The sequence below is a fragment of the Acinetobacter sp. SK-43 genome (assembly GCF_015351505.1).
GTDB classification, from domain to species: domain Bacteria; phylum Pseudomonadota; class Gammaproteobacteria; order Pseudomonadales; family Moraxellaceae; genus Acinetobacter; species Acinetobacter junii.
In genome coordinates this window covers 1-57671 of record NZ_JADKPY010000080.1, presented here as the reverse complement: position 1 = coordinate 57671, position 57671 = coordinate 1, and the positions used below count along the sequence as shown (strand labels likewise).

Genomic DNA, 57671 nt, shown 5'->3' with positions numbered 1-57671 from the left:
TTACTGGAATATTGCCGTTTTCATCCGCGATACCTTGTACAAGTAGAGCTTTGATCGATTGTTTCGCTTCAGCATTTAAAAAACCACAGACATCTTCAATCGTTTTTTGATTTGGTGTTTCAACGATTTTAAATTCTTGTGTAGCTGCTAAACGCTCACCAACTAACACAGCCTCAGCCATTTCAACGTTAGCTGCGTAATCTGATTCTGTAGAGAAGGCGATGTCGTCTTCACCACTAGATGCCAATACATGAAACTCATGCGATGCAGAACCACCAATCGAGCCTGTATCAGCCTGAACTGGGCGGAAGTCCAATCCTAATCGTGTGAAAATACGGCTGTATGTGTCATACATTACATCGTAAGTTTCTTGAAGAGATTCTTGGTTTGCATGGAAAGAATAAGCATCTTTCATGATGAATTCACGTGAACGCATCACGCCAAAACGAGGGCGAATTTCATCACGGAATTTGGTTTGAATCTGGTAGAAATTTAGTGGTAATTGTTTATAACTTTTAAGTTCATTACGCGCTAAATCGGTGATGACTTCTTCATGCGTAGGTCCCAGTACAAAGTCATTTGTATGGCGATCTTTGAAACGTAATAATTCAGGTCCGTATTGTTCAAAACGACCAGACTCTTCCCATAGTGCAGCAGGTTGTGTGACTGGCATAAAGACTTCTAATGCACCAGAACGATTCATTTCTTCACGAACAATCGCATCAACTTTCTTTAGAACACGTGTTCCCATGGGCAACCAAGAGTATAAGCCAGAAGCTAATTTACGAATCATCCCCGCACGTAACATAAGCTGATGAGAAATAACTTCAGCATCATTTGGGGTTTCTCTTAACGTTGCAAATAAAAAGCGGCTTGCGCGCATGGAAACTATCCTAGAGTTAAATGTTGTCTAAAAATTAGTTTACAAAAAGGACTTTTAAGATGTCTATTTTGAATTGAGCGCATTATGACATGAATCATTCAATTTCGGAAAAGTTAGCACATCCAATTCAAGCGAAAGTTGTATAAAGAGGAAGGTAATTATTGATTACGAGATGCTTCATCTTGTTCTAATTTATTTAAGCGACGAATGATCTCAGTATAATCTGACTCAGTTTTATGATAGCTATTACGTAAACTTTCAACAGTGTTTTTTACATTATCAATATTTTGAGCATTATTGGCTAAATTGTTCTTGAGTGATGCTGGAATTGATTCTCCTTTGCGATGATATTCCATTTCTTGACGCTTGAAGCTGATCTTATCGCGTTGTAACTGTTGTAATTGGTTCTGCTGATAATTCAACTGCTTTTTAATGTTTGCTAACGTTTGATCACGTTTTATTGCTGCAATTTTTGCACTTCCATAGGCGCGTTTGAGCTTTAAATCTTTTTCTCTTTGTCTAGCTAAAGCTTCACGATGAGATGCTTGTTGAGCATCTTGATTTGCATTATAAGGTTGATTTCGTTTGATTACTTGCATGTTACGATCGAGTGCTTCATACCCATAACGAATATGCTCTGGTGTCACAGAAGTACTAACATTAGCAACACCATTTCTGTCGTAGTAACGATACCATGCTGCTTTGGGTTGATCAGTTGCTGCGAAAGTTGATGTATAAAAAAAACATAAAAAAAATGCGCAAATGTAATTACGAGCAATCGTTGTAAAGTGACGAATGCGGAAACCGCACTTTAACGAACCAGTCATTACATTCCCCGATAAAAAGTTAATTAAATCACTTATTTTTAAATAATAATCAGTAGTATATTAGTAGCTATTTATACAATTAAAAATACTTCTTATGCAAAAAAAATAGGAATTTGATGAAAAGTGTGAACTGCTTGGTATTGTTTTGAAAAACTGATAGTTTGGTTCAAAAAACTTCATTGATAATGTAAGTAAAGATATGTTAAAAATATCAACTAGTCTGTATAAAACAAATTAAACAACCATAATTTGTATTGAGTGAATGGGGCAGGACAATAAATGGAAGATAAATTTCAAAATTTAAAAGTAATGGTGATTGACGATTCTAAAACGATTCGACGTACAGCTGAGACACTGTTACAACGCGAAGGTTGTGAGGTGATTACAGCTGTCGATGGTTTTGAAGCATTATCGAAAATTGCGGAAGCAAATCCTGATATCGTATTTGTCGATATTATGATGCCTCGTCTAGATGGTTACCAAACCTGTGCATTAATTAAAAACTCTCTAAATTATCAAAATATTCCAGTAATCATGTTATCAAGCAAAGATGGTTTGTTTGATCAAGCCAAAGGGCGTGTTGTGGGGTCAGATGAATATTTAACTAAGCCATTTAGTAAAGATGAGCTGTTAAGTGCGATTCGTAACCACGTAAGCGCATAAAATTTAAAATCGAGGAAAAAATGGCTCGTATACTTATTGTAGATGATTCTCCTACTGAAACGTTTCGTTTTAGAGAAATTTTGACAAAGCACGGTTATGAAGTTTTAGAAGCAACTAATGGTGCTGACGGTGTAACAATGGCACAGGCTGAGTTACCAGACCTTGTGTTAATGGATGTGGTAATGCCAGGGATGAATGGCTTTCAAGCAACACGTCAAATCAGTAAAGGTAAGGATACACAACATATTCCAGTCGTGATTGTAAGTACCAAAGATCAAGCGACAGACAGAGTATGGGGTAAACGTCAAGGTGCTTGTGATTACTTAACTAAGCCTATTGATGAACAGCAACTGATAGATGTGATCAAGCAACTATTAAGTTAATTGTACGAGCCTTTTCAATACTCAATATGGGATAGGTTATGGCTGCAAATGGATTTATCGAATTGCTTCGCTTATCCAAGCGAGGCAATAAACAATACGCTTCAACACAAAATGAAGTCAGTCGTTGGTCTGGTATTGCATTTGAGATGTTAGGGCAATATTTTGTTGCGCCACTTGGGGAAATTTCGGAGGTGATTTATCCACCGAAATATACTCCTGTACCAAATACTCAATCATGGGTGCGTGGTTTGGCAAATATTCGTGGGCGGTTGCTCTCAGTTTCTGATTTAACACATTTTATTTCAGGACAAAGGAGCCAATTTTCACCAACGCAAAAAGTAATTTGTATAAGCCATCAAGATCATTATGTTGGTTTGGTTGTAGACCAAGTTTTGGGGATTCAGCACTTTAATAAAAAGAGTTTTTTTTCTCAAAGTTCTGAACTAGACAATAAGCTCAAAGAGTATTGTCAGGGATACTTCCACCAACATAACCAACAATGGCATGTATTTTTACTGAGTCGGTTGTTGCAAAACCCTCAATACATGAATGCATCAATAAAATTTATAAACTAATTTTTACGCTACGGAACATAAATGCGTATTCAGGGGAGAAGCTGGTATGGGCTTTAAACTTAAAAAGAAAAATGGCAGTGGTAATGATAGTTCTGGTGCTAAGAAGAGCAGCGCATTTTTAGAAAAAATACGCACTCAATTAGATCAGTTTTCACGATTATTCGGTGAAACTGAGAAATCTAGACCGATTCTTTATCGAGCTTTAATCGCTTTAGCTCTAGCAGTTATCCTCTTAATTTACCTTTTTGTCAGTGTTCCACGTTCAAACCAATTAACTCGTAGTTTGGGTGAGTTGCGTTTGTTATCGCAGATGATTTCGCGCCAAGCAACAGAGGCAACGGCTTCAGGTACACCTGAAGCGATGAAGAGTTTGGTTGAGTCAGAAAAACGATTTGCTGAGAACTTGGAACTTGTTGAGAATATTTATGGTAAAGGCTCAGCAGAGTACAAAAAAGTAAATGAACTTTGGACTAATGTTTCTAAAAACATTGATTTAATTGCTTCGCAACAAAAAGTCATTAATCAGCTTTATGATACGAACATTTCCATCAGTGAAACGATTCCTGAAATTCAGGCTGAGTATAACTTGATGGTTGATCAAATGGTTCGTGAGAACATGCCAAGTAGTCAGGTAATTATCACTAAAAACCAAGTGTTTATTGCAGAACGTATTTTACGTTCAATTAACTCAGTACTAGTAGGTACGGATAACTCTAGTATCTCTGCAAATGACTTCGGTGCTGACATTGATACTTTTGGTGTTTACTTAAATGCTCAATTAAATGGTAGTGCTGAACTTGGTGTAGATCGTATCGAATCACCTGATTTACGTGAATCTGTGGATAGCATTAAATCTGATTATGATGCTGTTCTAAAATCAGCTGCAGAAACAGTATTACAGAATGCCAATCAAATCGTTCGTGTTCGTCAAGCTTCATCTCAAATTTTCTCTCAATCAGATGCCTTACTTGAGTCATTAAATGCATTATCTGATAAAGCAGAGGGTGGTTGGGGTAATGTTGTTGCAGGTATCGTATTAATTGGTGCTTTGGGACTATTGGTTTTCTCTGCGTTACAATTACTCGCATTACGTAGTAATACTGATAAAGAGCGTGTAACTCGTTTACAAGATGAATATGACCGTAACCAAAATGCGATTTTACGTTTACTTGATGAGATTGCCGACTTAGCTGACGGTGACTTACGTTCTTATGCAACAGTATCAGAAGACTTTACGGGTGCGATTGCCGACTCGATTAACTTCGCAATTGATCAGTTACGAGATCTAGTTTCTCGAATCACTGAGACATCTCAAGAAGTTGCACGATACACGCAAGATACACAGAATATTACTAACCAGTTAGCTGAAGCTTCTGAGCACCAAGCACAAGAAATTGCAGGTGCATCTGCTGCAATGAATGAAATGGCATTGTCAATTGACCAAGTATCAGCCAACGCTTCTGAATCTGCTGATGTAGCATTGCGTTCTGTACAAATTGCATCAAACGGGGCAGATGTTGTAAACCGTTCAATCGAAGGTATGGATCATATTCGTGAGCAGATTCAGGAAACCTCTAAACGTATTAAACGTTTGGGTGAATCTTCTCAAGAAATTGGTAACATCGTATCGTTGATTAATGATATTGCCGATCAAACAAACATCTTGGCATTAAACGCAGCAATTCAAGCATCGATGGCTGGTGAAGCTGGTCGTGGTTTCGCGGTAGTTGCGGATGAGGTACAACGTCTAGCTGAACGTTCAGCATCAGCAACTAAACAGATTGAAGGATTGGTAAAAACAATTCAAACAGATACCAATGAAGCCGTAATTTCAATGGAACAAACAACGGCAGAGGTTGTTCGCGGTGCAAACTTGGCAAAAGATGCGGGTATTGCACTTGACGAAATTCAAACGGTATCTGGCGACTTAGCGAAATTGATTGCAAGCATTTCTGATGCCGCAAAACTACAATCTGCTTCAGCAAGTCATATTGCAACTACGATGAACGTCGTTCAAGAAATTACATCTCAAACGACTACTGCAACCTTCGATACAGCTCGTTCTGTTTCTGAATTGGCAAGCATGGCTGAATCATTACGTGAGTCTGTAACTGACTTTAAGTTACCTGAATAAACATTGAGTCAGAGGGTTGCTGAGAATCAACCCTCTGACTGAAATGAAATTTAGAATATCTCGGCAAGATGATGAGTATATGGAACGACATCTTGTACGGTTGGTACACGTATTTTTAAGCCACAATTAGTGGATAAAAACGAAAGAAGCCGCTATGAAAGAAATATTAAAAACATTAGTTGAAACGATGACGCTTCCTGAAGACAGTTATCTTGAGCAGGACTCAGAGATTCTTGATATTTTTATTGAAGAGTTAGATGAGATTTTTGTTGAATTAGAACCATTATTAGTTCAATGGATCGAACACCCTGATCAAAAAGATGTAATTACAGATATTCGCCGCCACTTTCATACATTGAAAGGTTCTGGTCGAATGGTCGGTGCGAAATCATCAGGCGAATTGGCATGGACTGTTGAAGATACTCTGAATCGCATAATTGCAGGTACCATTTCACTGGATCAGAATATTCAGCAATATGTACAAACGGTATTCAATATCTATAGATTTAAACTCGTCCAAGATTTTAAATCAGTTCAAGCTCATCATATTAATTTAAAGCCATTAGTGTTATTGGGGCAGCAACTACAAAAAGAACAAAGCCTTGAGCCTGCTTTAGCCGAATTGCTACAACTGTCAGTTACTTTAGATAAAGAAGATGTCATGACAGGCTTGGAAGTAAGTGCTGACGATAGTTTGGAAGAAGCAAAAGCTGTTTCTAATGAAGAAAATCTTGTTGAAGACCAAACTGAAGAAGATGGTTTAATAAAAGAAACTTTAGCAATCTTCTTAGAAGAGTCGGAAGATCATTTAGCAACGATTGATCAATTTTTGTTAAAAGATTGTCCAACAAATGATAATTACAATACCTTGATTCGAGCTTTACATACCTTGCGTGGTAGTTCAGCTATGGCACATGTAGATCAGGTATTTGATGCAAGTTCAAAAGTTGAGAACTTATTCAAAACGCTCTTACAAGAAGAATTAGATTCAAGTTCGGATGAAACTGCATTACTCATCCATTATGCTCAGTTTGTGCGTGATTATTTACACACACTTAAACAAGAAGGTCCAAAGCAAAAGTTTGATGAAATTTTTGATACCTTCAATTTTGCTTGGGATAGCTATGATTTTCAATTGGAAGAAAAACAAGGGGATACCGTACGTCCTCAAGGTCTTGTTTCTCAATTATTAGAGCTTGATATCAATGATCTGCTTGATGTGGAGTTTGATTTTGAAAAGCGTGCCCGCAGTGAATTTCCTCAGTATATTCAAACATTAAGTAAGCAAACAGAGCTCTTATTACAGCATACTCATCATCATGCAACAATTGGGATGTATCAGTACACAAGTCTGTTACGTTCAAGTTATCAAGATCTTCTATTCAAACCGAGTTTATTAAATCTTGATTATGCTTTTGAGTTATATCAGCAAGTTCATCAACACTTTATTCAATTATTTGATACTTTGGCAGCAGGACAACGGGTAACTTTGACTAAAGTTCATGAGCGTATTCTCAATGAACTGAGTTCATTTACTCAGCAGAATGTTGAAAGTGTTGCATCAAGTGATGAATTACTTGCTGAGATTGTTGAAGTCGCTCAAGATCAGCCTGACACTTCAGATATCAGTGAACATACAACTGTAAATGATCTCTCAACGCAGTTTGCGCTTGATAAGCAAATGCTTGACTCTAATGAGTCCAATCGAGATTTTGACCCTGATCTTTTAGATATCTTCCTTGAAGAGGCTGATGAGTTACTCGCAGGTATCGATGCAGATTTAACGACATGGTCATCTGATCAACAAAATCTAAATGCTCTAAAGAATTTGATGCGTTATTTACACACCTTAAAAGGTGGGTCAAATATGATTCAAGCAAGGCATATTGGATTAATCGCACATGAGCTAGAAACTATTTACGAGAAGTTAATCAATCAACAGATACAGGCTTCCTCTGCTTTAGTTAATTTAATTCGTGCTGTACAGGATGATATTGCTGATCGTATTCAAACTATTAAAGATCATCAAGTTGATTATCCTTCAACTCATGTTTTGGGTTTGTTAAAAGGCGTAGGTGCATCGGATTCGTCACAAGTATCTGAAGTTTCACACGAGCAAAAAGCTGAGCAAGAATTAATACTTGATGTGCAAGACCAAGAGCTAAGCTTAAATAACAGTGAAATCATTATTGAAAGTGACGAGGTTGAAGCCCTTTCACCTGATGACAATAGTCAAACGACCATCAGTAATACAGTAGATGTAACAGATTTCGCTCAACAACTGGCTTTAGACAAGCAACTACTACAATCTAGTGATTCAAATCGTAATTTTGATCCAGACTTACTTGATATCTTCTTAGATGAGGCGGACGAGTTACTCGCTGGTATTGATTCAGATTTAAGTCTTTGGGCTGCTGATCATACCAATTTAGCTGCATTAAAAAATCTTATGCGTTATTTGCACACCTTAAAAGGTGGATCAAATATGATTCAAGCAACGCATATGGGACTAATCGCACATGAGCTAGAAACAATTTACGAAAAGCTCATTAATCAGCAACTTCATGCATCTTCTGAGCTGATCGCATTAATAAGATTGGTACAAGATGACATTGCTGATCGTGTTCAAACAATTCGTGATCAACAAATTGATTATCCATCAGTACATATCGTAAATCTTCTACAGCAGCAACATCAAGGTTCTGTTTCAGAATCAGTTTCTTCCACACTTGTGCAGTTTGTTGAAGTTGTTGATAGCCAACCGCAAGATCACTATGATGCGACTACTTCTTTAGTGACTGAGACATCTAGTCCAACCATTGAAATTGACGGTGAAGTTGCAGCTACGATTGAGCAGAATGCTCTCGAAACATCTCAAAATGCCGATGTGGAAGTACGTTCACTTGTCGAAGAAACGTTCCTTGAAGAAGCAGAAGAATTACTAGAACAAGCTCAAAGTTTATTAAAACAATGGTTTGAACAACGTGGTAATCGTAGCTTGTTATTGCAGTTGCAGCGTAATGCCCACAGTTTAAAGGGTGGAGCACGCATGGCTCAACTCGAAGCAGTTGGTGTTATTGCTTATCATTTGGAAAATACCTTTGAGCAGTTTGGTTTACATCATTTCAACTCTAATGTTTATGACAATTTACTCAATACAGCATTAACTTGGTTACATGACGCTATTTTCAAACGTCAATACGCCAATTTTGATGGTTTAAAACATAGTTTAGAAAATATCGAATTCGTTGATGTTTCTGCACAGCTTCCACAAAAAATCTCTGCTAAAGATGTATTTACTCCTGAATATACGATGGAGTTTGTGCAAGGTGATGGTACTGAGCCACCATCAATGTTTGGTGAGTGGGAAAGTTCTGAGCGTATCGAACAGAACAATGAAATGATCCGTGTTTCTGCTGAAGTCATTGAAAAAATGATTGATTTATCAGGCGAGAATGCGATCAACCGTTCGCGTATTGAGATGGACTTGGGACAGTTAGGTGGAACTCTAACTGAGATGGAGCTAGCGATTAAGCGTTTGGCTGATCAGTTGCGTCGAATGGAAGGTGAGTTAGAAAGTCAAATTATTGCTCGTCATGGCGGTGAAAATTCACGTTATGAGGATTTCGATCCATTAGAGATGGACCAATATTCTTCACTCAATCAATTATCGAAATCTTTGGCTGAATCGGCATCTGACTTAGTCGATTTTAAAACAACTTTATCTGAAAAGATCCGTGATACTGAAGGTCTGTTATTACAGCAGTCTCGTATTCAAGCGGAAATTCAGGAAAGCTTGATGAGAACTCGTCTAGTACCTTTCTCAAGATTGCTACCACGATTACAACGTATTGTTCGTCAAACAGCATCTACATTGAATCGTCCAACAGAATTGGTGGTGAATAATACTGAGGGTGAACTTGATCGTAGTATTCTCGAAAGATTGATTGCGCCTTTCGAACATATGTTACGTAATGCGATTGACCATGGTATCGAAGATCGTGAGCAACGTTTGCAAGCCAATAAACCAGAAACAGGTCATATTGTATTAAATATCGGTCGTCAAGGGACTGATGTTGTTGTGACATTCAGTGATGATGGTAAAGGTATTGACGTTAGCCGTATCAAGCAAAAAGCTATTCAAACGGGTTTGATGACCAAAGATCAAAAGCTTGAACAAGAAGAAATCTTACAATTTATTTTCCACCCAGGATTTAGTACGGCTGCACAGGTTACGCAGATTTCAGGTCGTGGTGTAGGTCTTGACGTTGTACAAAGTGATATCAAAGCATTAGGTGGTCACGTCAGTGTAGACTCAACGCTTGGTAAGGGAACAACTTTCACAATTCGTGTCCCAACAACTGTGGCGGTTAGTGATGCGTTAATGGTGAAAGCGGGTGATCAGCAATTTGCGTTCCCACTTGCACAAATTGATCGCATTGTGCGTATTTCTCCTGCAGCTTTAGAACAATATTTCGAAGGTCAGGATGATTACTTCACAATTGATCAAGAGAAATATCGCTTACGTTATTTATCTGAGTTTGTAGCAGGTCAACCAATTCCACGCTTAAGCGGAATGGTGCATTCCTTGCCTGTGCTTTTGGTTAAAGGTGCACAAGGTCAAACCACGGCATTACTGGTTGATCAATTGATCGGTTCTCGTGGTCAAATTGTTGTGAAACCTATTGGACAACAGTTCTCGAGTATTGGTGTGATTGCAGGGGCGACGATTCTAGGTGATGGACAAGTCTGTTTGATTCTAGATGGTCAAACTATTGCTCGTCAGGCGCAGTCAACTCATCGCAGTAAACAAGCTGATGATACCTATACCAAACAGCGTTATGATGAACGTCGCTTGATTATGATTGTCGATGACTCTGTTACGGTACGAAAAGTCACATCACGTTTATTAGAACGCCATGGTTATGATGTTGTGACAGCGAAAGACGGTGTTGATGCGATTGAACAACTTGAAACAATCAAACCTGATTTAATGTTGTTAGATATTGAAATGCCGCGAATGGATGGTTTCGAAGTGACGAATCTTGTTCGACATCATGAGTTGCACCGAGATTTACCGATTATTATGATTACCTCACGTACTGGTGAGAAACATCGTGAACGAGCATTGTCATTGGGTGTAAGTCAATACATGGGTAAACCATTCCAAGAGGAAACTCTTTTGGAAAATATCGAAAGTTTACTGACGGTTCGCTGAGAGGTAGAAACGAATGGCAAAAAAAAATGCGAACACTGCTGGATTGGGACAAATTAACCAACAAGAACTACAGCATTTAATTACAGTATCTACTGGTTTTATTGATGCCTATATTATTGATTGTTTTGATAATGTTCCAATGTTGTTACCACAAAACATTGTGCTTTCAGCAATGGATACTGAAACCAATGTGGATTTCATTGAGTGGCATGATCTTAAGCTACCAGTCTTTGCTGTCAATGATCCGAAGTTAAAAGAAGGTGTTGCTTTGGTCATTGAGGGTGATGATGTTTCAGAACGCTTTGCTTTGGTATGCAACGAAATGCCAGAATCTATTCGTTTACGTATCTCAGAAATGGTAGATGAAGAACGTGATATTAATGATAGTACGGTCTTCAAGTATGTAAAAATGGGAGAGAAGCAATTCTACGTCCCTAATTTACAGCATATTCAAACCAAGCTAGGTTTATAAAATAAAAAAGGAACTCAAAATAGAGTTCCTTTTTTAATGCACAGGATTAAGTTAATAAATTTTCTAGAATCTGCTCATAAATATCAGTTAATGGATCAAGCTCATCTACGTTGACATGTTCGTTAATCTGGTGAATGGTTGCATTTAAAACCCCTAGCTCTAGCACTTGTGCGCCAGTTGGTGCGATAAAACGACCATCTGAAGTACCGCCACTCGTAGAAAGTTCGGTTTCAATGCCTGTTACATTTTTAATGGCTGTTTTTGCTGCATTCACCAACTCACCAACAGGTGTAAGGAATGGTAAACCAGACAAGGTCCATTGAATGTCGTAGGTTAATTGGTGTTTATCTAAAGTTTCGATAACACGTTGTTTTAATATTTCAGCTGTAACTTCAGTCGAATAACGGAAGTTAAAAGTCACTTTCAAAGTTCCTGGTACGACATTGGTTGCGCCAGTTCCTGCATGAATATTTGAGATTTGGAAAGAAGTCGCAGGGAAGTATTCATTACCATTGTCCCAAACTGTTTCACATAACTCATTAATTGCTTTAGAGGCGAGGTGAATTGGATTCTGTGCAAGATGAGGATAAGCCACATGTCCTTGCTTGCCATGAATCGTTAAAACTGCATTTAAAGATCCGCGACGACCATTTTTTACAATGTCACCCAATTGATGAGTACTCGAAGGTTCTCCAACAAGACACCACGTCATTTTCTCATTGCGCGCTTCTAAGGTTTCAACAACTTTGACAGTACCATTGATTGATGGGCCTTCTTCATCAGAGGTAATTAAGAACGCAATAGAACCTTTATGATTTGGATGTTTTGCTACGAAACGCTCAGAAGCAACAACCATTGCTGCCAAAGCTGTTTTCATATCAGCTGAACCACGACCATATAACTTGCCATCACGAATGCTTGGCAGAAATGGATCTGAGTTCCATGCATCTAAATGACCTGTTGGGACTACATCTGTGTGCCCAGCAAAACAAAAAACAGGTTGTTCTGTACCCCGACGTGCCCAAAGATTATCAACGTCTTCAAAGCGCATATTTTCAATTTTAAAACCTGCTTTCTCTAATCGATCAGCCATGATTTTTTGACAATCATGATCGACTGGAGTGACAGAAGGTTGACGAAGAAGTTGTAAACTGAGTTCTAAAGTATCGGAATGCTGGTTCATGCGAGATGTAGCTAAATCTGGTGAATTCTGAACCGATATAATAGGGTAATCTGATTAAGAAAGGTATGTAAAAATAAACCTTATCTGAGATGAGATAAGGTTTTGTGAACTTGCTGGATCAAGATTACATTTTTTCTTGAGTTTTTTCAGCAGTCTGAGTAACTTTGTCACCTGCTTTAGATACGTCCTGACCAAAACCTTTAAATGTATTACAACCAGTTAAAACAAAAGCAGTCATGATCGAAGCAACTAAGATTTTTTTCATCATCTTCTCCGTTTAAATGTAATTATGATGTTCTTAGAGGCTAAAAAAAATACTATAAAATGGACATGATGGTTTGTTTGTAGAACTGTTATGAAATGTTACTTTATAAAAGTTAAACAACTTAAGTTTGCTTGAACAATGATGTCCTAAACATATAAAACTGAGGTTCACTATTGGGATCGTGATAGAGCCCATCTGTCCACCATTTGGCTGAGGTAGAACTTACTTCACGATTTGGGCACAACCATTCATGCCGTTGTAAGCGATGATATTGAGCGATTGGAATATGTGTTCCCCATTTTCCTATTCTGCGACGATTATTTATCCATGTGGGGAGGTGGCGTTGACCGTTGCAAACAGTCGGTAAATACAATTGACCTTTTAAAACACAAAATTTTCTTTGAATTTTATAATCATTTATTTCAGAAAACTGAAATTGTCGTTCAGTGAAATGTTGTAATTTCCTGTTCAATGTATCTTGTCGGTTGAGCCCGTACCAATGTTTTAATTCTAGATCCATTTCACCTAGATAATACTTTAATGCCACTTCCCAATGTTCAATTTCATTACTTCGCTGATTTAAAACTAAAAAATCGAGCTCTCCAATTGTTACTGCGCCGTTGATGATTTGTATGCTATGACCAAGTAATTGATAATGATGAAAATCCTGATCTAAAAGCCAAAACCACAGTAAATTTTCGAAACGCAACCCAAGTCGTGTGCTTTTTAAGCGAGCTATAAATTCGATTAAAGGGCTTGGATCATCATCTAACTGAAATAAACGTGCTTCGTAGGATTGGTAAAGCTCTTGCCAATGATGGTCATCGTGTAGCTCAAAATTGTTTTTTATTACTAATTCATGTGGCTTTTGTGAAAGGATATTCGGGCTCGAGATGCAAAATGCGAGCTGCCTGACGATTGGAGTTTTAAATTGTATCCAAGGTTCAAAAAACAGCGGCGTAGAATCGGCTTCAGACATCATTTAATCCAATCATAGAAATAAGCCAGCCAAGTTTAAGAAAGCAGCTTAAAAACACTTTATACTAGCACGCTTGTGTTGACGTATTGGTTAATAGCGCAATGAAAACTTTATTTTGGCGAAGTCTGGTCGTAATTTTCATTACGCTCGGTATTATTGGTGCAATTTTGCCAGGTATGCCAACAACGGTTTTCTTGATCCTTGCTGCTTGGGCTGCATCAAAAGGATGGCCACAAATGGATGCTTGGTTACTCAATCATCCCAAATATGGAGCTACTTTACGCAACTGGCGTGAATATGGCACTGTGCCACGCAAAGCCAAATGGATTGCATCAATTATGATGCTAATCAGTGGAATTTTGATGTTATTTACCAATGCACCAATCTTAGTCAAAGTATTCACTGATGTGACGATGTTGATCGTTGCAATTTGGCTGTGGTCACGCCCTGAGCCTGATTCAAAAAATGATTAAGTAAATCTTAGAGATGGCTTTAATGCTGCGTTGATTTACGCTTAAATTTAACAAACCAAATGCTACAATGAGAATACTCATAATTTTTTAGTCATTTTAAACGCCGATAGATCCAAATTTTTAAAAAATCAAAACTACAGAAATCAGCTATTATTTGTGTTGAAATAATTTAGCGTTATTTAATCTTGAGATAAAAATGTCGTATACCATCGAACAAGCTGATATTTTGATCGATCTAGCACAACAAACTTTATATTTGCCCAAACATAATAAGTTCTATGTGATTTCATCTGGCAAGAATGGCATTGGTGAACAAGAAAATAGTGGTAAAACACCACGAGGCTGGCATCGTGTTGCTCAGAAAATCGGTCAGAAAGCAGCAAAGAATTCAGTCTTCATCGCTCGTCAACCTACTGGTGAAATTTATAATCAGCAATTAGCGGAACAGTTTCCAGAACGGGATTGGATTTTATCTCGTATTCTTTGGCTAGATGGCTTAGAAGTTGGTTTTAATAAAGGTGAGGGCTGCGACACGTTCAATCGATATATCTATATTCATGGAACACCTGAAAACCAACCAATGGGTATTCCAATGTCGCATGGCTGTATTCGTATGCAGAATGATGAGATTCTTGAATTGTTTGAACTGGTTCCTGAACAGGCACTGGTCTACATTTCTGAATCGCCTTTAGAAATTTAGCTGTTAGAAATCGAATAAGTGTTTAAATAAAATACTGAAATATTAGATTTTATCGTGAATTACCTATTTTTTAATCATTCACACTGTTTTTTTAGAAAAGATGAGGAAAAGCGTTTGACAGGCTGTAAAGATTCTCTATAATGCACCTCACAAACGATGAAGACGTTAAGGGCGCTTAGCTCAGTTGGTAGAGCGTCTGCCTTACAAGCAGAATGTCGGCGGTTCGATCCCGTCAGCGCCCACCAAGCCTTTACGTTAAAACTCAAGTGCAGCGGTAGTTCAGTTGGTTAGAATATCGGCCTGTCACGCCGAGGGTCGCGGGTTCGAGCCCCGTCCGCTGCGCCACTTAAGTTTTAATAATCGTTTCTGAAATTGCAAGATCATAGTGCAGCGGTAGTTCAGTTGGTTAGAATATCGGCCTGTCACGCCGAGGGTCGCGGGTTCGAGCCCCGTCCGCTGCGCCACTTTAGGATTGCAAATTCAGTTAGAGTTAAGTAAATTAGACGTTTACTTAAACAAAGCCAAGCTTTGTTACCTCGCTCAGGGCGCTTAGCTCAGTTGGTAGAGCGTCTGCCTTACAAGCAGAATGTCGGCGGTTCGATCCCGTCAGCGCCCACCATAATTTGTGACATTAACTATCAAATAGATAGTTACCCAGTGCAGCGGTAGTTCAGTTGGTTAGAATATCGGCCTGTCACGCCGAGGGTCGCGGGTTCGAGCCCCGTCCGCTGCGCCATTTTCTTGATACCTTATTCTAGAAAATAAATGTTTTAACAAGTATCTTTATACTTGATCTCTGACACGAGATGCCATTAGGGAAATCAAAGATTTTTCTCTTGCGCTCAAACAAAGCCAAGCTTTGTTACCTCGCTCAGGGCGCTTAGCTCAGTTGGTAGAGCGTCTGCCTTACAAGCAGAATGTCGGCGGTTCGATCCCGTCAGCGCCCACCATAATTTCCATACGATATCTTACTATCTTGATTGTGATTTTAAGTCATTTCTTTTATCATTAGCCGCAATAATGATTCTAAAATTGAAGTGATTTATGAGAAATCCTTATCAACGCAAGGCTGCGTCGAAATCTCAAACTAATTCTAATCTTTCTCCAAAAGATACTTATCGTCAGTTCATTGAACAAATTGTTATGCAGCGTCAAGTGATTGCTTTGTATCATGATGGGTGGGCGTTGTGTGCAACACCTTCTGGGCAACATGCTTTATCAATCTGGCAAAGTAAAGGATTGGCAAAATTATTAATTAAAGATAATTGGGCAAACTATCATCTACAGGAAGTTCCATTATTGTCTTTTATTGAAAAGATGATTCCCTTTTTAAAGGAAAATAATACGATCCTTTCTTTAGATCTGACACCTGAAGGTAACAATTTATTAGTGCCACCTGATACATTATTGTTAGATATTAAGAACTTTCTTTATCAAGTCTATCTACAGCGCCCTGATGTATTTGCAGAGTTAAAATTGCCCCTGCCACGTGATATCCGTTTGCATAATTAAATCAAAACAAGATTGGGGCAGAGCCCCAATCAATATTCATTTAATATCCATCCGCTTGCATAAGCGAAATACTCTCTTAACCATGCATTATATCGAGTGCTCAAAGGCGTAGTTGATCCAAGTAAAATGGTTTGGCTATAACCTTGTTTTTTTGCAATCGCTTGCGCACGTAAGGTATGAAAGTCACTGGTTACGATTGCAATGGGTTGTTGAAGAGTAATGTGATGCGCTGATAGCAGAGGCTGGCTATTCTTGAGGTTAAGTTCAGTGCTAGTACTTTGATCTTCTAGTAAAATCTGAGTGGCAGGGATTTGATGTTTTCGCTGTAAATAGCGTGACATAACAATTGCTTCGCTATCTTTCTCGCCAAAATCAATTCCACCAGAGACAATCACTTTTGCATCTGGTTGCGCTTTTGCCAAAGGTGCTGCACGATCAAGACGTTTTGCAAGTGTTGCTGATGGTTGACCATTTTCAATGCCCGTTCCTAAAACAATAATTGCTTTAACAGGTTGAATAGATTGCGGTTTCTGATTGTTATCTGTCAGATAATTAAAGAAATATCCTAGACTAATGATCCAAATCCAAAAACACGCCCATGCAAAGCGCCAAATAGAATGCAGACGGAAGTGATAAAAGAAAAACCGTTCAAAATGATAATAGAAATAAGCGTAAATACAGAAAAATAGTCCAATTAAAAAGGGTAAAACTGTACCGATGTGAATTTTTTTAAGCGCAATTAGAATAGCTCCATCTAGGAATAAAATAGAACCGACTATAGCTAAAATGATACGAATCCATGAGCTTGCTTGCATAATCTTTTTCGTAAGCGATATAAAACGTGCTAAGTGTATGCAAAATTCATCGAAAGGCAAACGCTTCTATTGATGAATAAAAAATGGGTGAATATCACCCATTTTTATCTATATTCAATAAAGCTTAGTAAACATCTCGACGATAACGACCTGATAATCGTAATTCATCCAATTTTTCCTCTCCTAGAAGATCGATCAGTGCAGCTTCAACACCTGTTGCCATACCTTCAATGCTTCCACAAATGTATATGACAGCATCCTTAGCGATCCATGCTAAAAGCTCTTCAGCATTGTTGCGAAGAATATCTTGTACATAAATACGTTGAGCTTGATCTCTAGAGAATGCCAAGTCTAGACGCTTTAGAGTTCCCATATTTTTCCATGCTTCGATGGTATCTTTATAGAAATAGTCACATTCACGTTGACGCTCACCAAAAATTAACCAATTTTCAGTGTAATTTTGACGATTACATTGTTGCAACAGGCTCATCAAACCTGCGATACCTGTGCCATTACCGATACAAATGATTGGACGATTATCATCAATCAAATGGAATGATTCATTCGTACGAATTCGTAAAGCTAGCTTATCTTTGATTTGGATATGTTCTGTTAACCATCCAGAGCCTAATCCGAGTTCACCCTGTGGGTCACGCTGTTGACGAACGACAAGTCTGAGAATTTGCTGCGGAGGAATACTAGCGATAGAGTATTCTCGAGTGGGTAGGGTAGGAAGCTGCTCGATAAGCTCATCTAGATGATTGTATGCCAGAACATCTACGCGTAAATTTTTATTCCGTAATGCCTGATCAATTTTCTGATTCAATGATTCGATTTTGGATTCAGCTGAGATTTGGTACTTTTCTAAAAAGCGTTGAATCTCTGTAGGAGTATTTTCTGGTTGAATTTCTGCAATATCACCAGGATGCCAAGTCATATCATGAGGAGCGGTGAGTTCAATATTGTAAGCAGGTTGCCCAAGACTATTTGGATTAAGGAGTGTACGAGAACTTAATGTCCAATGATCAAATACTTTTTCAATGTTCATTGCATGTAGTTCTGTGTGCGTAATCTCTGATAAAGCCTGATTCCAGCGTTGGATATCATTAGGATTGACGTTATCGACTTCAATTAAGTCAAATAAAGCTGATGCCTTCGATGCTAATAACCATTGGTTTATTGCATGCCCAAAACTACAGAAACTTTCAGGATATTCTTTAGAACCCAATGCAAGCACTGCAAACTGCATTGAACTTAAATCTAGTGATTGCTTCATCATCTTTTTGCTGAAGCTAGTTGCTAAGTCAGGTGCCTCACCAGTTCCATAGGTACTCACCACAAATAAGACAAGCTCAGCTTGCTGAAGCTCACGCTCAGTCAACTGTTGAAGAGGTTTAACAATTGTTGCTTGCTGTGCTTCTTGTAAGCTTGTTGCTGTACGCCATGCGAGTTGCTCGGCAACACCTGTTTGACTTGCGTAAGTGATGAGCCATGGTTTTGCATTTGGGTCAATAACTTGAGAACCGATCGTATTTCGTACCGCGAGTGTGAGTTTTTTTTGTTTGCGACGTTTTAAATAAAGCATCCAACCTGTGACGAAAAATAAAGGCATTGTTAAAGATGCCAGCATTGCTAAAAATTGATAAGTGTCACCAAAAAAGCTTCCACGATGTACAGGTAGCATACTGCTCATAATCTTTTCATTTAGCTTCTTATCTTCGTAAAGCTCAAATTTCTCAAAAGTGTTGGATTGATAATTATAAATAGCTTGGTTACGAGCACGTTCATGTTGGGGGATAGCATCAACAAAAGATAGCTCAAGCTTTGCATCGTTCTTTTTCGGAATATTAAACGTTAATGATGAATATTCACGTCCAATTTGGGCATTCACGCCTGTCCACGATTGCGACAATATGTTGGTCACTTGCTCAGGTTTAAGTTTTTCTTGTTCAGGTTTTTTTCTATCTTGGTTCGGTTCGTTGCGTTTAGGTTGTTCAACTCCCATGACTTTGAACATACCAGCACGCCACCAGTCATATGACCAATACAAACCAGTGCATGCAAATAAGAGATAAAAGACGACAAGCCAAGTTCCAACTACAGCATGTAAATCCCAAATAAAATTGCGACCCTTAAGTTTAGGCTTAATAAAGAACCATTGTTTAAAAGAATGTTTTTTAGGGAAGCGGAGATAAAGTCCACTCAGTACAAAAAAGATAAGCATCAAGGTCGATGCACCTGTAATTTGTGCTCCAAACTCGCCTGCAGTTAAGTTCCGATGCAATCGTTGGATAAATTGTAATACTTCACGACCTTTGACTTCTGGTAATACCTCAGCTGTATATGGATTGACCATCATGTTATGGCCACGACGAGCACCTTCTTTTTTAATATTTACTGTAGAAGATGCGGTAGGGTCAGCTGCGATGGTAATACTATTAATCTCAATATCGGGTTGTTTTTTATTGAAGTGTTGAAATATCTGGGCTGGGGTTAACTTTGGAGTAGAAGCAGCTTCAACAACATAGCTCTCTTTATTGATGAATTCTAAGATTTGCTGATCATATGAATAAATTGCTCCAGTTATGCCCATCAATGAAAGGATTAAACCTGCAGTGATCCCTATGAACCAATGAATTTGGAAGAAGACTTTTTTAAGCATGGTCGAAAAATGTAAATAAAGTGGAGTTCATGTAAAAAATTATAACTCAAGATTAAGAATATAATATGGATTTTGTAGGTAATATTGATTTTGATTCTCATTTAAATTTTTCACATTAAAAAAAACCTCTCATTTTGAGAGGCTTTTTTTGAATATTTTTAATTATAGCGTTTTCGGAGCGCCTACAGTTTCATTCAAATGTTTACGAACAGTATTGAATGAAAAGTTTTTTGAATCCATGCGTTTAGGAAGGATATATGCACCTTGTTGTTCATCACCTTTTGGTGTTTTTACTTTAAAGTTCACCAAAATGAAGTCAGGTGAGCTATACCACTCATAAATATCTTTCCAACCGATTGTTGCAGTACCTTCTTGAACGCCCATTTTTTGGCGCATGACGATACCGTGTGGTTGAACACCAAGACGAAGACCTTTAATTTCCTGAACTGGGAATTCATTCATTTTACGTTTCACATACCACTCAAGACCGAATCGTTTAATCAGGTAGAAGAGGGCAACGAACACGATAACAACCCAACAAAATACAGTTGAGTAAGTAGAGTAGTAGTTAATCAGTCCAGCGGTCACTAAAGAAAGCACCACAAGCGAAATCATAATGATCCACGCTTTGCGACTAAATTTATTAGTACTACGCCAAATCATAAGTTGAGCTTGACGTTGTTCAGCTTCGGAAACTTCGTAGGGAACAGGTTGTAGCGTATAAGCGTATAGCGTTTTGGCGGTCATAGTATAAAAAATGAGTGTAGAACTAAGTTAAGTTTAGCATTAATTAGCAGTCAAAGATATTATGCCAATGGTGGATAAATCAAAGAGATGCAAACTCAGTGCCATCCTGATTTGGCTCATGACTTAAGCTTTGTTTAAGCATGCTTAAGCGAGTCAAAATACCAAACATGAGTGATAATTGTTGCAAAATAATCAAGGACTTTGGATCACCTTCATCATGAGTATTGAGTCGTTGACGTATGGTTTGTAACATATTTTGCGCGGATAAATCTGGAACCTCATCACGCAATAATGTGCCTTTAATATCATCTAGGGCTTGATCAAGTAAAGCCAATACTTCTTGATCATGGATTTGTGCTCGATGTGCACCTAAGGCTGCGATATAGCTCAAAAAGGTATGACTCAAACACAAGAACTCGAATGCAAGTGACTTTTGTGTTGGGTCAATATTTGGCTCAGTTGCTAATGTGGAAATTAAAGAAGCAACTTCTGCATCGGTATTGTGCGCTGCGCGACGAACTACACGATAATTGAGCGCATTATTTTTACCTTCGTGGTATTGCTGAACTACTTCTGAAAGATAATTACATTGAGCTTCTATAGAACGCTGGATGGTACGAGGCAGCCTACGAAATTTCCAATCGGGCCAAATAAAACTCACGCCAAACCATGCGAGGGCACATCCGATAAGTGTATCGATAAATCTTGGAAAGCCAGCAGCAAATGCAGAACCATCAAGATTAAAGTTGATCAGTGCCAAGATAGTGATGAATGCAGTTGCTTGAGCATATTGCTTACTTCTTAGTTCGAAAAATAACACACCGCTTAAAACAAGCATCACCAATTGCCCTTCAAGCGAAGGAATAAAATAGATAATTGCTAATCCCACAATAATGCCGATCAGCGTACCCACTATACGCAAATATAAGCGGCGTTTTGTGGCGTTGAAGTTTGGCTGACATACGAACAGTGCAGTGAGTAAAATCCAGTATCCATATGCAATATTGGTAACTTGAATAAAAATATAGCCAATAAATAAAACGATAGATAAACGGACAGCGTGTCGAAATAAAACAGATTCAGGTGTGAGATGCTGTTTGACTCGAACAAAAATATCATTCCAACCTTTGAGATCATCATCTTTAAGTTGGTGTTCAGTTTGTTGAGTGTTGATCAGTTGCAAATCGCGTTCTGTTTCTAAGTTTTGCAGTTGGGCATCGATCGATTTTAAATTTTGATAGAGTGCAAATAAGGCATTCACACGTACTTGATCATAAATATTATCTTCTCGTAATTTTTCTAATGACAGTCTAAGATTTTCAAAACTATGTTGAAATCTTTTGTTGTGCGTATAACGTGTGCGATTCAAGATACATTGCGCTAAGTCCTGACATGCTTTGCCTTGAATGGTAAGAATACGTTGGAAACGAAATAAAATATCACTGTGTTGAAACAGTTTAGCGAGTTTTTGATAATCAATATGAGCGGAATCTGCACGCTCGTGAATATCTTGAGCTACAAAATAATACTGTAAGCTGCGTCGCGTATCTTTTTGACCTCGGTCTCCTTTGAGACGAGTGACTAGTGCTACACGTAAATTATTGAATAATTTAATTAATTTTCCATTTTCTAGTGCTAAATCAATCATGCTTTGTTGGTAGCTTGATGCGGTCATATCCACATCAAACAGATTTGATTTAGCATATAAAAAACTACCTAAAGCATTATAAGATGCTGATAGTTGATCTTGTAACTGACGGACTGGAAATAATAAGAAGCTGATAGTTGAAATCAGACCATACCATGCTGCTCCGATCACAAGTAATGCAGGTTGCAAATACCAGTCTTCAAATAGATGAACACCAAGCATGGTATATACCGAAACCACCAAGCATCCATAAGCAATCGTTGCGTAACGTCGCCCTAACGAACCTAATAGAATCCAGCCAATACAAGAGGCGATCAAACCAAAAGCAAATGCGAAAGGGTAGGGAAATAATAATTGAACGGATGCTGCGGTAATAAAAAAACCGATGTAGGTGTAGATTAAGTTCATGATCCGCACAGAAAAGCGATCATCAATATCACTGATACCCGCAGCAACTACACCTAAAGTTAATGGAATCGTAGCCAGTTGAAAATCTAATAAATAAGGAACAAAAGCTGTACCTACAAAAGCGATCCACATCCTCACGTTATACATAAACGTGGTGTTATAAGTTAATTGTTTTAATCGTCCAAACCAAGGATTCAAGCGCTGTCCTTTTTGTATCGTGTCATGGAATTATTGTATGGGAACTGACATCTCAAAAGTGCTAGTCAGCCTGTATTATTATGCACAAAATAGCATGAGAGTGTTAAGCTTAGATCAGGAATAAACTTGAAAAGTGAAGTATTATGAAGGTCGAGCAGTCTAATTCACGTCAATATTCAACAACTTGGATTATGTTGCTTGCACTCCTTACCGCTTTAGGTCCTTTATCAATTGATATGTATTTACCCGCTTTGCCTCAAATGGCAGAGGAGTTTGGGGTAAGCACGCAAATGGTCGCAAATACTTTGCCTGCCTATTTTTTAGGGCTTGCGATTGGTCAACTTATCTATGGTCCAGTGAGCGATCGGATTGGTCGAAAAAAACCTTTGTATTTTGGTTTAACCCTTTATGTGATTGCCAGTCTGGCTTGTGTATTTGCAAGTAATGAATGGGCATTAATCATTGCACGTATTTTTCAAGCGCTTGGGGGCTGTGTCGGTGTCGTTATTGCGCGCGCTGCGATTCGTGATCGGCTGGATGTTCAAGGTTCAGCTCAAGCATTTTCAAGTATGATGATTGTCATGGGGCTAGCACCTATTTTAGCACCTATGTTTGGCGCTTGGATTCTGAACTTTTTCCCTTGGGAAATGATTTTTGCTGCATTGGCTATTATTGGTGTGATCTGTTGGTTATGTGTCCATTTCTTTTTTAAAGAATCTTTGCCAATTGAGCGTCGTCTCAAGCTTTCCACTTATCAAGTCACAACGCTTTATGCCGCAATTCTAAAAGATGCGAGCTTTAGAGTCCCCATGTTTGCAGGCTGTCTGACAGGTGCAGCTTTGTTTTGTTACATCAGTTCTGCATCAGCGGTCTTTATGGGGCAATATGGATTATCTCAACAGCAATTCTCCTATGCATTCGCTTTTAATGCTGCTGGAATTATGTTGATGTCTTCTTTGAATAAGCATCTCAATACACGAATGGATATTTATCCCCGTCTTCGTTTAGGCGGTTCGATTCAGTTCCTTGGTGCTGTATGTGTTGTGTTTGCAGGATCAATGCATAACGCTCCGTTGTGGATATTGATGTTTGGTTTATTTTTTGTAGTGTCTGGAATTGGTTTGACTGGTCCAAATGCAATGGCTTTGGCAATGTCTAAACAAGGTGCTCGAGCTGGAACTGCGAGTGCGATCATGGGAAGTATGCAGTTTGCATGTGGTTTATTAGGTGGTGTTATTCTGAACTTTTTGATTTGGAAAGCATCATTGAACATGGGGCTCATGATGTTGATGTTTACTTCAGCAGGACTGGTCGCTATTTTTAAGGTTGGAAGACAACAGAACAGTATCTCTATGTAGAGATACTGTGGTCATTAAAGTTTACTCATCAACAAAGACAGTAAAATTTTCGACAGGTTCACGCGGTGTAATGAAGGTATTCACGATGTGATTTGGATCGGCATATCCTAATGCAATTGCACAAATAAGCTCTTCATCATCTGGTGCTCCAAGTACATCTAAGACAATTGGATAAAAGTGATTCCATGCAGCTTGAGGGCAAGTATCCAAACCACGTGCTTTAGCCGCGACCATCACATTTTGAATCATCATCGAAATATCCATCTTCGATCCGATTCCCATCGCTTTGTTGACAGTAAAGAAAAGTCCAACAGGCGCATCAAAAAGCTGAAAGTTACGCAGTTGTTGTGCTGCCATTTTTTCCTTTTCGCCTTTTTGAATACCTAATAATCCGTATAGACCCCAACCATTTGCACGACGACGATCAATAAACGGTGAAATCCAATTTTCTGGATAATATGCAAAAGTTTCTTTGTACTGCTCTGCTAATTCTGGTTTTTGAAATAACTCAAGCTGAGCTGCACAGACGCGCTCAATCATCTCTGCGCGTTTGTTTCCAGTAAGCACATAAACCTTCCATGGTTGAGTGTTTGTACCTGATGGTGCTCGGCTTGCGACTGACAAAATGTCTTTAATCGTTTGTACATCAACAGGTGTGTCTAGAAATGCACGTACTGAGTGGCGAGAAGTTATTGCTTCATCAACATAACGGACTTGTTCCGTATTCATATAAACTCCAGCTCTTTTAGCTATTTTCTCATTGGGTGAGACTATAAATGAATCTGGTGATTTTGCAGATGGTTTTTTAGTCGTATTGCAAAATTTGTTTTAAAAGTAATCGTATTTTCGTTTCATCAGTAAAAGCTGAATAATTTATGCGCGGTTTTGTTTTGTTTGTGTGAAAAAGAAATATATTTGTAACATAATGAAATAGAACTATTATTTAGCCAAAATTGCTTAAAACTGAGTTTTTATTCGAATAAAAAAATATACACAATATTCTAAATTTATGCATAATACGCCCTTTTTAAAAATTGATTAGGCTTTCCTTACTGATTGGGTGAGGGGGATTTTCTATTACAAACATAGTGAATTTATCCAATTTTATGTTTGTAGAAATGTTGAAATATACATCGAATACAAGGAGCTTCTCATGAGTTTACCTCTCATCCGCAAGCCGTTCTTGATTCAGGGTTTGGCATTTACTGTTGCTATCTTGATGATGAACACGACACAAGCTGCTACTGAGCAAGAGCAAATTCAACAACTTCGTGATGAAGTGAAAGAGTTGCGTGCTTTACTTGAACAATATGTTCCTCAATCAAAACAAAAAACTACATTGCCTGTTTCAGATTCAGCTCAAGTTCTAGCTGCTCAGCCTACAACCCCATCATCTGATACAAATAAAAAATCACCACTCTCTTTTCAAACAGCATCTGGTGCTGATGTAAAGTTATATGGTTTCTTGCGTGGAGATGCTTCTTATCAAGCCCTAGGTGGCGATGGTATTTTTAACCGAATTAATAAAGTCGATCTCGAAAATAATGAGAAAAATAGTGACCGATTTTATAGCACTGCGACCGTGACTCGTTTGGGCTTAGATTTTAAAGCACCTGTACAAGGTGCAGATGTTGGTGGAAAGCTTGAAGTTGATTTTCGCGGTGGAACTAACAACGATACAATCCGTATCCGCCATGCGTATTTGACTTATAACGACTGGTTGTTTGGTCAAACTACATCAACATTCTTGGCGACAGATCTGCAACCTGAGATGCTTGATTTCAATTCACCTTTAGGTATTGGTACATATCGAACTCCAATGGTTCGCTACAGTGGTTCTTTGAATCCTGTCACGAGTTATGCGATTGCATTGGAAAAAGGTAGTGATGATAATCGTGCACCTGCACTTAGCTCGAAAATCAAATACGATTTTGCAGAGGGTAAGGGGACAACTTCAGCTCGTGCACTTTTAACAGAAGTACGTAGTAAAGAAGCCTTTGATAAAGATCATCACCAACTCAGTGCAAATGAATCTGACTTAGGTTGGGGGATAGCGCTGGGTGCAAAATATAAATTTACAGATTCTTTGCAAGCGATGCTTGATTACTCACATGTGAAAGGTGATAGCAAATTTTTGCTTTACACCAATAATGCGTTCAATGTGAATCCGACAAATTATGATTTAAATCTCAATGAATTTGATGCTGTGACTGTGGGCACAACGTATCAGATCACGCCAAAAGTTCGTAGCACTTTGGCGTATGGCGCGATGTTTGCTAAAGATAACAATGCATTTGCTCAACAAGCATTGCTAGATACTGCGCAAAACAAAACGCTACAACAAGGTTGGTTGAATGTAATGTTTTCACCTGTTACGCCAATCACGTTCGGTTTAGAGTATATCTATGGCGAACGCAAAACCTTCAATGGTCAAAAAGGTAAGGATAACCGTGTAGGAGCAATGGCTCGCTATAACTTCTAACCTATCCTATAGGTGTAATCATCCGTGAAAACCATCTGTTAATACAGGCTGGGTTCTTACAAAGAACTGTATGTTTTTTATTAACTTGATTGAGTTTTCACTCATTTTGAGAGTTACTGTTTTATTAGTTGTGTGATGGAAAAACTATCTAAAAACTAATGAAATAAACGGAAGAGGATATGGAATTTACTTTCAATGGTTTTTATACCCTAATTTCGGCGGTTATCGTCTTGTTATTAGGGCGTCTGCTCGTTAATAAAATTGACTTCTTAAGACGTTACAACATCCCAGAGCCTGTCGCAGGTGGTTTGGTTGCAGCAGTTGTATCTTTGCTGGTGCACTCAATGTGGGGATATAGCATTGTTTTCAGCAGTCAATTGCAAACAAGTTTTATGCTGATCTTCTTTGCTTCAATTGGTCTAAGTGCCAATTTTATGAAGCTTCGTGAGGGGGGGATTGGACTCGTTATATTCTTGATCTGTGTGGCTTCTTTTATCGTTGTCCAAGATGTGGTTGGGATGAGTCTAGCAACTTTGTTGGGCATTGATCCACTTATTGGTTTGATCGCAGGCTCTGTGACTTTGACGGGTGGACATGGGACTGCTGGTGCTTGGGGAGAAATTTTTGAAACTCAGCATGGGATTCAAGGTGCTCTTGCATTAGGGATGGCAAGTGCCACATTCGGATTGATTATTGGTGGGGTTATTGGTGGTCCACTGGCTAAATTATTGATCAATCGTTATAGCCTAGCTCATGCAAAAACACCATTTGAAATTAATTATCGCGATACACATCTCGATAAACATCCAGATGAGCTTGCACCTTTTGAAAACCCACATCAAGTGCGTTTAATCACAGCAGATAATGCAATCACAACATTAGGTATGTTCGCTGCCTGTCTTGCATTTGCTGAGTTTATGACGGGTTATAGCAAAGGTACATGGTTCGAGTTACCAACCTTTGTTTGGGCGCTTGGTGGTGGTGTTATTCTCCGAAATATTCTTGAAAGCGTATTGAAAATTGATATTTTTGATCGTGCAATTGATGTGTTTGGTAACGCGTCGCTTTCATTGTATTTGGCAATGGCATTGCTTTCGTTGAAGTTATGGCAATTGGCAGATTTGGCTGGGCCACTGGTTGTTATTTTAGGTGCTCAAACCATTACTATGGCTCTATATGCAGCCTTTGTAACCTTCCGTGTGATGGGTAAAAACTATGATGCTGCTGTTCTTGCTGCGGGTCATTGTGGTTTTGGTATGGGGGCAACACCGACTGCAGTTGCAAACATGCAAGCCATTACTAATATGTATGGACCTTCCCATAAAGCGTTCTTAATTGTTCCGTTATGTGGTGCATTCTTTGTCGATTTAATTAACGCAACAGTAATTCAAGTTATCTTGAAATTCTTTGCCTAAGTCGGATCAAAAGCCCCATATGGGGCTTTTTTGATTCATCCATTTTTATCGTATATGTATTTGATATACATATAATTTATTAAAGCGAATAAGTGATGAATGAACAATTAAATGCCACGCTGATGTCGTGGGTGCAATTCTTTAATGATCCGCTCTGGAATTTCTTGGTTGTCTTGTTGGTTGCAGTGGGTGTGTTTTATACATTGATCACTGGTGCGGTACAGCTTCGCTTATTTTTACACAGTATTCGTGTTATGAAAGGTAGCCGTAAAGAATGTGTGGACGAGCACGGGATCACACCGTTTCAGGCATTCGTTACAGGACTGGCAAGTCGTGTAGGGGTAGGTAACGTTGCTGGTGTTGCGATTGCGATTGCGATTGGTGGTCCGGGTGCGGTGTTTTGGATGTGGTTTACTGCATTCTTAGGTATGAGTTCTGCATTTGTGGAATCATCGCTCGCACAGTTATTTAAGGTACGAGATCATCAAAATAAACAATTCCGTGGTGGACCTGCGTATTACATTACTCAAGGTTTAAAGCAAAAATGGTTAGGGATTGTTTTCGCACTTTCTCTCATTTTAGCTTATGGGTTTGTGTTTAATGCTGTTCAGGCGAATGCGATTATTGGTGCAACTTCTCATGCTTGGGGATGGGATAAAGCCAATCTAACTTTAGGTTTGGGTGGTTTAGACCTAGAAATCTCATGGGTTGGCATTGGACTAGTGACAATGACAGCATTGATTATTTTTGGTGGTATTAAACGTATCGCAAAAGTTGCTGAAGGTATCGTGCCATTCATGGCATTGCTTTACATTATCGTGGCTTTGTACATTGCCATCATCAATCTGCCAATGTTGCCAGAAATCTTTAAACTTATTTTCACAAAAGCTTTTGAGTTTGAAGCAGCTGCAGGTGGTTTCTTCGGTGCTATGATTTCTATGGCAATGATGATGGGGATTAAACGTGGTTTGTTCTCAAATGAAGCAGGTATGGGTTCGGCACCAAATGCGGCTGCGGCTTCTGATGTTAAACATCCCGTCAATCAAGGTATGGTTCAAATGCTAGGTGTCTTTGTTGATACCTTCGTTGTGTGTTCATGTACTGCGATTATCATTATGGTCTCAAGTTTATATCACGAAGCTGGTTTTGAGGGCGTAACGTTAACGCAAAAAGCGCTTGAGAGTCAGATTGGTAGTTGGGGCGGTGGTTTCCTCGCTATTATTCTGTTCTTATTTGCCTTTACGTCGATTATCGGTAACTATGCATATGCGGAAAGTAATGTGCAGTTCATTAATAACAATCCTAAAATTATGCTGATTTTCCGTATTTTAGTATTGGTTATGGTGTACTTCGGTGCAATCACTAGCGTTCCGTTGGTTTGGTCTATGGCAGACTTATCGATGGGATTAATGGCAACTATTAACCTGATCGCAATTCTATTGCTTACTCCAATAGCACTGATTTTATTGAAAGATTATACCTCTCAGCTTAAAAAAGGGATTAAAGAACCTGAGTTTAAGATTGATAACTATCCTGAATTGAAGAAAAAAGTCGATTCCGATATTTGGTAAATTGATAAAAAGCTCCTGTAAAGGAGCTTTTTTTTGTGGCATAGAAATCAGTCAGCAAAGAATTGATACAGCTTTTAAAAATCGCTCGGAGTAAAATTTGAGAGAGATATAAAGTGAATATGGCATCAAATGCAGATGAAACAGCTTAAATTATTGACTCTAGGACTATCGATGATGTTTGTGGCGGGTTGCCAAACCACATCACAACTACGACCTGTTGTAGAAGATGCTCAGGTACAAACCATGAGTCAACCTTTTGCTGCGATCAAAAAACAACAGAAACGTCCTGTCATTGCGCTAGTATTAGGAAGTGGTGGTGCGAGAGGATATGCTCATATCGGAGTGATCGAAGTACTTGAACAGCAAGGCATCCGACCTGATTTGATCGTAGGTACAAGCGCAGGCAGTATCGTGGGTTCAATATATGCCAGTGGTAAAAGCGCAGCTGAATTAAGAGATATTGCACTCAAACTCAAAGCCAATGATGTACGTGATGTAAATGTGAGCCTCAAAGGTTTCTTTGATGGTAAAAAAGTTGAAGACTATGTCAATCAACAAGTGCTTAACACACCGCTACAAAAGTTAAAAATTCCAATGTATGTGGTTGCAACTGAACTCAAAAATGGGACGAAAACCGTATTTAACTATGGCAATACAGGGCAAGCCGTGCGTGCATCGACTTCTATTCCAAGTATGTTTGTGCCGACTAAGATTCGTAATGTCGAGTATGTTGATGGTGGGCTAGTGAGTCCTGTCCCAGTTGAAGTAGCACGGGAACTAGGTGCGGATATTGTGATTGCTGTAGATATTTTGGCGCAGCCAATTCATACCGAAACTACCAATGTATGGGGCTTGTTCAATCAAAATATTAATATCATGCAAGGGCGATTAGCCGAAGAAGAATTGAAAGATGCGGATGTCGTGATTCAACCTGATCTACGTGAAAAGGCACATATCTTTGATGTGAAAGGACGTGAAATGACTATGCAAGCTGGGATTGATGCAGCACAGGCTAAACTTGCGGATATTCAATCGACAATTCAAAGTAAGCAAAATTCAGCCACTCAAGCGCAGCAAGATTTTGCATTGAAAATAAATTCTGTAGCACCCTAATCGGCTATTTTGCTGCCAGTAAATCAATACAAGATAAGGCTTGGTTTGCTGGCAGATGTTTTCTTATAAAACAATTTGTAAATCCTCTACAAAAAGCTATGAAAAAATCAAGAAAACAGGTAAATAACTACAATTCATTAAACTTTTTATTAAACAAATTTAAGTTTTGCATTATAGGATGACGCATCGACGTCATCAGTAACACCACAAGGATTGTTAAACACGATGTTTAAATCATTTTTTCCTAACCCACGCCTTTTTTTTATATCGGTGATTGTATGGTTAGCGCTCAACATGCTGCTTTGGTACACAGGTGGGCATGGATGGGGAGAGTACTTGGGTTTTCCGAAAGGTTATGCTGAAGCTGAATTACCGATTGGCGTGAGTCGTTTTTGGTCCGCAGCCTTTATTTGGTTCTATATTTGGTTTTTAGTATCAACAGCATTATTCGCTGCCTTTTGGCGATTTTTATCTGATAATAAATGGCAAAAGTGGTCGATTTGGGGATCGGCATTCATTCTGTTTAATATCTGGTTTGGTGTTCAGGTGAGTGTTGCGATTAACGCATGGTATGGTCCATTCTGGGACATGATCCAAAAAATGCTCAGCGATGGTGGTGGTGACATCAATGATCTTTACAAAGGCACTTTGACCTTTCTTTATATCGCGATGGTGGCAGTCACATTTGCAGTCATTAATGCATTTTTTACCAGTCACTACGTATTCCGTTGGCGCACAGCAATGAATGAATACTACACCGCCAACTGGGATAAGCTGCGACATGTAGAAGGTGCGTCACAGCGTATACAAGAAGATACCATGCGCTTTGCGACCATCATGGAAGACTTAGGGGTGGAGTTAATTAAGTCAGTGATGGTACTAATCGCATTCTTACCTTTGTTGTTCCAAATCTCGCAGAAAGTTCCAGTCTTACCGATTGTGGGAGAAATTGAACATTCTTTGGTGTGGGCGGCTGTTGTATGGGCGATTGCTGGTACAGTTATTCTAATGTTAGTCGGGCAGAAACTTCCTGGTTTGCAATTCAATAATCAGAAGGTTGAAGCTGCTTATCGTAAAGAGTTAGTCTATGGTGAAGACCATGAGAATCGTGCTGATCCTGTTACGTTAAAAGAGTTATTTAGTAAGGTACGAGTCAATTACTTTAGACTTTACTTTCATTATGCCTACTTTAACTTAGTGGCAATTTGGTACAAGCAACTCGATATTTTATATAGCCTTGTCGTATTATTCCCTGCGATCGCATCTGGAAAAATGACGCTTGGTTTGATTAACCAAATCAGTAACATTTTTGATAAAGTCCGTGAATCATTCCAATACTTGATCAGTTCATGGAAAACCATTATTGAACTATTATCGATTCATAAGCGTCTAAAAGCTTTTGAATCAATTCTTGATAAGGACTAAATCCTACAAAGAAAAAACCTGCTTCGTGCAGGTTTTTTTATCGATTAAAGTAGACAAATTCCTAATCCAGCACCTAATGCCATGACCCACAAAGGATGCACTTTTTTAAACATCCCAAGAATTGCAGTCAAGATCACAATTAAGATCAGTAAGGCATTTTGTGCAGAAGCATCTGCAATTAGCCATGCACTGACTAAGACTAAACCGACTGTAATTGGCTTTAAGGCTTTTTCAAATCTTGCTCGTAAAGGATGGTCCTTAAAGCGTTGCCAAAATTTAAGCACATACACTGTGATAATAGATGATGGACCAAACTTCGCTAAGGATGTAACCAATAGGCCCGCTGGACCAGCGACATGCCAACCAACTAGCGGCACGATCATCATATTGGGGCCGGGTGCAGCCTGTGCCATTGCAAAAAGCGAACTAAATTGTTCCGCAGTCATCCATTGATGTACGGTTACAACTTGATGCTGCATTTCAGGAAGGATGGCATTACCACCACCAAAAGCCAGTACAGAGAGTTGTGTAAAGACGATCACTAATGTCCATAAGATCATGATTTTTTCACTCCAAGTACCAACAAATTAATCGCAAGTAAGACAAATAAAGTTAGTGCTAAAGGAAGTTTGATCAGCAACATAAATACCAAGGTCAATGCAATCGTCAAAACAGTGAGATAGCTTTTTAAAATGGGGCGTAACATTTTAAATCCTGTGGTAAACAATAAGCCAGCTGCAGCTGCCGCTAGTCCTTGGATCATGTGTTGTACTGCAGTTAAATATTGGAAATGCTCATATACTTGGTAAATGATCAAGACAATCGCTGTCGGCGCTGAAATTAAGCCCAGTACAGAACTGATTGCACCTTTAATACCTTGGAATTCCATGCCAATCGCAACTGACATATTGATAATATTACCGCCAGGAAGTAACTGACATACGCCAAGTAAATCGGTAAATTTTCCTTCATCTATCCATTTTTTATCTTCAACAATAATGCGATGGGCTAAGGGTAGTACCCCACCGAATCCCATTAATCCTAACTGCATAAATCCCGTAAATAATGCCTTGCAATCAGGCGCTTCTGATACTGGTTCACGCTCTATTGATATTGCTTCGGCTTTCATCGGGACACCTCCTCATCTCTTTTACTCATGATAGGATGGTGGAATAGTGGTATATTTACAAATGCTATTTTTTACATCATCTATACTTTTAGGGTATGTTTAATGGATATTCATAAGCTCCAAGCATTCGTTGCTGTGGTTGAAGAAAGTAATATTTCAAAAGCCGCTGTTCGTCTGCATATGCAACAACCACCATTAACTCGTTTAATCAAAAGTTTAGAAGAAGAACTCAATACCGCTTTATTAAAACGTTTACCTCGTGGTGTAGAAGTTACAGAAGCAGGAAAGGTCTTATATCAAGAAGCGATTACAATTTTGGCACATGCCCAGTCAATTCCTAAAAGAGTCAGAAATATTGCACAGGGTTTAGAAGGGCATATCAATATTGGCTTTACCAATTCAGCAGGATTACATCCATTTTTACCTGCGTTGTTACGCCAGTTTCGTGAAGAGTTTCCTGCTGTGGCCATTCATTTAGAAGAAGACAGCAGTAGTGCATTAACAGATGCGGTGATCAATGAAAAATTAGATATAGTATTTCTACGCAAGCCAGCGCCCATTCATAAAGATGTGCAAAGTCTTCATGTCTTGGATGAACCGCTGATCGTGGCTTTACCAAGCAATCATCCATTGGTAGAAAAAAACGGTGCGATTCGCTTACTTGATCTAGAACCATATGAATTTGTACTTTACCGCCGTTTAGCAGGGCAAGACTTATTCGATAATATTTTGGCAAATTGCTATCAGGCAGGTTTTAGCCCGAATATTGTCCAAGAAGCCCCACGTTTGACGTCAAGTCTCAACCTCATCGCAGCAGGGATTGGGCTTTCAATCGTGCCAGCCTCTATCCAAGACTTTTGGAATAAGCAGATCATCTATCGGCCTTTAGAAGCCAAGAAACCGTGTATTGCACCGATCTATGGAATTTATCGAAGGAGAGGCAACAACATTCGTATCGAACATTTTTTACATTTACTCAAAGCGAGCCAAGTATTAGAAAATGCGTCTACTACTAATGCGTAAAGTGATAGAAGTTTAAAATTGGTCCAACCAAATGCTGTTGTGATTTACCCAAAGTGACTTTGATTTCTCTAAAATTAAAATCACCATCATCAATATATTTGGCTACACCGTGCGTTTTATAGCTCAAGTTAGGCACTTGATAACTAAAGAAAGCAACTTGTTTAGATGGATGTACGATATTGATTAATTTGTGTCGATCTTGATAGCCACCATATTCGTATTCCAGACTTTGTTTGAGCAAATTCGGAAAATAAAGCGTGGCATAAGGCATACCGCAACCCACACAAACTGAAGAATCATAAAGTTCAATCGCTTGTTTTTGGTTTGGACTCATTAGTAAGGCTGAGCCAGTTCCATTGGCTCCTGCACTTGCCTGAACATCTTGCCAATCTTTAGGAACGAGAATGACACCAAGCTCAGGCAAAGCAACCAGTTTGAGTTGTGATGCATGTTCAGCTTTCAACTTAAAATTAAAATGACAGCTTTTTGCGCTACATGATTTAAAATCTTTTAATAAGCCATCATCCACAGGGTGAAGTACGGTTACACCATAAAAAGGCACTCGAACACCATTAGAAAAAGAAGCTTCACCGAGAGGATAAATTTGATTTTCAGTTTTACGTTCTTTTGCACTGTTGGAAAATTGAGGAAAAGTTGCTTTAAAGATCGTTATTTCAGCATGAATGCTTGATGAGAATAGACCCATTAAAATCGTAGAAAATAAAACTGTTCTTTTCATTCTTAAAATTTGGTCAAATCAACATGGTTTGAATCTTTTATCTTCTGCAATAATATGATTTAAGACAAGGGTGCCGTAGTCATTTAAACGCTTTACCATACTTTATAAAAATACGAGTGATAAAAAATGAATCCGATGAAAAATATACTTTCTGTTTGCTGTTTTGTGGCGCTAAGTTGTCCTGCTTTTGCGCAGGAAATCAAAGGAATTTCATTTTCACATCAGGATTGGGAAATATATTGTACCAATACAGGAACATGCCGAGCAGCAGGCTATTCGGATGAATATAGTTATGAGGCTATTGAGCCAGCATCACTCTTACTGACACGTAAGGCTGGAGCAAAGCAAGTCGTCAGTGCTGAATTTGCGTTAGGTAATTTGGAGCAAGAATCTCTATCTCCAGCTAAACTTAAAAATTTACGTTTTTATGTGAATGGAAAAGATTTAGGGCAAGTGACTGTTGATGGTGCCGACTTCCCAATCATGGGAAAACTCACTACCGCTCAGGTCAATGCATTGCTGCAACAAGCCAAACAAAAGACTGATATTGTATTTAAAAACACCAATGTCCAATGGCGTATCTCTGATGCAGGCATGACTGCTGCATTGTTGAAAATGGATGATTTTCAAAAGCGAGTCGGTACGGTTGGGGCACTAATTAAACAAGGCAAAGCTGATGAATCAAAAGTGTTATCTGCTCAACCCAAACTCACAGTGAAACAAGTAAAAACCTCAGATCAGCCATATTTAACTTTAGAACCAACACATAAACGTTATACCGCCATTCACCAAATCTTAATGGCTGCTCAACCATCACCCAAAGAAGATGATTTCTGTAATGGACTTTATGATTACGATTCTGATGGATCGAAACCCCAAGCAATTCAATTTTACAAACTCACAAATCATAAAGTTTTGGCGATGACCATCTGTTGGCGTGGAGCGTATAACGAAGGATATGGTGCTTGGGTGTTAGATGAATCACTCACGGGTAAAGCAACTTTTGTGACGGAACATGCCTCGGATTTTTATGAAGGTGTAATTCAGAGTGCTCAAAAAGGTCGTGGCATCGGGGATTGTTGGTCAAGTGATGAGTGGGTATGGGATGGTCAGAAATTTGTACATACCAAAGATATGTGGACAGGCATGTGTAAAGGGCTTGCTGCGGGCGGTGTATGGGAGCTTGATAAAATCGAAGCCGTTGTAAAATAAAGCGTTACATCAATAAAATAGCCTAAGGAAATATCATGCTGAATAATAAAATTCATTTAAGTGGGCTGATTTTAACGGTTTCATTTAGTTGTTTTAGTTCTTCAATTTTTGCTACGCAATTGCAGATATTAGAGTTTAAAAAAGGGAAACTGAGTCAGGTTGAGCAAACGCAAATATGTGAACAACTTAAAGGTGTTTGTACACAGCAAGCGCAATGGCGCAGTTTAAAAACAGTAGATCAAAATCTATGGTTATTGTCAGGAAGTGATATTGCGCAATTTCATCTATCAACAACTGGACTGAAATTATCTCATCAATGGCATATGCAATTAGCACCCTCTGAGGAAATGGCAAGGACTAGCCAATATATTTTTCCTAAACTATTTCCAATGACTGAAAACCGTTATGCGATTGCACAGATTGATACCTTTTCAGAAATGTATTCAGGTGGTGGTGCAGGGATTGAGCGTGCTAATTTTTATGAGTTAAAGGATTCAGGGCAGATACATCGCTTTATTGAAAATTATCCTTTTAGTTTTAATCGCATGATTCGTGCGTGTTTCTCTGAGCGGGATTATGAAACTTCTAAAGGGAAATGCCACGATGAGGATAGTTTGAGTCTAGATATTCGTCCGCTTAAGCCGATGTTGTGGCAATTCCGTTATCGTTATAGTTTAGAAGTATCACCAGCATCAGATTCAGGTGAAAAATCATTTAAGGGTAGTCGCAATCTCAATATTGATCTAAACAAAGCGCCAAAGCAGCCAAATATTCCTGCACATTGGGATTATCAAGGACAAGGTTAAGTTCGAGTTTTACATTTTGCCTAAGCTTTAAAGCTTTGGGCTTACGCAATTTACAGCGTCATAACAGATGATCTATCGAGGACATGCTACAAAGAGACAGATTGCATTTTGGAACTGCGCTTATGTCTCGTGTTTATATTTCTGCTCGCCTTAAATTTTCTCGTTTAATTCGTTCTGAGATCATTGCTGCAGCTGTATTGGGGACAACGCAAATAGCTATAGCAGGGCCAACCGTCGATCAACTCAGTGATTGTTTGGTGAAAGCCACGACAGCTACGGATAAGACAACGGTGTTGCAATGGACGTTTACGGCTTTAGCGGCACATCCTGATTTAAAGGGTTTTAGTAGTGTCACGCCTGAACAGAAGAATCAGTTAGATCAGAAATTGGCACAGGTTTTACAGCGTGTGATTGTGGAGCAGTGTTCGACTCAGACTAAGGCGGTGATTCAGGCTGAGGGGATTCAAGCGGTTGGTGAGGCTTTTCAGCAGTTAGGTCAAAGTGCAGGTGAGGATATTGTCAAAGACCCAGCGGTAAGACAGCAGTTGCAAGGCACGTTACGTTATATTGATTTAAATAAATTGGTTACGACTTTTTTAACACCTGATATTTGGAATAAGTTGGGTGTGTTAAGAGGGGAGTAATTCTAAAAAGCAGAGGCTTTTGATCTGGAAGATTCATTAGCTTAAGTGAGTTCTATAGATTTGTCACAATACTATTTTTTAATTTTTGATAGTTTTTATATAATCTAGGATAACTAAGGATAAAATTTTACTTTTATTTTTATATAAATTTTGTGATAGTACTAATCCGTATAAAGTAATAATAGAGTAAAAATGGAATTGTTATTAGATTCAAAAAAATTAACAAAAACTTTCGAAAATCTAATCAATGATTGTGAAAAAATATTCTTTGCAACCGCATGGGCAACAGATAAACATGATGTATTTGATTGTTTGGTTGAAAATTCACATAAGATTTCGTTGGGAGTGGTAGGATTACATTTTTACCAGACCAGTCCAAAATTTATAGAAACTTTTATGCATAATGAAAGAGTATATTTTAAAAAAACAGTTTCAGGGGTTTTTCATCCTAAAGTATTTATATTTAAATTTAAAAGAAACTATAAAGTTATCTTAGGTAGTGCAAACTTTACAGCGGGGGCATTTAATTTTAATGATGAAATATCAGTATTATTAGAAATGAGTGAACATGAAGAAAGTTTGACTAAACTATTAGAAAAAGTATTGGAATACAGTAAGAATAATGAAAAAATTACTAATGAATATTTGAAGCTTTATAAAGAAAAATATAAGGTTCAAAAGGTAATGAGCTCCTTACTAAAAAATTTAAAACACCAAAAGCAAATAAATATATTAAGTTCCTCATTACCTCAAGAAATTTCTTTGAATATGTCATGGAGAGATTTTAAAAAAGAAGTTGAGAATGATTTATATGATGGATTTAATAAACGTTTAATTTTATTGGATGAGATTAAATTTTTATTGAAAAAAGACAAATTTGGTAATTTAGATAAAGATGAAAGGAAGCTCATAGCAGGTATGAAGGGCAATCTTCCATATGATTCAGGATGGTTTGGATCATTAGAAGGGGCGGGTTTTATGAAAAATGTAGTAAATGAACATGCAGATTTAATCGCAAAAGCTTTAAATGCTATTCCAACTGAAGGGAACGTGTTGAAGAGGCATTTTTCTCAATATATTAAATACTTTAATGAAGCGTGTGAGGGACAACAAAAAAAACCACAAATTGCAACTTATACCCGCTTTTTAGCGGTTATGCGACCAGATTTTTTTGTTCCAATCAATAATAAAAACGAAGTGAGACTTCGGAAGTCTTTAAATTTAAAGGTAAAGATAAATGTGGATAACTATTGGGACATAATACAAAAAATTCATCAAACAGAGTGGTATAAATTTGAAGTTTCGAAAAACTCTACTGATTATAATTTATGGTCAAAAAGAGCAGCAATGTTGGATGCTATATATTATAGTCATGAAAGTTAATAGAAAACCCGCTCTAAAGCGGGTTTTTTATTGAAATTAGATCAATTTAACAAAAGCAGTTTTTCATCAATTATTTCATCTGCTCAATAATACATTTAGGGCTTTTTTCTTCTTTAAAATTAGCTTCTAAGCGCATTTTTTAAAATACCATTTTCTCCAAATAATTTTTCACGGTATTCGGCTTCAAGTTGTTCTGTCTGCATATCCAATGGATTGAAATGTTGATCTCTGACATCAAGCATTTCGATAAACGTGCGAGAAAAAATACCTAAACGATTCACACCACCAAATGCCAAATAAAATGCATCTTTCAGTTCTTTGGCTGAAAACTTAATATCCTTACGTTTTAAAATCTGAATCCAATAATCAAAGGTGATTGGCGCAATAAAGCGAGCTACCCGAATCAAAGCAATTCTTCGATTTCTAACCGTATTACCACCAATCGCTTTCAGCGCATCAAAAGCAACAGATTTATGCTCCAGCTCTTCCAGCGCATGCCATTCCCAAAGATTTCGACTTTCTTGTGTGGTTTTCTGTTTGATTAACGGATCAGTCAACAGCAAGCGAGCAAGAGTAGCAGTGAAATGCTCCATCACTACAGTCGCCGCTAATTGCTCAACTTTGGGAAGTTTACGAAATTTATCCAATCTTGCTTTGGTTAAGGCTTCGATTTCGACTACTTCTGGATAATTTGATTGAATCAGATGCTCATTGAGAGATCTATGTTCGCGACTATGAAAAGCTTCTTGGGCAATAAAATTACGAATATCTTCAAGCAATTTTTCATCCGTAATTTGATCACGAACATTACGTACGCTCTCGATGAAGAACATTTCGCCCGGTGGAAACATCGCAGATAAAACTACAAAAAGAGAAGTCACAATAGAATTATCTTCATAGTAAAAAGAAAACTTCTTGTTTTTGTCTAAAGGAATAATCACATTGCGACGGACGATTCGTTGTAGAGATTTTACTGATATATTCATCTTTTTTCCTTGTCATCTGTAGAAGATAATTTGAACAAAATTTAGTATGTATATAGAATCTATCAGTGAATTTATACGGAAAAAAGACGGATTTAAGGATGAGGTTTTTATAATGGTAACTATAAGAAAACCAAAACAAAGTAGGTCTAAAAATACTTATAGGTCTATAGTTGATGCAGGATTTATATCAGTAAAAAATAATGGATTGGATCACACTACCGTGTTGAAAGTTTGTGAGATTGCGCGTGTAGGTTCTGGAAGCTTTTATGAATATTTTAAAAATAAAGAAGCCTTGTTTGTAGAGATGCAACAACACTTTATCGCTGAGCTTGCTAAAGTCATTTACGAGGTCATTCCAACTATTCAGGAAATGGAAATTCCTGAAGCAATTCGATCTATTTTTTTACATATTGGAGAGTTTTTAGCAGCGGATGAGAATAAATATTTTTATTGGCTGAGCGTTTCAAGTAAATACAGTACCGAAGCCAGTCATGTAAAAGCAGTCAAGGTGATCAATACATTAGCGATTGAATACGCGGTGAAACATCCTGAGGTATTGAGAATAAAAAATCTAAAAATGATGGTTTATATTTTAATTAATTCTAGTGTCGCATTGACGATGAATTTCTTTTCATCTCAAAATATGGGTTTTACTTTTGAAGAATTAATTGATTGTCTGATTGATATTACAATGTCCTATATTGATGATGATCGTAATAAGTTAAAAAAATAAAAAACCCGCTCTAAAGCGGGTTTTGTTAGAAATTAGATCAGTTTAACCAATCAATTTCTTCATTAATTCATTTACTTGAGCAGGGTTAGCTTTACCTTTTGCAGCTTTCATGACTTGACCAACCAGACCATTAAAGGCTTTTTCTTTACCAGACTTGTACTCTTCAACCATTTTTTCATTGGCTGCAAGTACTTCTTTGATAATCGCTTCAATCGCGCCTGTATCAGTTTCCTGTTTCAAGCCTTTCTCAGCAATAATCTCGTCCGCAGATTTGCCTTCGTCCCACATAAAGCCGAATACTTGCTTCGCGATCTTACCGTTAATTGTGTTGTCCACAATACGTGCGATCATACCGCCAAGTTTTTCCGCAGATACAGGAGAATCAGCCAAATCTAAGCCTGCTTTGTTTAAAGCACCTGAGAATTCACCCATCACCCAGTTTGCTGAAACTTTACCTTGTTTCGCACCGCCAGCAGCAGCTACAACAGCCTCGTAGAAGTCTGCCATTTCGCGTGACAGCGTCAATACATGTGCATCGTATTCAGTCACGCCGAAGTCAGCAATAAAGCGCTCACGACGTGCAGCAGGCAATTCTGGCAGGGCAGCGCGTGCCGCTTCGATTTGCTCATTTGAAATGATCACTGGTAACAAGTCAGGGTCAGGGAAGTAGCGATAGTCGTTCGCTTCTTCTTTTGAACGCATTGAGCGAGTTTCCATCTTGTTCGGATCGAACAAACGAGTCTCTTGATCAATCTCGCCGCCGTATTCCAAGATTTCCATTTGGCGTTCAATTTCAACATTGATCGCTTGCTCAATGAAACGGAATGAGTTGAGGTTTTTCAACTCACAGCGTGTGCCAAAAGGTTGACCTGGACGACGCAATGATACGTTACAGTCGGCACGGAATGAACCTTCTGCCATGTTCCCGTCAGAAATACCTAACCAACGCACAAGGGTGTGAATGGCTTTGATATAAGCAACTGCTTCTTCAACGGAACGCATATCAGGTTCAGACACGATTTCAAGTAATGGTGTACCTGCACGGTTTAAGTCAATTCCTGACATCCCTTCGAATTGGTCATGAATTGATTTACCTGCATCTTCTTCAAGATGAGCACGAGTCACACCAATGCGTTTTACAGTGCCATCCTCAAGTTGGATGTCGATATGACCTAAACCTACGATTGGATTGTCCATTTGGCTGATTTGATAGCCTTTTGGAGAATCTGGATAAAAGTAGTTCTTACGTGCAAATACTGATGCTTGATCGATATACGCATCGATACCTAAGCCAAAGCGAATTGCAAGATCAACGACTTCAGCATTCAATACAGGTAATACACCCGGCATCGCCAAATCAACAAGGCTGGCTTGTGTATTTGGGTCTTGACCAAATTCAGTTGATGAACCAGAGAAGATTTTAGACTTGGTCGCCAACTGCGTGTGGATCTCAATCCCGATAACGACTTCCCAACCGTCAATTAATTTCAACTTTTGAGCTTCAGCCATTATGCATTCTCCTCAGCAATTGCCGCACGTTTGGTATGCCAGTCTGTGTTTTGTTGATATTGATGCACAATCGAAAGCAATTGTGATTCTGACCAGTAGTTACCAATCAACTGTAAACCTACAGGCAAGCTGTCTTTATCAAAACCTACAGGTGCATTGATGGCTGGTAGACCCGCCAAGTTCACAGCAAGGGTATAGATATCGCCTAAGTACATTTCAGTTGGACTGAGGTTCGCACCGATTTTGTACGCAGTCGTTGGTGCAGATGGCGCTGCAATCACATCGACATTTTCAAATGCTTTGAGGAAGTCTTGTTGGATTAAACGACGTACTTTCTGTGCTTTCACATAGTACGCATCGTAGTAACCTGCAGACAGGGCATAAGTACCGATCAAAATACGGCGTTGTACTTCAGCACCAAAACCTTCTGAACGTGAACGTTTGTAGAGGTCTAAAATGTCTTTTGGATTTTCACAACGGTAGCCATAACGAACACCATCGTAACGTGACAAGTTTGATGAGGCTTCTGCAGGTGCGATCAAATAGTAAGTCGGTACATAGGCTTCAGTCATGTTGAGATCAATCTCAACCAAAGTTGCACCCATTTCCTCAAGCTTTTTCAATGACTCTTCAACACGGGCTTTCACGTCTGCATCCAAACCAGCGACATTGAAGTATTGCTTTGGAATACCGATGCGTAAACCTTTCACCGCTGTACCATTTAGGTTAGCAACGTAGTCATCGACTTCTTTGTCTACAGAAGTTGAGTCTTTAGCATCATGACCAGCAATCACATTCATCAAATATGCACAGTCTTCTGCTGAGCGTGCCATTGGACCACCTTGATCCAATGATGATGCATACGCAATCATACCAAAGCGAGATACACGGCCATAAGTCGGTTTTAAACCAGTTAAGCCGCAGAATGAAGCAGGTTGGCGAATAGAACCACCTGTATCAGTACCCGTCGCAATAGGCGCTAAATCTGCTGCCACAGCTGCTGCAGAACCGCCTGATGAACCACCTGGAACATGATCTAATGCCCAAGGGTTACCTGTCGCACCAAAGTACGAGCTTTCAGACGTTGAACCCATAGCGAATTCATCCATATTCACCTTACCTAAAGTCACAAGACCTGCAGCCTTAGCTTTAGCAACCACAGTTGCGTCATAAGGTGAAATGAAGTTATCGAGCATTTTTGAACCCGCAGTGGTTTTGATCCCTTGAGTACAAAAAATATCTTTATGAGCAAGTGGAATGCCTGCGAGTGCATGTGCATGACCTGCTTTCAAGGCAGCATCTGCGGCATCCGCTTCTGCTAAGGCTTGTTCTGCTGTAACCGTCACATAACTCTTTACTTTTGCGTCAATTTTGGCAATACGTTTTAAATAATGTTCAGTCAATTCACGTGACGAAAATTGGGCTTGTTTTAAGCCTTCAGAGAGTTCACGGATGGATAAGCGATGTAAATCTGTCATATGAAAAATTTCTTTACATTCTAAATATAAAATATGAGTTAATTGAATAGAAATTATTCAATTACGCGAGGGACAAGGTATAGACCTGCTTCTGTAGCAGGGGCTACAGCCTGATATTCATCACGATGATTCGTTTCGGTGACCACATCGGCACGTAAAGGCTGAGGATTGTCAAATGGGCTCTTTAAAGGCTCAACATTATCGGTATTAATGCCTTTTAAGCTTTCCATCATACCAAGGATTTTATTTAAACTTTCAGCATATTCAGTAGATTGCGAGTCGCTTAGTGATAAGCGAGCAAGGTGCGCGATTGCTGAAACGGTCTGTGCATTTAAGTCCGTTGTCTGCTGAGCATCAGATGATGTAGACATAACTTTACCTAATTCAGTATCAAAAAATTGCAAAATATCGTGCGTTATAATAAGCGATTGACTTGTTCAAAGCATCACATTTCGTTAAAGTTGCCACCTTGCATCCATACAAAGTTTAATTGAGAACGCCCCCGTGATTCTAAAACGACTAATTGGCCTGTTTTCGCCGGATTTAGCCATTGATTTAGGTACTGCAAATACACTTATTTATGCACCAGGCCGTGGCATTATATTAAATGAACCAACTGTGGTGGCAATTCGCCATAGCGGTTCGCAAAAAATTGTTGCTGCTGTTGGTCTTGATGCTAAACAAATGTTAGGTCGTACACCAGCGAATATATCAGCAATTCGTCCTATGAAAGACGGTGTAATTGCTGATTTCGAAGTAACTGAAACCATGTTGAATCAGTTCATCGGCAAAGTACATGAAAAGCGTTTGTTCCCACCTGCGCCACGTGTTGTGGTGTGTGTGCCATGCAAATCAACTTTGGTTGAGCGTCGTGCGATCCGTGAAGCAGTATTTAATGCTGGTGCTCGCGATGTACGTTTGATCGAAGAGCCAATGGCAGCAGCGATCGGTGCAGGTATGCCAGTTGAGCAAGCATGTGGTTCGATGGTTGTAGATGTAGGTGGTGGTACCACTGAAATCGCAATTATCTCGCTACAAGGTTGCGTCTACGCAGATTCACTTCGTATTGGTGGCGATGTATTTGATGAACAAATCATTAATTATGTTCGTAAAGCACATGGTTGCGTGATTGGGGAAACAACGGCTGAAGTCATCAAGAAAGAAGTCGGCATGGCTGTAACAGATGGCAAAACACTTGAAATCGAAGTACGTGGTCGTAACTTGGCTGAAGGTGTACCTCGTGCTATCACTGTAACTTCTGATGAAATTACCCAAGCGATTGCTGATCCATTACAAAGCATTGTAAGTGCAGTTAAATCAGCTCTTGAACAGACACCTCCTGAACTTTCTTCGGATATCGCAGAGCGTGGTATCGTGTTGACTGGTGGTGGTGCATTGCTTCGCAACTTAGACAAGCTTCTTGCTCAAGAAACTGGTCTTCCAGTTGTTGTTGCAGAAGATCCTTTAACTTGCGTGACACGTGGTGGCGGTAAAGTTTTAGAATTCTTTGATAATCCAAACCATGACATGCTTTTTGTTGGCTAAATCATAAGGACTAGGCGGTGCAACCGAATCTTTTTTCAAGACAACCGCCATCTTTTCGCTCATTTGTCATTGCGGTAATTACATGCTTGGTTGTGCTGTTCTTTGACTGGCGCATGCCTTATGTGATTCAACCTGCAAGGGATGTCTTGTATGCCGCGTATAATCCAATTTATGCGCTGGCAAGCTATCCTGTACTGTCGAGAGAATGGCTTAACCAACAAACCAAATCTGAAGCCCAATTGCGCCGTGAAAACACCGCAATGCAAGCTGAACTTCTACAAGCTCAAGTTCGATTACAGAAACTATCTGAACTCTCTGCGGAAAATAACCGTTTAAGAGGACTTTTAGATACGCCATTAATTATTGATGGGCGTATGCAGATCGCAGAAGTGATTGGAACAGATGCTGATCCATTACGTCACATTATTATTATCAACCGTGGTTCTGTTGATCATCTAAAAGTTGGACAAACAGTTTTGGATGATAAAGGGATTATGGGGCAGTTGGTTGATGTCTATCCGCATAGTTCACGCGTCATGTTGCTTTCCGATAAAGAACATTCATTGTCTGTTCGCTTAGAGCGTACGGGGATGCGTGCGATTGTTTCTGGTAAAGGCGATTTAGGGCAACTCAAAATGGATTATGTCCCAACCAGTGCCAATATTAAAATCGGGGATAAGGTCTTTAGTTCAGGTTTAGGTGAACACTTTCCTGCGGGTTATTTAGTTGGAACAGTGTCCAAAGTGAGTCGTCATACATCGGGTGAATTCGCTGAGATTGGTGTTCAACCAGCAGCACAATTGGCCAGTGGTCATCACGTCGTTATTCTGTTTTCAGAGTCTTTAGCGAAGGAGCAACCTTATGCCGATCGCTAGACTAAATTATGAGAAACGAAAAGATCCACTTTGGATGATCATTATTTCGATTTTGATTGGATCAGTACTGCTCATCTATCCAATTTCATACGAAGCAGCGGGTTGGCGCCCGCCAATCATGATGATGATCATGTTGTTTTGGATTCTTTATCAGCCTGTTTGGTGTGGAGTGTGGTTTGCGTTTGCAATTGGGATTTTTACTGATCTATTGCTCGATGCACCACTGGGATTGAACGCACTTAGTTTTGTGTTCATTACGTTTGGAACACGTTATTTTATTCGCGAAAGACGTATTCTCACTTTTGGCAATTCATGGGTAATTGCGATACTTGCGATTATCGCGCATTTGTTGTTTTTATGGATTAGTCAGACTATTTCAGGTACTCATTTCTCAATTGCTCGTCATTGGCAACCTATTTTGACCACAACTTTGGCATGGCCTGTTGTGTATTACTGTTTACATAAATGGCGAATATAATTCTTGCGTCAAGCTCGCCTCGACGGCAGGAGCTGTTAACACAACTGGGCTTGGACTTTAAGGTTCATAGTCCCGATGTGGATGAGACGGTTTATCCTGATGAAAGCGTTAAGTGTTATGTTGAACGCTTGGCTCGTGAAAAAGCCCAAGCTGTTTTAACTCTGTATCCTGATGCAATTGTGATCGCTGCTGATACCAGTTTGAGTTTTGCAGGTAAAATTATTGGTAAGCCTGATTCAAAACAGCATGCTTTTGAGATTTGGACTCAGTTATCAGGTCAATGGCATGACGTATATTCAGGCATATGTGTTGCATCTCGATCTAAAATGTTAAGTGATGTGGTGCGTACTCAGGTTGAATTTATGCAGCTTAGCTCAAGCGCAATGGAAGCGTATTGGGACACGGGTGAACCTATAGGTAAAGCAGGGGCATATGCTATTCAAGGTATTGCTGCGCGATTTATTCCTCAAATAAGAGGAAGTTATAGCAATGTTGTGGGTTTGCCTTTACATGAGACAGCACAGTTATTAGAAAGCGTTAAGGCATTTGGCTAATACACTTTCGGGTATAAGAATTTTTATAAAAGTTTTGAGTTGGTTATGGCAGAAGAATTGCTGATTAATGTTACGCCGATGGAATGTCGTGTAGCTTTAATTGAAAACGGTACAGTAAACGAGTTATTTGTCGAACGTACTGTGAAACGTGGTCTCGTGGGGAATATCTATAAAGGTAAAGTTGTGCGTGTGTTACCAGGCATGCAAGCTGCTTTTGTGGATATTGGTTTATCTCGTACAGCATTTCTACATATCAACGACATGGTTTGGCCGCGTTCACAGCCTACGCCAAATGTTTTCGAGCTTTTGCATCCTGGACAGACCCTTACTGTTCAAGTGATGAAAGATATGTTGGGGACTAAAGGCGCGCGCCTGAGCACTGATCTTTCAATACCTTCTCGTTATTTGGTTTTGATGCCATATGGGAATCATATTGGTGTATCGCAACGCATTGAACAAGAAGAAGAGCGTGATCGTTTGCGCGGTATAATTGAGCATATTCAGACTGAACATAAACTACCCGGTAGTGTGATTGTACGAACCGCAGCAGAAGGTGTGGATGAAGCCTCAATTGCTCAGGATATGTGTTATCTGAGTAAATTATGGGAATTTATTCAACGCAAACAAAAAGAAGTTTCTACACCAGAGCTGATATTCGAAGAACTACCTCTACCTCAACGTATTGTTCGTGATTTAGCTAGCGATGAAACTGCCAAGATATATGTCGATTCACGGGAAATTCATGGCAAGTTGAGTGAATTTGTCCATGAGTTTGTGCCTTCTATTGAAAACCGCTTAATCCATTATCCTGGTGAAAAACCGTTATTTGATTTATATAACGTTGAAGAAGACATCCAAAAAGCATTACAGACGCGTGTCGCATTGAAGTCTGGTGGTTATTTGATGATTGACCAGACGGAAGCGATGACCACGATCGATGTAAATACTGGTTCGTATGTAGGTGGTCGTAGTTTAGAAGACACTGTATTTAAAACCAATATGGAAGCAACACAGGTAATCGCACGCCAACTTCGTTTGCGTAATCTGGGTGGTATCATCATTATTGATTTTATTGACATGCAAGAAGCCGAGCATCGTGCCGAAGTCATGCGACAGTTTGAGAAAATGCTAGAGCGCGACCATGCTAAAACCAAAATTACTCAGGTTTCTGAGCTTGGTTTGGTTGAAATGACGCGTAAAAGAACACGCGAGTCTTTAGAACATTTGCTTTGTGAATCCTGCCCAACTTGTCAGGGGCGTGGATATGTGAAAACAGCAGAGACAGTGTGTTACGAAATATTTCGAGAAATTCTGCGCTATGCACGTGCTTTTGATTCGAAGAGTGGCTTTACTGTTGTTGCGCATCCAGCAGTAATTGACCGACTTTTAACAGCAGAAGCCCCAGCCGTCGCGGATTTAGAGCATTTTGTGAACCGCGTCATAAAATTCCAAGTTGAAAATTTATATACGCAAGAGCAATACGATATCATTTTAAGCTAAAGTTGTAACAAGATTTCGCTTAATCCTTGTTACAACTGAAATTTTACTTTCTATCACGAATTTTAAATACTAGAACCATAAGATTAGCCATAGGCATCTTCGGATGTCTTAGCCAACAATAATGAGGTCTATAATTATGAATGTAAGTGAAAGATTAGTGAACCACGGTTTTAAACATGTTTTGGACAGTAACCCAGTTAATACATGTTACATGGTGGATAGCCAAGGTAAAGAAGTACAGATCACAACTGCGATGATTCGATCAGCCTGCCATCAGCTTTTACAGCGTTGCAGAACGATTAAAAAATAAGGGGCAATTTAAAGCCCCTTAATTTTTTTCAGGTTTAACCTTCAGCTGCCTGTTTAGGCAAACTCAAAATTGCAGCTTCAAAGCGTTGAATTTCGTCCTCTAAATGCGTAAGAAGTGTCTGCATTTTAGGTACTGTATTACGACATGCAATCAAACCTACTTCTAACTTATCTAAATAACTTGTCATCGTAATATTTAGTGCTTGGCCATCCATGACGATTGAAGCCGGGTAGAGCGCATCCAATTTTGCGCCATTCCAATATAATGGTTCACGTGGACCTGGTACATTCGAAATCACTAGATTAAATGCCTGACGTTTCGGTAACATTCCTGAAGCGATGTTTAAACCTGCTGGACCATATACCAATGCACTATAGTTCAGGATTTCATTTGCAGTCATGCGGTTAAAACGCTGCTTTGAATTCTGTACGCTACGGCGAATAATTTCTAAACGTTCAATTGGGTCTGCAATATGAGTGGCTAGGTTTGCCAAAATCATGGTAATACGATTGCTGAAATCAGAATCATCAGTACGCAATGAAGCAGGAACCATCGCAATCAAAGGTTTTTTCGGTAGGCTGTCATGAGCAATTAAATAGTCGCGTAACGCGCCTGAACAAATTGCTAACACCACATCATTTAAGGTAACTCCAAGCGTTTTTGCAATGTTTCGGAAACGGCTGAGCTCAAAAGATTGTGCGGCAAAGCGACGAGATGAACTAACACGTTGGTTTAAAATCGAAGGTGGGGCTTGGAACGAAGACACGTAATCAGGATTTTTACCGCGTTCTTTAAATACCGTTTGAGACAGCTCCTGAAGAACTTTAGGAGTGATTTCGAGTTGTGATTGAATTCCTTTCATCAATCCTTTTATTTTTCCTGATGCAGGTGTTTTTGAACTTTTTAAGCGTTTAGTTCGTTTACTTTCAACACACCATAACGGTACCACATGCTTTTCATTTGGATCTTTAGATAATGATTTTTCAATTAGACGCATACCCGCTACGCCATCGACCATCGCATGGTGGATTTTGAAATACATTGCAAAGCGATTGCCTTCAATGCCTTCAATAATATCACATGTCCAAAGTGGCTTAGCGCGATCAATCAATGAGCTATGCTGTTGTGAAATATAAACTAGTAATTCACGAATACGGCCAGGGTTGGGTAGGGCGATATGGCGGAAATGGTGGTCAATATCAAACTCTGGATCTTCTCCCCAAAAAAGACCATTGAGCTGATTATTGAACGGTGGCACAGGAATGCTTTTGGATTGACGGATATCTTGAACAAGATCATGCACGAATGTCGGAGATGCATTTTCTGGGATTTCAAATAAAAATAATCCCCCTACATGCATAGGTTGCTGTCTTTTCTCTAGTGAAAGAAAAATAAAATCAATAGGGTGTAATGGGCGCATAGCAGATATAGCCTCTCATTGCATTTTTTCTAAGATACTCTTGGAGCTCTTAATTAGAATTATTGAACCGTCAAACTAAGTATATACGATTTGTTCTGGTTAAAATATGACTTTGTACACAGTAGGCAATAAAAATAAAACCACTGATGAATCAGTGGTTTTAGTTATTAATCTCGTGATTTTTTATTTTTTGAGATTGCCTGCATGAAGCCCGCATTCTTTGTGGGTCGCTTCTTCCCACCACCAACGACCTTCACGTTCGTGTTGGTTCGGGAGAACTGCGCGTGTGCATGGCTCACAACCGATGGAAATAAAACCACGTTCATGTAGTGGGTTGTATGGAATTTCCATCATGCGGATATAACTCCACACATCGGCACTTGACCAGTTTGCAAGTGGGTTATATTTGATAAGTTGTTTACCTTCACCTGAGAACCCAACGTCAGCTTGAACTACAGGTACATCACTACGTGTCGGGCTTTGATCTTTACGCTGCCCTGTAATCCAACCATCTAAAGTCGCTAATTTTTTGCGTAGAGGTTGTACCTTGCGTACACCGCAGCATTCTTGATGACCATCTTCAAAAAAACTAAATAGCCCTTTTTCATTGACCAATTGTTGCACTGCAGCAGATTCGGGAAAACAAATTTCAATATTGATATTATAGTGTTTACGGACTGTTTCGATGAATTGGTAGGTCTCTGCGTGCAAACGGCCCGTATCTAAACTGAAAACACGAAAAGGTTTGCCAATTCGAGATGCGATGTCAATGAGAACCACATCTTCTGCACCTGAAAATGAAATAGCAATTTCACCTTCTTGACTCAAGGCTAATTCTAAAATTTCTCTTGGTGATTTATCTGCATATTCAGCAGCGAGCGCATCTACATGGTCAATAGTCGGAATAACAGTCATGAATGTTCCTGGCGATAGGCTTGGGCACAATTGTAAATCATTCTAAGCAAAACCGTTTGCTTGCTTTCGACTTTAATCTTGCAGAATAAAATCGTTTTCTTCAACAACAGCGCAAAAGTGAAAATGTTAATGGTATGATACAGCAATTTTTAACCAACATTGGAAGCATTCATGGAAATCGTATGCCTAGATCTTGAAGGGGTGTTAGTTCCGGAAATCTGGATTAATTTTGCAAAAAAAACAGGGATTAAAGAGCTCGAGGCGACCACACGTGATATTCCAGATTACGATGTCTTAATGACTCAACGTTTAAACATCCTAAAAGAGCACGGTTTAGGATTAAATGATATTCAAGAAGTGATCGCAGACATGGGACCTTTTGAAGGTGCAAAAGAGTTTGTTGAATGGGTACGCACACACTTTCAATTGATTATTCTGTCAGATACATTCTATGAGTTTGCACATCCATTGATGAAGCAGTTAGGCTGGCCGACAATTTTCTGTCATAAGCTTGAGACAGATGAAAATGGCATGATTACGGCTTATAAATTACGTCAACCTGATCAAAAGCGTCAGGCAGTAAAAGCATTACATGGTTTGAATTTCCGTGTGATTGCAGCTGGTGATTCTTATAATGATACGACAATGCTTGGTGAGGCTGATCACGGTTTCCTGTTCGATGCACCAGCAAATGTGATTGCTGAATTCCCGCAATTTCCACCACTTCATGGTTATGAAGCATTGAAACAGGCGATTCGTTCTGTATCACAACGTAATATCCCTGAATAATCGATTTCCCTCAACTATCTTTTGAATATGTTGTGGAAAATTAAAAGATAAAAGGCGCTTAAATAGCGCCTTTTATCTTGAATCAATAATTAAAATTTATAACCAATTTTCATACCATAAGCGATGGCGTCATTATTCTCAAATTCAGCAACATAATTCGGTGTATCAAACTGAGAGCCTGATTGTGCTTTGGCATCACCCAACCAAAAATATTTTACTCCACCAGCAATAAAGTAGTTGGGAGCAGGGCTATATTGGATACCTAAACCAACATTCCAATATCCTTCTGTTGGTCCTAATGTGGTCACAGGGTTACCTGCACCTGAGTCCCAACCAATCGATACATTACCTGCCCAATGATCATTCACTTTACGACCTACACCAGCAGTAATTGAGTATTGATCTTCTGTATAGGCTACTAGATCAAAACCATCTTTTTTACCTGTTGCTGCAACAATTGGTGGTAATACAGAAGCGGCACCGAACTTGTATGGACGAATCGCAAAATCTTTCCAGTTCACCCAACGTAGGTTGGCGAATGCCACTGTATTTTCCATAATGCCTGTCTGGAAATCAAAGTTCACTGATTGAGGTGTGGTGATTTCAGTTGTGCCTTCAGAATTATTAATTTTATTTAAAATAGCATCAAAACCAGCATTGCCCGTCATTCCCGCAATACCATGGTTTTCATAAGCATTCATCTCATGCTTGATTTTAGCGCGGTAAGTGATCGAGGCTTTGAGAGCAATTTCGGGGATTTGATATGCTGCACCTGCTAACCAGCCTACCGCCTCATCCTTACCTGTTTTAAAATCATAGCCACTATAAGCGCTATAACTCGTTCCACGTAATAGGACTGTACTGTCTAGTGTTTGGTAAACTGCACCAGCATAAAGATTCCAGTTTTGGTTAGGTTGAAAACCAAATAATAAATTTAAATTTTCAGTATCAACAGTAACTGATGTACCACCTTTGAATGGTAGGGGGCGACTTTCAATGAAATTACTTTTTCCTTTATATTCTGCATCAGCACCATAGGGTTGATCATAAATTAGTCCGACTGAGAGTTGTTCAGTGGCTTGAATCTTTAATGCAGCATGTGGAGAGTAGTAATGATTTGCCATATTACCAGTATTGTTTTGAGAGGTATCCTGACCTGTAACATTTGGATCAAGTACTGTTAGACCTGCTTCAAAATAATTATTGGGTTGTAGGAAGGGTGCAATCGACTGACCAGAGCGGTCAAGTGCAGCTGCAAATGTTGAACCTGCTGGAACCGTACACAAAAGAATAGCTTTAGTAATAGCATGAAGCTTCATTAAAAATGTCTCGCATTTCAAGATGGAACTAGAAAGGAGCGCAAAGTAACATAATTTTTTTCAATGCAAATATTGTACAAATGTCAATAAATGAACTGCTAAAGTCATGAAAGATGCTTGAGTTAAATAATTAATTTTGATTGTATTTTTATAGTTAATATTTTACTGATTTATTTTTTCTATATTTGTATTTACGTGATAATGGTAGGTATAAAAAAGACCATCACAAGGATGGTCTTTTTGTTTATATATTTTTGATTAGAAGCGGTAGCCCATTTTTAGACCGTAAGCGATTGCATTGTTGTCTTCAAATTCAGCAACAAAGGTGTTGTCGCCAGCTTGTGCACCAGTTTGTGCTTTAGCATCGCCTAACCAGAAGTATTTTACACCACCAGCAATAAATGTAGCTGGCGTAGGGCTAAATTGAACACCTAATCCAACGTTCCAATAACCTTCTGTTGGACCTAGAGTCGTTACAGGATTACCAGCCCCTGAATCCCAACCGACTGATACATTTCCAGCCCATTGTTCAGAAAGTTTACGACCCACACCCGCATTTACAGACCATTGGTCATCCGAGTATTCAACAAGGTTAAAACCATTTGGACGGTTAACAAGTGGACCGACTGCTTCAGATACTAAACCAAATTTGTAAGGGCGAATTGAAAAATCTTTCCAATTTACCCAACGAACATTCGCGAATGCAACAGTATCCGCCATGATCCCACTTTGTAAATCAAGGTTAACAGATTGTGGGGTCGTGATTTTAGTCTCACCACTTGCAGCGGCAATATTTGCAGCAGCAGCAGCTCCACTTGGCCCCAATAGCGCTAATGCGGGAAGCGTTGGGATACTTTCATTAATGTTGACATCGTGGTCTATTTCAGAACGGTAAGTTACAGATGCTTTAAGTGCGATTTCTGGAATTTGGTATGACACACCTGCTAACCAGCCAAGAGCACCATCTTCTGGAATATCAGCATCGTAGCCATTGTAAAGAGAGTAGGCTTGACCACGCAGAGCAAGTTTACCTTTAATGGTTTGGTAAACCGCACCACCGTAAATATTCCAATTTTTGTTTGGTTGGAAGCCAGCGATGAAAGATAGATTTTGACTATCTACTTCCACCGAAGTGCTTCCTGTACCTAATAAACCATTTGCACCAGCTAAACCAGCGTCTACAGCAGCAGTTACGTTGTTAGTTACAGCAGTTGTTGCAGCTGTCGTGATCGCATTGGTTACACCAGCGGTAATAGCTGCCATAGCATTCGCATTAGCACGAACAGCCTGTTCAGCGGTTGCTTGATCAGGTGCTTGACCACCAGCAACTAATTGAGCAGCTTGTTGAGAAACCTGAGCATTTACGCCATTAGTCAAATTAGCCGCTAGAGCACCATTAATTGCAGGCTGAAGATTTGCTGCGATTTGTGCATCAATTGTATTTTGACGCAAACCAGCCAAAGTTGCAGGCGGAAGAATCGTATTGGTAGCATTTGAAACAAAGTTATTAGTGCCAGTGTAAGTTGCATTAGCACCATAAGGCTGGTCATACAAAAGACCAAATGAGAAATGTTCTGTTGGTTGTAATTTTAAAGCTGCGCTAGGAAAATAATAGTCGCCAGCCATATCGTCAATTTTATTACCAGATGTATCTTTACCCTCTACAGTTGGGTCGAGAACCGAAAGACCAGCTTCGAAGTAGTTACCTGGTTGTAAAAAAGCAGAAATTGATTGACCAGAGCGATCTAGTGCAGCTGCAAAAACTCCAGTTGCAGGTAGCGTTGCTAAGATCATGGCAGTGCTAAGATGTTTTAATTTCATTTTAAATCTTTCCTTGAATTTCAAGATTTTTTAAGTAAAGAAGCTATGATTGGCACGCCAAACTGATTATTAAATGTATTTGGCTATAACTTCATGTAACAAAAATACCATAATTAGAATAAGAGTAAATATTCTAAATGAACTATCCAGTACGAATGATTGCATGAAAATGGATAAAAAATGCTATAAATAATTATATACATATGTGTTCTTATTGATAATATGATGAAATATATAAAGTTTTAGTTTGAATTTTCGTACTCAAATAATTGCATTTTTGCAAAAAAAAATTTTTATTAGGTCAAAGATTTTTTGTAAAAAATTAGATTCTATCTACATAATTTGTCATATATGTGCAATTTCTCTGATCAAATAATTTTTCATATAAATTTTACAGAAAATTTACGCGGTTCACTTTTTCTAACATAGAGAATTTACGCAGTCAATTTCCATACTAGTGCTGACTTATTTTTTAAATGGCATGTGCTATGTGGGAATTTATTTCCGTATTTATCCTTGCATTGATTTTAGCCTATCCATTAGGACGCTATCTTGCAGATGTGATGCAAGCTCAACCAATGAAAAGCGATCGTTTCTTTAAATGGATCGAACAACCAATTTATCCCATTTTGAACGTGAAACAAGTGGGTATGAATTGGCGACAATATCTTGCTGCATTTATCCTCAGTAATCTTTTGTTGTTGGGTATAAGTATAGCGATTTTAATGACGCAAGCTTGGTTACCGTTGAATCCAGATCGTATTCCAAATATGAATTGGGATTTAGCAGTACACACAACGATATCATTTCTAACCAACACCAATCAACAGCATTATTCAGGACAGGCTCAATTGTCTTATCTGTCGCAAATGACTGTGATCGTTGGTTTGCAATATTTATCTCCAATTATGGGTTTGGCTTTGTTAACAGCCATGTTAAGAGCTTTATTTTTACAGCCCAAAGATCAAGCTTTGGAAAATATTAAATCCAAAAATGCGTCACAGATTAATCTTGGAAATTATTGGATGGATATGATCCGACCATTATTCAGATTCTTTATTCCTTTGGGTTTAGTTTTTTCTCTATTACTGACTTTTCAAGGTGTGCCATCTACACTTTCTGCTGGTCCAACTGCGCAAGTTTAGATCGAAGCACTGAAGTTCAGACCCAGCATATTCCTCTTGGACCTGTTGCACCGATGGTGGCGATCAAGCAATTAGGCAGTAATGGTGGTGGTTGGTATGGTCCAAACAGTAGTGTACCTTTAGAAAATCCAACGCCATTATCAAATGTGCTGGAGATGCTTGCGATCTTACTGATCCCAATGTCAGTTGTGTTTATGCTTGGTCGTTTTGTGCAACGCAAAAAATTAATGTGGATGATTTTGGGCACAATGTTGTTGATGTCATTTGTTTCTACATTATTCACTTTGTGGGCTGAAATATCCTCCTTGATGCCTAATGTTGCATTAATGGAGGGTAAAGAAGTCCGTTTTGGAGCTGAAGCCTCTGCATTATGGGGAAGTTTAACCACACAGGTGAATAATGGTTCGGTCAATATGATGCATGACTCAGCTTCACCATTAACGGGTTTGGTTGAGCTATGCAATATGCTGATCAATGCCATTTGGGGTGGGATTGGTTGTGGTCTATTACAATTTTTTATCTATCTATTTTTAGCTGTATTTATCGCGGGTTTGATGACAGGTCGCACGCCTGAATTATTTGGACGAAAAATTGAAGTCACTGAAATTAAGTTATTAGAATTGGTCATTCTTTTACAACCAGTGCTGATTCTTGGTTTAACTGCAATCGCCATCGCTTTCCCATCTTTAACAGGTAATTCGAATCCTGCATCGCATGCTATTAGCCAAGTCTTTTATGAATATGTGTCTGCGTTTGCCAATAATGGTTCTGGTTTTGAAGGCTTAGCCGACAACACTATATGGTGGAATCTAAGCACCAGTGTTGCGTTATTAGCAGGTCGTTATAGCGTACTGATCATTCCAGTTTTAATTGCAGTCAGCCTAGCAACCAAACCTAAAGCAGATGAGAGCAAGGGTTCATTACAGATTGAGTCGTCTACATTTGCGCTGACTTTAATCGGAATTGTACTGATTTTAACGCTATTGCAATTTATGCCAGTGTTGGTAATTGGACCAATTGCTGATTATTTATCTGTAAAGATTTAGTGGAGCAAGCACCATGAATCACTCTAATGCGACACAAATGGATATCTTGAATAAAGAAATTATTCAGCAAACCTTTTATAAATTATTACCACAGCATGCCTTTAAAAATCCTGTGATGGCATGTGTATAGATTGGAACAGTGTTAACCATCGTAGCAACGTTGATGGGTAGCACCAGTTTTGGATTTGGTATTTTACTGGGGA

Annotated in this window: 49 protein-coding genes, 6 tRNA genes and 2 pseudogenes (1 of these 57 running past the window's edge); 36 read left to right on the top strand and 21 right to left on the bottom strand. The window is 38.9% G+C overall.

Annotated elements, in window-relative coordinates:
• Together IRT38_RS15165 and IRT38_RS15160 are read right to left on the bottom strand one after the other, a co-directional pair.
• Positions 1–883, bottom strand: the 5' portion of a protein-coding gene (locus IRT38_RS15165; protein ID WP_194598144.1) for a proline--tRNA ligase. Its footprint begins 833 nt before the window's first position; 883 of the gene's 1716 nt are visible here — the first part of the coding sequence; it begins with the start codon at positions 881–883; the stop codon falls past the left edge of the window.
• A 158-nt stretch (positions 884–1041) separates the two neighbouring features.
• Positions 1042–1710, bottom strand: coding sequence for a hypothetical protein (locus tag IRT38_RS15160; protein ID WP_194598143.1), 669 nt, complete (start codon positions 1708–1710; stop codon positions 1042–1044).
• Positions 1711–1989: 279 nt separating this feature from the next.
• Here IRT38_RS15160 and pilG point away from each other — a divergent pair, with 279 nt between their 5' ends.
• The 6 genes from pilG to IRT38_RS15130 all read left to right on the top strand — a co-directional run bounded on the left by pilG (position 1990) and on the right by IRT38_RS15130 (position 11155).
• The gene (gene pilG / locus IRT38_RS15155; protein ID WP_004640629.1) at positions 1990–2373 is read left to right on the top strand and encodes a twitching motility response regulator PilG; all 384 of its coding nucleotides are present in this window, start codon (positions 1990–1992) and stop codon (positions 2371–2373) included.
• A 20-nt stretch (positions 2374–2393) separates the two neighbouring features.
• Positions 2394–2756, top strand: a complete 363-nt coding sequence (locus tag IRT38_RS15150) for a PleD family two-component system response regulator (RefSeq protein ID WP_004664659.1) — start codon at positions 2394–2396, stop codon at positions 2754–2756.
• 38 nt (positions 2757–2794) lie between these two features.
• Positions 2795–3331: a chemotaxis protein CheW gene (locus tag IRT38_RS15145; RefSeq protein WP_004908738.1), complete on the top strand. Its 537-nt coding sequence runs from the start codon at positions 2795–2797 to the stop codon at positions 3329–3331.
• 46 nt (positions 3332–3377) lie between these two features.
• Positions 3378–5465 carry a methyl-accepting chemotaxis protein gene (locus IRT38_RS15140; RefSeq protein WP_194598142.1) on the top strand — a complete coding sequence of 696 codons (2088 nt, stop codon included), beginning with the start codon at positions 3378–3380 and terminating at the stop codon, positions 5463–5465.
• 154 nt (positions 5466–5619) lie between these two features.
• The gene (locus tag IRT38_RS15135; RefSeq protein WP_194598141.1) at positions 5620–10683 is read left to right on the top strand and encodes an Hpt domain-containing protein; all 5064 of its coding nucleotides are present in this window, start codon (positions 5620–5622) and stop codon (positions 10681–10683) included.
• A gap of 13 nt (positions 10684–10696) precedes the next feature.
• Positions 10697–11155: a hypothetical protein gene (locus IRT38_RS15130; RefSeq protein ID WP_004908731.1), complete on the top strand. Its 459-nt coding sequence runs from the start codon at positions 10697–10699 to the stop codon at positions 11153–11155.
• A 46-nt stretch (positions 11156–11201) separates the two neighbouring features.
• Here the strand turns inward: IRT38_RS15130 and dapE are convergent, their stop codons facing one another.
• The 3 genes from dapE to IRT38_RS15115 form a co-directional block, all read right to left on the bottom strand.
• A complete protein-coding gene (gene dapE, locus IRT38_RS15125) occupies positions 11202–12338 on the bottom strand; it encodes a succinyl-diaminopimelate desuccinylase (protein ID WP_112986172.1) in 1137 nt (378 codons plus the stop codon).
• 124 nt (positions 12339–12462) lie between these two features.
• On the bottom strand, positions 12463–12606 hold the full coding sequence (locus IRT38_RS15120; protein WP_005402122.1) for an entericidin A/B family lipoprotein: 144 nt from the start codon (positions 12604–12606) through the stop codon (positions 12463–12465).
• Positions 12607–12724: 118 nt separating this feature from the next.
• Complete coding sequence (locus IRT38_RS15115) at positions 12725–13582, bottom strand: DUF1853 family protein (RefSeq protein ID WP_194598140.1); 858 nt, start codon at positions 13580–13582, stop codon at positions 12725–12727.
• Between the two features lie 101 nt (positions 13583–13683).
• Here IRT38_RS15115 and IRT38_RS15110 point away from each other — a divergent pair, with 101 nt between their 5' ends.
• The 9 genes from IRT38_RS15110 to IRT38_RS15070 all read left to right on the top strand — a co-directional run bounded on the left by IRT38_RS15110 (position 13684) and on the right by IRT38_RS15070 (position 16267).
• A complete protein-coding gene (locus IRT38_RS15110) occupies positions 13684–14055 on the top strand; it encodes a YbaN family protein (protein ID WP_004908719.1) in 372 nt (123 codons plus the stop codon).
• Between the two features lie 196 nt (positions 14056–14251).
• Positions 14252–14755 carry a cell wall-recycling L,D-carboxypeptidase ElsL gene (elsL, locus tag IRT38_RS15105; protein WP_194598139.1) on the top strand — a complete coding sequence of 168 codons (504 nt, stop codon included), beginning with the start codon at positions 14252–14254 and terminating at the stop codon, positions 14753–14755.
• Between the two features lie 169 nt (positions 14756–14924).
• Positions 14925–15000: transfer RNA gene (locus IRT38_RS15100), tRNA-Val, on the top strand.
• Positions 15001–15023: 23 nt separating this feature from the next.
• Positions 15024–15100: transfer RNA gene (locus tag IRT38_RS15095), tRNA-Asp, on the top strand.
• Positions 15101–15142: 42 nt separating this feature from the next.
• Positions 15143–15219 (top strand) — tRNA-Asp (locus IRT38_RS15090).
• A 79-nt stretch (positions 15220–15298) separates the two neighbouring features.
• Positions 15299–15374: transfer RNA gene (locus IRT38_RS15085), tRNA-Val, on the top strand.
• Positions 15375–15414: 40 nt separating this feature from the next.
• A tRNA-Asp gene (locus tag IRT38_RS15080) sits at positions 15415–15491 on the top strand.
• 138 nt (positions 15492–15629) lie between these two features.
• Positions 15630–15705 (top strand) — tRNA-Val (locus IRT38_RS15075).
• Between the two features lie 94 nt (positions 15706–15799).
• Positions 15800–16267, top strand: a complete 468-nt coding sequence (locus tag IRT38_RS15070) for a DUF2750 domain-containing protein (RefSeq protein ID WP_112987283.1) — start codon at positions 15800–15802, stop codon at positions 16265–16267.
• A 29-nt stretch (positions 16268–16296) separates the two neighbouring features.
• Here the strand turns inward: IRT38_RS15070 and IRT38_RS15065 are convergent, their stop codons facing one another.
• The 4 genes from IRT38_RS15065 to yccS form a co-directional block, all read right to left on the bottom strand.
• Complete coding sequence (locus IRT38_RS15065) at positions 16297–17082, bottom strand: YdcF family protein (protein ID WP_194598138.1); 786 nt, start codon at positions 17080–17082, stop codon at positions 16297–16299.
• 124 nt (positions 17083–17206) lie between these two features.
• Positions 17207–19744 carry a PepSY domain-containing protein gene (locus IRT38_RS15060; protein ID WP_194598137.1) on the bottom strand — a complete coding sequence of 846 codons (2538 nt, stop codon included), beginning with the start codon at positions 19742–19744 and terminating at the stop codon, positions 17207–17209.
• A 162-nt stretch (positions 19745–19906) separates the two neighbouring features.
• Entirely contained in the window at positions 19907–20491 is a 585-nt protein-coding gene (locus IRT38_RS15055) for a YcxB family protein (RefSeq protein WP_004908704.1), read from the bottom strand.
• A 79-nt stretch (positions 20492–20570) separates the two neighbouring features.
• Complete coding sequence (yccS, locus tag IRT38_RS15050) at positions 20571–22745, bottom strand: YccS family putative transporter (protein ID WP_194598136.1); 2175 nt, start codon at positions 22743–22745, stop codon at positions 20571–20573.
• Positions 22746–22888: 143 nt separating this feature from the next.
• On the opposite strand from yccS, the gene IRT38_RS15045 reads away from it, so the two are divergent.
• Positions 22889–24103 (top strand): multidrug effflux MFS transporter, encoded by a 1215-nt coding sequence (locus IRT38_RS15045; protein WP_005402128.1) that lies wholly within the window; start codon positions 22889–22891, stop codon positions 24101–24103.
• A gap of 21 nt (positions 24104–24124) precedes the next feature.
• On the opposite strand, the gene IRT38_RS15040 is transcribed toward IRT38_RS15045, so the two are convergent.
• The gene (locus IRT38_RS15040) at positions 24125–24832 is read right to left on the bottom strand and encodes a nitroreductase (protein ID WP_004963858.1); all 708 of its coding nucleotides are present in this window, start codon (positions 24830–24832) and stop codon (positions 24125–24127) included.
• A 424-nt stretch (positions 24833–25256) separates the two neighbouring features.
• Here IRT38_RS15040 and IRT38_RS15035 point away from each other — a divergent pair, with 424 nt between their 5' ends.
• The 5 genes from IRT38_RS15035 to sbmA all read left to right on the top strand — a co-directional run bounded on the left by IRT38_RS15035 (position 25257) and on the right by sbmA (position 32109).
• Positions 25257–26585, top strand: a complete 1329-nt coding sequence (locus IRT38_RS15035; protein WP_194598135.1) for a DcaP family trimeric outer membrane transporter — start codon at positions 25257–25259, stop codon at positions 26583–26585.
• Between the two features lie 179 nt (positions 26586–26764).
• The gene (gene gltS / locus IRT38_RS15030) at positions 26765–28000 is read left to right on the top strand and encodes a sodium/glutamate symporter (RefSeq protein WP_151760252.1); all 1236 of its coding nucleotides are present in this window, start codon (positions 26765–26767) and stop codon (positions 27998–28000) included.
• 95 nt (positions 28001–28095) lie between these two features.
• Positions 28096–29571, top strand: coding sequence for an alanine/glycine:cation symporter family protein (locus IRT38_RS15025; protein WP_194598134.1), 1476 nt, complete (start codon positions 28096–28098; stop codon positions 29569–29571).
• Positions 29572–29706: 135 nt separating this feature from the next.
• Positions 29707–30684 carry a patatin-like phospholipase family protein gene (locus IRT38_RS15020; protein WP_112987302.1) on the top strand — a complete coding sequence of 326 codons (978 nt, stop codon included), beginning with the start codon at positions 29707–29709 and terminating at the stop codon, positions 30682–30684.
• Positions 30685–30909: 225 nt separating this feature from the next.
• Complete coding sequence (gene sbmA, locus IRT38_RS15015) at positions 30910–32109, top strand: peptide antibiotic transporter SbmA (protein ID WP_004908683.1); 1200 nt, start codon at positions 30910–30912, stop codon at positions 32107–32109.
• A gap of 44 nt (positions 32110–32153) precedes the next feature.
• Here sbmA and IRT38_RS15010 read toward each other — a convergent pair whose 3' ends face one another.
• Together IRT38_RS15010 and IRT38_RS15005 are read right to left on the bottom strand one after the other, a co-directional pair.
• Complete coding sequence (locus tag IRT38_RS15010) at positions 32154–32669, bottom strand: chromate transporter (RefSeq protein WP_112987287.1); 516 nt, start codon at positions 32667–32669, stop codon at positions 32154–32156.
• Positions 32666–33238 (bottom strand): chromate transporter, encoded by a 573-nt coding sequence (locus tag IRT38_RS15005; RefSeq protein WP_194598133.1) that lies wholly within the window; start codon positions 33236–33238, stop codon positions 32666–32668. Before IRT38_RS15005 ends, IRT38_RS15010 begins: the two co-directional genes overlap by 4 nt.
• A gap of 102 nt (positions 33239–33340) precedes the next feature.
• On the opposite strand from IRT38_RS15005, the gene IRT38_RS15000 reads away from it, so the two are divergent.
• Positions 33341–34261 carry a LysR family transcriptional regulator gene (locus IRT38_RS15000; RefSeq protein ID WP_194598132.1) on the top strand — a complete coding sequence of 307 codons (921 nt, stop codon included), beginning with the start codon at positions 33341–33343 and terminating at the stop codon, positions 34259–34261.
• On the opposite strand, the gene IRT38_RS14995 is transcribed toward IRT38_RS15000, so the two are convergent.
• Positions 34251–35000 (bottom strand): DUF4850 domain-containing protein, encoded by a 750-nt coding sequence (locus tag IRT38_RS14995; RefSeq protein WP_194598131.1) that lies wholly within the window; start codon positions 34998–35000, stop codon positions 34251–34253. The two genes, IRT38_RS15000 and IRT38_RS14995, sit on opposite strands and share 11 nt — an antisense overlap.
• Before the next feature lie 126 nt (positions 35001–35126).
• Here IRT38_RS14995 and IRT38_RS14990 point away from each other — a divergent pair, with 126 nt between their 5' ends.
• The 4 genes from IRT38_RS14990 to IRT38_RS14975 all read left to right on the top strand — a co-directional run bounded on the left by IRT38_RS14990 (position 35127) and on the right by IRT38_RS14975 (position 39045).
• Complete coding sequence (locus tag IRT38_RS14990) at positions 35127–36212, top strand: DUF1176 domain-containing protein (RefSeq protein ID WP_194598130.1); 1086 nt, start codon at positions 35127–35129, stop codon at positions 36210–36212.
• 35 nt (positions 36213–36247) lie between these two features.
• Positions 36248–37018, top strand: a complete 771-nt coding sequence (locus IRT38_RS14985) for a hypothetical protein (protein ID WP_194598129.1) — start codon at positions 36248–36250, stop codon at positions 37016–37018.
• A gap of 122 nt (positions 37019–37140) precedes the next feature.
• Positions 37141–37662 carry a hypothetical protein gene (locus tag IRT38_RS14980; protein ID WP_194598128.1) on the top strand — a complete coding sequence of 174 codons (522 nt, stop codon included), beginning with the start codon at positions 37141–37143 and terminating at the stop codon, positions 37660–37662.
• A 192-nt stretch (positions 37663–37854) separates the two neighbouring features.
• Entirely contained in the window at positions 37855–39045 is a 1191-nt protein-coding gene (locus IRT38_RS14975; protein ID WP_194598127.1) for a phospholipase D family protein, read from the top strand.
• A gap of 119 nt (positions 39046–39164) precedes the next feature.
• On the opposite strand, the gene IRT38_RS14970 is transcribed toward IRT38_RS14975, so the two are convergent.
• Entirely contained in the window at positions 39165–40031 is an 867-nt protein-coding gene (locus tag IRT38_RS14970; protein WP_194598126.1) for a metal-dependent hydrolase, read from the bottom strand.
• A 112-nt stretch (positions 40032–40143) separates the two neighbouring features.
• On the opposite strand from IRT38_RS14970, the gene IRT38_RS14965 reads away from it, so the two are divergent.
• The gene (locus IRT38_RS14965; protein WP_194598203.1) at positions 40144–40764 is read left to right on the top strand and encodes a TetR/AcrR family transcriptional regulator; all 621 of its coding nucleotides are present in this window, start codon (positions 40144–40146) and stop codon (positions 40762–40764) included.
• Between the two features lie 42 nt (positions 40765–40806).
• On the opposite strand, the gene gatB is transcribed toward IRT38_RS14965, so the two are convergent.
• Genes gatB through gatC form a run of 3 tightly spaced genes read right to left on the bottom strand, consistent with a single transcriptional unit; the run spans position 40807 to position 44122 of the window.
• Positions 40807–42273: an Asp-tRNA(Asn)/Glu-tRNA(Gln) amidotransferase subunit GatB gene (gatB, locus tag IRT38_RS14960; RefSeq protein WP_039047141.1), complete on the bottom strand. Its 1467-nt coding sequence runs from the start codon at positions 42271–42273 to the stop codon at positions 40807–40809.
• Positions 42273–43751 carry an Asp-tRNA(Asn)/Glu-tRNA(Gln) amidotransferase subunit GatA gene (gene gatA / locus IRT38_RS14955; protein ID WP_005402135.1) on the bottom strand — a complete coding sequence of 493 codons (1479 nt, stop codon included), beginning with the start codon at positions 43749–43751 and terminating at the stop codon, positions 42273–42275. The genes gatB and gatA overlap by 1 nt, the downstream gene beginning before the upstream one ends.
• A gap of 53 nt (positions 43752–43804) precedes the next feature.
• Positions 43805–44122, bottom strand: coding sequence for an Asp-tRNA(Asn)/Glu-tRNA(Gln) amidotransferase subunit GatC (gene gatC, locus IRT38_RS14950; protein ID WP_004908649.1), 318 nt, complete (start codon positions 44120–44122; stop codon positions 43805–43807).
• A 133-nt stretch (positions 44123–44255) separates the two neighbouring features.
• Here gatC and IRT38_RS14945 point away from each other — a divergent pair, with 133 nt between their 5' ends.
• From IRT38_RS14945 to IRT38_RS14920, 6 genes are all read left to right on the top strand, one after another.
• On the top strand, positions 44256–45296 hold the full coding sequence (locus IRT38_RS14945; protein WP_004908648.1) for a rod shape-determining protein: 1041 nt from the start codon (positions 44256–44258) through the stop codon (positions 45294–45296).
• A 17-nt stretch (positions 45297–45313) separates the two neighbouring features.
• On the top strand, positions 45314–46171 hold the full coding sequence (mreC, locus tag IRT38_RS14940) for a rod shape-determining protein MreC (protein ID WP_004908644.1): 858 nt from the start codon (positions 45314–45316) through the stop codon (positions 46169–46171).
• Positions 46158–46649, top strand: a complete 492-nt coding sequence (mreD, locus tag IRT38_RS14935; protein ID WP_004908641.1) for a rod shape-determining protein MreD — start codon at positions 46158–46160, stop codon at positions 46647–46649. The genes mreC and mreD overlap by 14 nt, the downstream gene beginning before the upstream one ends.
• On the top strand, positions 46637–47203 hold the full coding sequence (locus IRT38_RS14930) for a Maf family nucleotide pyrophosphatase (RefSeq protein ID WP_004963819.1): 567 nt from the start codon (positions 46637–46639) through the stop codon (positions 47201–47203). Before mreD ends, IRT38_RS14930 begins: the two co-directional genes overlap by 13 nt.
• A gap of 45 nt (positions 47204–47248) precedes the next feature.
• The gene (gene rng / locus IRT38_RS14925) at positions 47249–48703 is read left to right on the top strand and encodes a ribonuclease G (protein ID WP_004908637.1); all 1455 of its coding nucleotides are present in this window, start codon (positions 47249–47251) and stop codon (positions 48701–48703) included.
• 136 nt (positions 48704–48839) lie between these two features.
• A complete protein-coding gene (locus tag IRT38_RS14920) occupies positions 48840–49013 on the top strand; it encodes a PA1571 family protein (RefSeq protein WP_004775299.1) in 174 nt (57 codons plus the stop codon).
• Between the two features lie 34 nt (positions 49014–49047).
• Here the strand turns inward: IRT38_RS14920 and IRT38_RS14915 are convergent, their stop codons facing one another.
• Positions 49048–50433 carry a WS/DGAT/MGAT family O-acyltransferase gene (locus tag IRT38_RS14915; RefSeq protein WP_194598125.1) on the bottom strand — a complete coding sequence of 462 codons (1386 nt, stop codon included), beginning with the start codon at positions 50431–50433 and terminating at the stop codon, positions 49048–49050.
• Between the two features lie 183 nt (positions 50434–50616).
• Positions 50617–51348, bottom strand: a complete 732-nt coding sequence (locus IRT38_RS14910; protein ID WP_004950650.1) for a phosphoadenylyl-sulfate reductase — start codon at positions 51346–51348, stop codon at positions 50617–50619.
• Positions 51349–51519: 171 nt separating this feature from the next.
• On the opposite strand from IRT38_RS14910, the gene thrH reads away from it, so the two are divergent.
• Entirely contained in the window at positions 51520–52137 is a 618-nt protein-coding gene (thrH, locus tag IRT38_RS14905) for a bifunctional phosphoserine phosphatase/homoserine phosphotransferase ThrH (protein ID WP_004908629.1), read from the top strand.
• An 89-nt stretch (positions 52138–52226) separates the two neighbouring features.
• On the opposite strand, the gene IRT38_RS14900 is transcribed toward thrH, so the two are convergent.
• Positions 52227–53456 carry an OmpP1/FadL family transporter gene (locus IRT38_RS14900; protein ID WP_004908628.1) on the bottom strand — a complete coding sequence of 410 codons (1230 nt, stop codon included), beginning with the start codon at positions 53454–53456 and terminating at the stop codon, positions 52227–52229.
• 258 nt (positions 53457–53714) lie between these two features.
• On the bottom strand, positions 53715–55277 hold the full coding sequence (locus tag IRT38_RS14895) for a long-chain fatty acid transporter (RefSeq protein ID WP_194598124.1): 1563 nt from the start codon (positions 55275–55277) through the stop codon (positions 53715–53717).
• A 488-nt stretch (positions 55278–55765) separates the two neighbouring features.
• Here IRT38_RS14895 and kdpA point away from each other — a divergent pair.
• Positions 55766–57468: pseudogene (kdpA, locus tag IRT38_RS14890) on the top strand (potassium-transporting ATPase subunit KdpA).
• Between the two features lie 13 nt (positions 57469–57481).
• Positions 57482–57671 (top strand): annotated as a pseudogene (locus tag IRT38_RS14885) (hypothetical protein); the annotation flags it as partial.

Coding starts and splice junctions, on each gene's coding strand:
- IRT38_RS15160 (WP_194598143.1), bottom strand. CDS start 1,710: ATGACTGGTTCGTTAAAGTGCGGTTTCCGCATTCGTCACTTTACAACG.
- pilG (WP_004640629.1), top strand. CDS start 1,990: ATGGAAGATAAATTTCAAAATTTAAAAGTAATGGTGATTGACGATTCT.
- IRT38_RS15150 (WP_004664659.1), top strand. CDS start 2,394: ATGGCTCGTATACTTATTGTAGATGATTCTCCTACTGAAACGTTTCGT.
- IRT38_RS15145 (WP_004908738.1), top strand. CDS start 2,795: ATGGCTGCAAATGGATTTATCGAATTGCTTCGCTTATCCAAGCGAGGC.
- IRT38_RS15140 (WP_194598142.1), top strand. CDS start 3,378: ATGGGCTTTAAACTTAAAAAGAAAAATGGCAGTGGTAATGATAGTTCT.
- IRT38_RS15135 (WP_194598141.1), top strand. CDS start 5,620: ATGAAAGAAATATTAAAAACATTAGTTGAAACGATGACGCTTCCTGAA.
- IRT38_RS15130 (WP_004908731.1), top strand. CDS start 10,697: ATGGCAAAAAAAAATGCGAACACTGCTGGATTGGGACAAATTAACCAA.
- dapE (WP_112986172.1), bottom strand. CDS start 12,338: ATGAACCAGCATTCCGATACTTTAGAACTCAGTTTACAACTTCTTCGT.
- IRT38_RS15120 (WP_005402122.1), bottom strand. CDS start 12,606: ATGATGAAAAAAATCTTAGTTGCTTCGATCATGACTGCTTTTGTTTTA.
- IRT38_RS15115 (WP_194598140.1), bottom strand. CDS start 13,582: ATGTCTGAAGCCGATTCTACGCCGCTGTTTTTTGAACCTTGGATACAA.
- IRT38_RS15110 (WP_004908719.1), top strand. CDS start 13,684: ATGAAAACTTTATTTTGGCGAAGTCTGGTCGTAATTTTCATTACGCTC.
- elsL (WP_194598139.1), top strand. CDS start 14,252: ATGTCGTATACCATCGAACAAGCTGATATTTTGATCGATCTAGCACAA.
- IRT38_RS15070 (WP_112987283.1), top strand. CDS start 15,800: ATGAGAAATCCTTATCAACGCAAGGCTGCGTCGAAATCTCAAACTAAT.
- IRT38_RS15065 (WP_194598138.1), bottom strand. CDS start 17,082: ATGCAAGCAAGCTCATGGATTCGTATCATTTTAGCTATAGTCGGTTCT.
- IRT38_RS15060 (WP_194598137.1), bottom strand. CDS start 19,744: ATGCTTAAAAAAGTCTTCTTCCAAATTCATTGGTTCATAGGGATCACT.
- IRT38_RS15055 (WP_004908704.1), bottom strand. CDS start 20,491: ATGACCGCCAAAACGCTATACGCTTATACGCTACAACCTGTTCCCTAC.
- IRT38_RS15045 (WP_005402128.1), top strand. CDS start 22,889: ATGAAGGTCGAGCAGTCTAATTCACGTCAATATTCAACAACTTGGATT.
- IRT38_RS15040 (WP_004963858.1), bottom strand. CDS start 24,832: ATGAATACGGAACAAGTCCGTTATGTTGATGAAGCAATAACTTCTCGC.
- IRT38_RS15035 (WP_194598135.1), top strand. CDS start 25,257: ATGAGTTTACCTCTCATCCGCAAGCCGTTCTTGATTCAGGGTTTGGCA.
- gltS (WP_151760252.1), top strand. CDS start 26,765: ATGGAATTTACTTTCAATGGTTTTTATACCCTAATTTCGGCGGTTATC.
- IRT38_RS15025 (WP_194598134.1), top strand. CDS start 28,096: ATGAATGAACAATTAAATGCCACGCTGATGTCGTGGGTGCAATTCTTT.
- IRT38_RS15020 (WP_112987302.1), top strand. CDS start 29,707: ATGAAACAGCTTAAATTATTGACTCTAGGACTATCGATGATGTTTGTG.
- sbmA (WP_004908683.1), top strand. CDS start 30,910: ATGTTTAAATCATTTTTTCCTAACCCACGCCTTTTTTTTATATCGGTG.
- IRT38_RS15010 (WP_112987287.1), bottom strand. CDS start 32,669: ATGATCTTATGGACATTAGTGATCGTCTTTACACAACTCTCTGTACTG.
- IRT38_RS15005 (WP_194598133.1), bottom strand. CDS start 33,238: ATGAAAGCCGAAGCAATATCAATAGAGCGTGAACCAGTATCAGAAGCG.
- IRT38_RS15000 (WP_194598132.1), top strand. CDS start 33,341: ATGGATATTCATAAGCTCCAAGCATTCGTTGCTGTGGTTGAAGAAAGT.
- IRT38_RS14995 (WP_194598131.1), bottom strand. CDS start 35,000: ATGAAAAGAACAGTTTTATTTTCTACGATTTTAATGGGTCTATTCTCA.
- IRT38_RS14990 (WP_194598130.1), top strand. CDS start 35,127: ATGAATCCGATGAAAAATATACTTTCTGTTTGCTGTTTTGTGGCGCTA.
- IRT38_RS14985 (WP_194598129.1), top strand. CDS start 36,248: ATGCTGAATAATAAAATTCATTTAAGTGGGCTGATTTTAACGGTTTCA.
- IRT38_RS14980 (WP_194598128.1), top strand. CDS start 37,141: ATGTCTCGTGTTTATATTTCTGCTCGCCTTAAATTTTCTCGTTTAATT.
- IRT38_RS14975 (WP_194598127.1), top strand. CDS start 37,855: ATGGAATTGTTATTAGATTCAAAAAAATTAACAAAAACTTTCGAAAAT.
- IRT38_RS14970 (WP_194598126.1), bottom strand. CDS start 40,031: ATGAATATATCAGTAAAATCTCTACAACGAATCGTCCGTCGCAATGTG.
- IRT38_RS14965 (WP_194598203.1), top strand. CDS start 40,144: ATGGTAACTATAAGAAAACCAAAACAAAGTAGGTCTAAAAATACTTAT.
- gatB (WP_039047141.1), bottom strand. CDS start 42,273: ATGGCTGAAGCTCAAAAGTTGAAATTAATTGACGGTTGGGAAGTCGTT.
- gatA (WP_005402135.1), bottom strand. CDS start 43,751: ATGACAGATTTACATCGCTTATCCATCCGTGAACTCTCTGAAGGCTTA.
- gatC (WP_004908649.1), bottom strand. CDS start 44,122: ATGTCTACATCATCTGATGCTCAGCAGACAACGGACTTAAATGCACAG.
- mreD (WP_004908641.1), top strand. CDS start 46,158: ATGCCGATCGCTAGACTAAATTATGAGAAACGAAAAGATCCACTTTGG.
- IRT38_RS14930 (WP_004963819.1), top strand. CDS start 46,637: ATGGCGAATATAATTCTTGCGTCAAGCTCGCCTCGACGGCAGGAGCTG.
- rng (WP_004908637.1), top strand. CDS start 47,249: ATGGCAGAAGAATTGCTGATTAATGTTACGCCGATGGAATGTCGTGTA.
- IRT38_RS14920 (WP_004775299.1), top strand. CDS start 48,840: ATGAATGTAAGTGAAAGATTAGTGAACCACGGTTTTAAACATGTTTTG.
- IRT38_RS14915 (WP_194598125.1), bottom strand. CDS start 50,433: ATGCGCCCATTACACCCTATTGATTTTATTTTTCTTTCACTAGAGAAA.
- IRT38_RS14910 (WP_004950650.1), bottom strand. CDS start 51,348: ATGACTGTTATTCCGACTATTGACCATGTAGATGCGCTCGCTGCTGAA.
- thrH (WP_004908629.1), top strand. CDS start 51,520: ATGGAAATCGTATGCCTAGATCTTGAAGGGGTGTTAGTTCCGGAAATC.
- IRT38_RS14900 (WP_004908628.1), bottom strand. CDS start 53,456: ATGAAGCTTCATGCTATTACTAAAGCTATTCTTTTGTGTACGGTTCCA.
- IRT38_RS14895 (WP_194598124.1), bottom strand. CDS start 55,277: ATGAAATTAAAACATCTTAGCACTGCCATGATCTTAGCAACGCTACCT.